45 protein-coding genes (2 of these 45 only partly in view) are annotated in these 57,671 nt (G+C 72.5%); 32 read left to right on the plus strand and 13 right to left on the minus strand.

Translation table 11 applies throughout. The annotated features are described in order from the left end of the window. Positions 1-841, plus strand: the 3' portion of a protein-coding gene (locus KF840_20655) for a cytochrome P450 (protein ID MBX3027316.1). It extends 494 nt beyond the left edge of the window; 841 of the gene's 1,335 nt are visible here — the last part of the coding sequence; its start codon lies off the left edge, out of view; the stop codon is at positions 839-841. A 36-nt stretch (positions 842-877) separates the two neighbouring features. Here KF840_20655 and KF840_20660 read toward each other — a convergent pair whose 3' ends face one another. Beyond that, positions 878-1,615 (minus strand): TerC family protein, encoded by a 738-nt coding sequence (locus KF840_20660; GenBank protein MBX3027317.1) that lies wholly within the window; start codon positions 1,613-1,615, stop codon positions 878-880. Positions 1,616-1,718: 103 nt separating this feature from the next. On the opposite strand from KF840_20660, the gene KF840_20665 reads away from it, so the two are divergent. Beyond that, positions 1,719-2,210 (plus strand): GNAT family N-acetyltransferase, encoded by a 492-nt coding sequence (locus tag KF840_20665; GenBank protein ID MBX3027318.1) that lies wholly within the window; start codon positions 1,719-1,721, stop codon positions 2,208-2,210. Between the two features lie 51 nt (positions 2,211-2,261). On the opposite strand, the gene KF840_20670 is transcribed toward KF840_20665, so the two are convergent. Genes KF840_20670 through KF840_20685 form a run of 4 tightly spaced genes read right to left on the minus strand, consistent with a single transcriptional unit; the run spans position 2,262 to position 6,742 of the window. Further along, a complete protein-coding gene (locus KF840_20670; protein ID MBX3027319.1) occupies positions 2,262-3,467 on the minus strand; it encodes a DUF924 family protein in 1,206 nt (401 codons plus the stop codon). A 10-nt stretch (positions 3,468-3,477) separates the two neighbouring features. Next, positions 3,478-5,376 carry a hypothetical protein gene (locus KF840_20675; GenBank protein MBX3027320.1) on the minus strand — a complete coding sequence of 633 codons (1,899 nt, stop codon included), beginning with the start codon at positions 5,374-5,376 and terminating at the stop codon, positions 3,478-3,480. Positions 5,377-5,423: 47 nt separating this feature from the next. After that, complete coding sequence (locus tag KF840_20680) at positions 5,424-5,864, minus strand: PaaI family thioesterase (GenBank protein ID MBX3027321.1); 441 nt, start codon at positions 5,862-5,864, stop codon at positions 5,424-5,426. Positions 5,865-5,905: 41 nt separating this feature from the next. Beyond that, positions 5,906-6,742: a PrsW family intramembrane metalloprotease gene (locus KF840_20685; protein MBX3027322.1), complete on the minus strand. Its 837-nt coding sequence runs from the start codon at positions 6,740-6,742 to the stop codon at positions 5,906-5,908. A gap of 159 nt (positions 6,743-6,901) precedes the next feature. Between KF840_20685 and KF840_20690 the strand changes: the two genes are divergently transcribed. The 6 genes from KF840_20690 to KF840_20715 all read left to right on the plus strand — a co-directional run bounded on the left by KF840_20690 (position 6,902) and on the right by KF840_20715 (position 12,964). Continuing rightward, the gene (locus KF840_20690) at positions 6,902-7,807 is read left to right on the plus strand and encodes a hypothetical protein (GenBank protein MBX3027323.1); all 906 of its coding nucleotides are present in this window, start codon (positions 6,902-6,904) and stop codon (positions 7,805-7,807) included. Then, positions 7,804-8,505: a TetR/AcrR family transcriptional regulator gene (locus KF840_20695; GenBank protein ID MBX3027324.1), complete on the plus strand. Its 702-nt coding sequence runs from the start codon at positions 7,804-7,806 to the stop codon at positions 8,503-8,505. The genes KF840_20690 and KF840_20695 overlap by 4 nt, the downstream gene beginning before the upstream one ends. Positions 8,506-8,586: 81 nt before the next feature. Further along, positions 8,587-9,699: an amidohydrolase gene (locus KF840_20700; protein ID MBX3027325.1), complete on the plus strand. Its 1,113-nt coding sequence runs from the start codon at positions 8,587-8,589 to the stop codon at positions 9,697-9,699. 32 nt (positions 9,700-9,731) lie between these two features. Next, a complete protein-coding gene (locus KF840_20705; GenBank protein ID MBX3027326.1) occupies positions 9,732-10,196 on the plus strand; it encodes a VOC family protein in 465 nt (154 codons plus the stop codon). Position 10,197: 1 nt separating this feature from the next. Then, positions 10,198-10,950, plus strand: coding sequence for a glucose 1-dehydrogenase (locus KF840_20710; protein ID MBX3027327.1), 753 nt, complete (start codon positions 10,198-10,200; stop codon positions 10,948-10,950). A gap of 175 nt (positions 10,951-11,125) precedes the next feature. Then, positions 11,126-12,964: a response regulator gene (locus KF840_20715; GenBank protein MBX3027328.1), complete on the plus strand. Its 1,839-nt coding sequence runs from the start codon at positions 11,126-11,128 to the stop codon at positions 12,962-12,964. Positions 12,965-13,330: 366 nt separating this feature from the next. Here KF840_20715 and KF840_20720 read toward each other — a convergent pair whose 3' ends face one another. Beyond that, on the minus strand, positions 13,331-14,140 hold the full coding sequence (locus KF840_20720) for an enoyl-CoA hydratase/isomerase family protein (protein ID MBX3027329.1): 810 nt from the start codon (positions 14,138-14,140) through the stop codon (positions 13,331-13,333). Positions 14,141-14,370: 230 nt separating this feature from the next. Between KF840_20720 and KF840_20725 the strand changes: the two genes are divergently transcribed. The 3 genes from KF840_20725 to KF840_20735 all read left to right on the plus strand — a co-directional run bounded on the left by KF840_20725 (position 14,371) and on the right by KF840_20735 (position 17,366). Then, the gene (locus tag KF840_20725) at positions 14,371-15,525 is read left to right on the plus strand and encodes an LLM class flavin-dependent oxidoreductase (protein ID MBX3027330.1); all 1,155 of its coding nucleotides are present in this window, start codon (positions 14,371-14,373) and stop codon (positions 15,523-15,525) included. Positions 15,526-15,580: 55 nt separating this feature from the next. Then, positions 15,581-16,489: a TIGR03619 family F420-dependent LLM class oxidoreductase gene (locus KF840_20730; GenBank protein ID MBX3027331.1), complete on the plus strand. Its 909-nt coding sequence runs from the start codon at positions 15,581-15,583 to the stop codon at positions 16,487-16,489. A gap of 94 nt (positions 16,490-16,583) precedes the next feature. Then, complete coding sequence (locus KF840_20735; protein MBX3027332.1) at positions 16,584-17,366, plus strand: SDR family oxidoreductase; 783 nt, start codon at positions 16,584-16,586, stop codon at positions 17,364-17,366. A gap of 48 nt (positions 17,367-17,414) precedes the next feature. Here KF840_20735 and KF840_20740 read toward each other — a convergent pair whose 3' ends face one another. Beyond that, entirely contained in the window at positions 17,415-17,639 is a 225-nt protein-coding gene (locus KF840_20740) for a hypothetical protein (protein ID MBX3027333.1), read from the minus strand. A 127-nt stretch (positions 17,640-17,766) separates the two neighbouring features. Here KF840_20740 and KF840_20745 point away from each other — a divergent pair, with 127 nt between their 5' ends. Together KF840_20745 and KF840_20750 are read left to right on the plus strand one after the other, a co-directional pair. Next, entirely contained in the window at positions 17,767-18,675 is a 909-nt protein-coding gene (locus tag KF840_20745; protein ID MBX3027334.1) for a hypothetical protein, read from the plus strand. A gap of 386 nt (positions 18,676-19,061) precedes the next feature. Next, positions 19,062-19,583, plus strand: a complete 522-nt coding sequence (locus KF840_20750) for a hypothetical protein (GenBank protein MBX3027335.1) — start codon at positions 19,062-19,064, stop codon at positions 19,581-19,583. A 97-nt stretch (positions 19,584-19,680) separates the two neighbouring features. Here the strand turns inward: KF840_20750 and KF840_20755 are convergent, their stop codons facing one another. Then, complete coding sequence (locus tag KF840_20755) at positions 19,681-20,865, minus strand: FIST C-terminal domain-containing protein (protein ID MBX3027336.1); 1,185 nt, start codon at positions 20,863-20,865, stop codon at positions 19,681-19,683. Between the two features lie 174 nt (positions 20,866-21,039). Between KF840_20755 and ettA the strand changes: the two genes are divergently transcribed. From ettA to KF840_20805, 10 genes are all read left to right on the plus strand, one after another. Next, positions 21,040-22,689 carry an energy-dependent translational throttle protein EttA gene (gene ettA / locus KF840_20760; protein MBX3027337.1) on the plus strand — a complete coding sequence of 550 codons (1,650 nt, stop codon included), beginning with the start codon at positions 21,040-21,042 and terminating at the stop codon, positions 22,687-22,689. A 79-nt stretch (positions 22,690-22,768) separates the two neighbouring features. Further along, positions 22,769-23,485 (plus strand): ribonuclease HI, encoded by a 717-nt coding sequence (gene rnhA, locus KF840_20765; GenBank protein ID MBX3027338.1) that lies wholly within the window; start codon positions 22,769-22,771, stop codon positions 23,483-23,485. Positions 23,486-23,667: 182 nt separating this feature from the next. Continuing rightward, positions 23,668-24,957: a nitrate/sulfonate/bicarbonate ABC transporter ATP-binding protein gene (locus tag KF840_20770; GenBank protein MBX3027339.1), complete on the plus strand. Its 1,290-nt coding sequence runs from the start codon at positions 23,668-23,670 to the stop codon at positions 24,955-24,957. A gap of 26 nt (positions 24,958-24,983) precedes the next feature. Then, positions 24,984-26,714 (plus strand): ABC transporter permease subunit, encoded by a 1,731-nt coding sequence (locus KF840_20775; protein MBX3027340.1) that lies wholly within the window; start codon positions 24,984-24,986, stop codon positions 26,712-26,714. Positions 26,715-26,833: 119 nt separating this feature from the next. Further along, complete coding sequence (locus KF840_20780) at positions 26,834-28,183, plus strand: PD40 domain-containing protein (protein ID MBX3027341.1); 1,350 nt, start codon at positions 26,834-26,836, stop codon at positions 28,181-28,183. Positions 28,184-28,312: 129 nt separating this feature from the next. Then, on the plus strand, positions 28,313-32,236 hold the full coding sequence (locus KF840_20785; GenBank protein MBX3027342.1) for a hypothetical protein: 3,924 nt from the start codon (positions 28,313-28,315) through the stop codon (positions 32,234-32,236). A gap of 178 nt (positions 32,237-32,414) precedes the next feature. Continuing rightward, positions 32,415-32,612: a type II toxin-antitoxin system HicA family toxin gene (locus KF840_20790; protein ID MBX3027343.1), complete on the plus strand. Its 198-nt coding sequence runs from the start codon at positions 32,415-32,417 to the stop codon at positions 32,610-32,612. Further along, on the plus strand, positions 32,609-32,848 hold the full coding sequence (locus KF840_20795) for a hypothetical protein (GenBank protein ID MBX3027344.1): 240 nt from the start codon (positions 32,609-32,611) through the stop codon (positions 32,846-32,848). The genes KF840_20790 and KF840_20795 overlap by 4 nt, the downstream gene beginning before the upstream one ends. A gap of 492 nt (positions 32,849-33,340) precedes the next feature. Next, a complete protein-coding gene (locus KF840_20800; protein ID MBX3027345.1) occupies positions 33,341-33,901 on the plus strand; it encodes a dihydrofolate reductase family protein in 561 nt (186 codons plus the stop codon). A gap of 532 nt (positions 33,902-34,433) precedes the next feature. Then, positions 34,434-35,957, plus strand: a complete 1,524-nt coding sequence (locus KF840_20805; GenBank protein ID MBX3027346.1) for an aldehyde dehydrogenase family protein — start codon at positions 34,434-34,436, stop codon at positions 35,955-35,957. Positions 35,958-35,976: 19 nt separating this feature from the next. On the opposite strand, the gene KF840_20810 is transcribed toward KF840_20805, so the two are convergent. The 4 genes from KF840_20810 to KF840_20825 form a co-directional block, all read right to left on the minus strand. Further along, on the minus strand, positions 35,977-37,671 hold the full coding sequence (locus KF840_20810; GenBank protein MBX3027347.1) for a DUF692 family protein: 1,695 nt from the start codon (positions 37,669-37,671) through the stop codon (positions 35,977-35,979). Between the two features lie 49 nt (positions 37,672-37,720). After that, on the minus strand, positions 37,721-37,963 hold the full coding sequence (locus tag KF840_20815; protein ID MBX3027348.1) for a hypothetical protein: 243 nt from the start codon (positions 37,961-37,963) through the stop codon (positions 37,721-37,723). 82 nt (positions 37,964-38,045) lie between these two features. After that, positions 38,046-39,473: an HAD-IB family hydrolase gene (locus KF840_20820; protein ID MBX3027349.1), complete on the minus strand. Its 1,428-nt coding sequence runs from the start codon at positions 39,471-39,473 to the stop codon at positions 38,046-38,048. A 92-nt stretch (positions 39,474-39,565) separates the two neighbouring features. Then, positions 39,566-40,606, minus strand: coding sequence for an alcohol dehydrogenase catalytic domain-containing protein (locus KF840_20825; protein MBX3027350.1), 1,041 nt, complete (start codon positions 40,604-40,606; stop codon positions 39,566-39,568). 209 nt (positions 40,607-40,815) lie between these two features. Here KF840_20825 and KF840_20830 point away from each other — a divergent pair, with 209 nt between their 5' ends. From KF840_20830 to KF840_20870, 9 genes are all read left to right on the plus strand, one after another. Beyond that, entirely contained in the window at positions 40,816-41,430 is a 615-nt protein-coding gene (locus tag KF840_20830; protein ID MBX3027351.1) for a hypothetical protein, read from the plus strand. 242 nt (positions 41,431-41,672) lie between these two features. Beyond that, positions 41,673-42,746 carry a hypothetical protein gene (locus KF840_20835; protein MBX3027352.1) on the plus strand — a complete coding sequence of 358 codons (1,074 nt, stop codon included), beginning with the start codon at positions 41,673-41,675 and terminating at the stop codon, positions 42,744-42,746. Positions 42,747-42,752: 6 nt separating this feature from the next. Continuing rightward, positions 42,753-43,394 carry a response regulator transcription factor gene (locus KF840_20840; GenBank protein ID MBX3027353.1) on the plus strand — a complete coding sequence of 214 codons (642 nt, stop codon included), beginning with the start codon at positions 42,753-42,755 and terminating at the stop codon, positions 43,392-43,394. A 410-nt stretch (positions 43,395-43,804) separates the two neighbouring features. Further along, complete coding sequence (locus KF840_20845; GenBank protein ID MBX3027354.1) at positions 43,805-45,553, plus strand: DUF4215 domain-containing protein; 1,749 nt, start codon at positions 43,805-43,807, stop codon at positions 45,551-45,553. A 117-nt stretch (positions 45,554-45,670) separates the two neighbouring features. Next, on the plus strand, positions 45,671-49,426 hold the full coding sequence (locus KF840_20850; protein MBX3027355.1) for a hypothetical protein: 3,756 nt from the start codon (positions 45,671-45,673) through the stop codon (positions 49,424-49,426). A gap of 177 nt (positions 49,427-49,603) precedes the next feature. After that, positions 49,604-51,745: a hypothetical protein gene (locus KF840_20855; protein MBX3027356.1), complete on the plus strand. Its 2,142-nt coding sequence runs from the start codon at positions 49,604-49,606 to the stop codon at positions 51,743-51,745. A 72-nt stretch (positions 51,746-51,817) separates the two neighbouring features. After that, positions 51,818-52,711, plus strand: a complete 894-nt coding sequence (locus KF840_20860) for a DUF1566 domain-containing protein (GenBank protein ID MBX3027357.1) — start codon at positions 51,818-51,820, stop codon at positions 52,709-52,711. After that, positions 52,708-54,825, plus strand: a complete 2,118-nt coding sequence (locus tag KF840_20865) for a tetratricopeptide repeat protein (protein ID MBX3027358.1) — start codon at positions 52,708-52,710, stop codon at positions 54,823-54,825. The genes KF840_20860 and KF840_20865 overlap by 4 nt, the downstream gene beginning before the upstream one ends. Before the next feature lie 50 nt (positions 54,826-54,875). After that, complete coding sequence (locus KF840_20870) at positions 54,876-55,796, plus strand: hypothetical protein (GenBank protein ID MBX3027359.1); 921 nt, start codon at positions 54,876-54,878, stop codon at positions 55,794-55,796. A 4-nt stretch (positions 55,797-55,800) separates the two neighbouring features. Here the strand turns inward: KF840_20870 and KF840_20875 are convergent, their stop codons facing one another. Further along, a protein-coding gene (locus KF840_20875; protein ID MBX3027360.1) for a hypothetical protein crosses the window boundary here: on the minus strand, positions 55,801-57,671 show its 3' portion. 526 nt of this gene lie beyond the right edge of the window; 1,871 of the gene's 2,397 nt are visible here — the last part of the coding sequence; its start codon lies beyond the right edge, outside the window; the stop codon is at positions 55,801-55,803.

Genomic DNA, 57,671 nt, shown 5'->3' on the forward strand with positions numbered 1-57,671 from the left:
GGGCGATCTGCGCCTCGCCGAGCTCGGGGCGCTCAACGACCGGCTCGCCAAGGGCTCGGCCGCTTTCCTGCGCGTCGGCTGGCGCTGGACCACCTACGGCCGCGGCCTGCGCGCCCGCGACGCGCTGCGCGCCTATCTCCGCGAGGTCATCGCCGCCCGCCGCGTCGCCCCGGGCAGCGACGCGCTCGGCCTGCTCATGGCGGCGCGCGACGACGCCGGGGCGGCGCTCGGCGACGAGGAGCTCCTCGACCAGGCGGTCATCCTGATGTTCGCCGGCCACGAGACCACCACCTCGCTGCTGACCTCGTTCCTGATGAGCCTGCGCGACCACCCGCACGTCGCCGCCGGGCTGATCGAGGAACAACGCCGCGTCGTCGGCGACGGCCCCTTGCGGGTCGACCACCTGCGCGACCTGACGCGCCTCGATGCGGTCTTCAAGGAGGTCGAACGCCTGCGGCCGCCGATCAGCCTCGGCCAGCGCGGCGTCGTGCGCGACGTCGAGGTCGCCGGCTATCGCCTGCCGCCGGGCACGATGGTCATCTACTCGTCGTACGTGACCCACCGCCTGCCGCAGGTGTACCGCGATCCGGAGCGCTTCGATCCCGACCGCTTCCTGCCGCCGCGCGAGGAGCACAAGGCGACGCCCTACGCGCTGATCGGCTTCGGCGGCGGCCCGCGCCTGTGCATCGGCCTCGCCTTCGCGCAACTGGAGGCGAAGATCGTCGCCTCGCTGCTGCTCCGCCGCTGCCGCTGGCAGCTCGCCCCCGGCCCGACGCCGCTGCGCTGGGTGCCCACCCTGCACCCGCTCGACGGCCTGCCGGGCGCCGTCGCCGCCGCGTGACCCGATCGACCGCCCGGAGCGCGCCCGCGGAGCGGATCAGTAGCGCGAGCGCAGCCGCAACGGCGGCGCGCTCACCCGGCGCAGGCGCAGGTTGAGCATCTCCACCATCACCGAGAAGCCCATGGCGAAGTAGACGTAGCCGCGCGGGATGTGGAAGTGCAGGCCGTCGGCGACCAGCGCCACCCCGATCAGCAGCAGGAAGCTCAGGGCCAGCATCTTCACCGTCGGGTGGCGCTCGACGAAGACGCTGAGCGGCCCCGAGAACGCCATCATCAGGAACACCGCCAGGATCACCGCCGTGACCATGACGGGAATCGCATCCACCATGCCGACGGCGGTGATCACCGAGTCGATCGAGAAGACGACGTCGAGGGCGACGATCTGCGCGATGACGGCCGCGAACGTCGGTCCCGCCGCGCCCGCCGTCGCCCCCTCGCCGTGCCCCTCCAGCTTGTCGTGGATCTCGTGGGTGCTCTTGGCGAGCAGGAACAGGCCGCCGAGGAGCAGGATGAGATCGCGCCCGGAGACGGCGCGCTCCCACACCGTGAACAGCGGCGCGCCGAGGCGCGCCAGCCAGGCGAGCGACAGCAGCAGCAGGATGCGGGTGACCATCGCCAGGGCGAGGCCGACCAGGCGAGCCCGCCCCTGCTGCGCCGGCGGCAGCTTGCCGGCCAGGATCGAGATGAACACGATGTTGTCGATGCCGAGCACCAGCTCGAGCGCGGTCAGCGTCAGGAGCGCGATCCAGAGCTCCGGATTGCCCACCCAGTCCATCCCGGCCTTCTGGCGACTCGGTTCCGCGAGCGCAAGCGAGCGTCCGTTTCGACGAACGGACGATGGCATTGCGCGTCGGACGGCCCGTCGGCATGGCCGACTCATGACCGCGCCCCCACCCGTGTACCGGCTGCGCGAGGCGACCGTGGCCGACGCCGCGGTCGTCGCCCATCACCGCGTGGCGATGTTCCGCGACATGAACGCGCTCGGCGCCGCCGACGGCGCGATGCTCGAAACCGCGAGCCGCCGGCACCTCGCCGCCGCGCTCGCCGACGGCAGCTACCGCGGCTGGGTGCTCGAGGACGCCGACGGCGTCGTCGCCGGCGGCGGCCTCATGCTGCGATCGCTGCTGCCCCGCCCGGGCTATCTCGAAGGCGGGATGGAGGGGTACGTGCTCAACGTGTACACCGAGCCGACGCACCGCCGCCGCGGGCTGGCACGGCGGCTCATGGCGGCGATCCTCGCCTGGTGCGACGCGGCGCGGGTGTCGCGCGTCAGCCTGCACGCCTCCGACGACGGCCGGGCTCTCTACGCCGCGCTCGGCTTCGCCCCGACCAACGAGATGCGGCGCGACACGGCGCCCGACGCGGCATAGACGACCGGCGCGCCGCGGATCGCCTGGCGACGGCGGCGCGCGGCCCTGCCGTCACTGCCCATAGCGAGGGGCGGCGTCGAGGTAGGCGCGTTCCTCGGACGTCGAGTGGCGGCCCAACGCCGCGTTGCGGTGCGGGAAGCGGCCGAAACGGGCGATGACCGCGCGGTGCTCGCGCGCGTACCTGAGAAACTCGGCGGCATGGCCCCGCCAGTCGGGATGGCAGCGCTCGGCGAGCGCCGTGAAGGCGGCGACGGCGCGGTCCTGCACCGCGAGGTCCTCGGCATGGTGCAGCGGCATGTAGAAGAAGGCGCGTTCGGCATCGCCGAGCTCGGCGTCAATCCCCGCGTCGAGGCCGGCGAGCGCCAGTGCCAGCGCGTGCCGGTCGGAGGCGAACGCCTCGCCGCGGCCGCGGTGCAGGTGGCGCGAGAACTGGTCCAGGAGCAGGATCAGGGCCAGGCGACCGCGCGCCGTCGCCGCCCAGCCGTCGCGCTGCCGGCGCACCGCCGCGGCGTGGTCGGCGGCGAAGCCCGCCGCGACCTCGGCGTCGAACCCGGGGTCGGCGGCGAACCAGCGCGCCGCCCGGGCGAGACGGGTCGCCGGATCGGCGTCCGGCGCGCCGAACCAGAACGCCAGCACGGCCTCGGCGCGCTGCGGATCGGCGGCATCGCCGGCGGCATGGGCGATCGCCTGCTCGAGGCGATCGTTGCCCCAGAACACCTCCTCGCCGACCGTCAGCGTCGGGGCGCCGAAGATGCCGCGCGCCCGCGCCTCGTCGGTCTGCAGGCGCAGCCGCTGCTTGGCGTCATCGGCCGCGCCGCGCGCCAGCCAGACGTCGGCGTCGACGCCGACCTCGCGCAGCACCGCCGCCACCACCGCCGCCTCGCCGATGGCGCGATCGAACGCGAAGTTCGCGCGGTAGATGCCGCGCACGAAGGCGCCGATCCACGGCAGATCGGCCGCGGCGCAGGCGATGCGGGCGGCGAGCAGGCTGCCGCGCGGAAAGGCGCTCGGCTGGCGCAGCGGCAGCCCCTCGGCGGCGCAGAGGCGCGCCAGGTCGCGCCACATGTATCGGCCTTTGACCGGGTAGATGTTGAAGGGCGAATCGTTCCATCCCTGGGCGGCGAAGATCGGCCCGAGCAGGAAGGCGCGCCAGCGCAGCGGCACGCCAGCGGCGCGGGCCAGCGCCTCGACCCGCATTGCCGCCGGGTAGGAATAGGTGCTGGCGAATTCGAACCAGAAGTCGACCGGCGCCGCCATGAGGCCTCCGTCAGCCCCCGCGCGGGGCGGACGCGCCGATGTCGCGCCGCGCCGGCGCGGCCGCGACGCCATCGGAAATGGCGCGCGCCGCCGTCTCGCCCGCCGCCGGCAGGGCGAAGCGGAAGGTCATGCCGCCCTCGGCGTTGGCGGACGCCCACAGCCGCCCGTGGTGCGATTCGATGATGGTGCGGCTGATCGACAGTCCCACGCCGATGCCGTTGGGCTTGGTGGAGACGAAGGGCTCGAACATCGCCTCGGCCACGCCGGCGGCGACGCCGGGGCCGGTGTCGCGCACCGCGACCTCCGCCATGCCGCTTCCCGTCGGCCGCGTGGTGAGCTGCAGGATCCGCCGCGGCGGGCCGCCGCTCATCGCCTCGACCGCGTTGCGCAGCAGGTTGAGCACCACCTGTTCCACCTGGATCGGATCCCCGACCACCGCCGGCAGCGCCACGGCGAAGAGCTCCTCGATCTCGACGCCGGCCTGCCGCGCCTCCGGCTCGATGATCCGCGCCGCCTCCTCGACCAGCGCGTTGAGATCGATCGTCTCCTGGCGCGGCGCCTCCTTGCGCACCAGTTGGCGCAGCCGGCGGATGACCTCGCCGGCCCGCAGCGCCTCGGTGGCGATGCTGTCGAGCGCCGGCATCACCTCGGGCACGCTGCCCGGATCGCCGCGCAGCCGGCGGGCGCAGCCGCGGGCGTAGTTGACGATCGCCGCCAGCGGCTGGTTGATCTCGTGCGCCAGGCCGGCGGCCATCTCGCCCAGCGTCGACAGCCGCTGCACGTGCGTCAGCTCCGCCTGCCGCTGCCGCGCCGCCTCTTCCGAACGCCGCTGCTCGGTCACCTCGCTGCTGAACACCGCGAGGCCGGCGACCTCGCCGTCGATGACGATCGGGTTGAAGGCGTTGACGAAGATGCGCCGGCCGTGCGGCCCATCGATGACCTGCTCGTCGGTGAAGCGCTCGCCCACCAGGCCGCGGGCGTAGAGCGGCGCCCAGTAGGCGGCGAGATGCTGGCGCACCGCCGCCGGGTAGTCGTCCGGGTTCGTCAGCTCGCTGCCGGTCGCGACGGCGTAGCGGTGCCGCACCGCCGCATTGCGGATCAGCAGCCGGCCGGCGCGGTCGATCGCCCAGATCGCGTCCTCGGCGTTCTCGATCAGCGCCGACGCGGCGGCCTGCGACTGCCGCAGCTCGGCGGCATAGCGGCCGCGCTCCTCGATCTCGGCCTGCAGCTCGCCGTTCAGCCGTTCGAGTTGCGCCGTGCGCTCGCGCACCCGCGCTTCGAGCCGCTCGTTGAGCTGGCGCACCTCGGCAGCGGCGCGGCGCTGCGCGTCCCGCCGTTGGGCGAGCGCGGTGCGGCTGCGCTCGAGCTCGGCGGCGACGTGGACCGACAGGCCCATGCCGATCAACAGGCCGACGGTCGGGTAGCCCAGCAGGCCGTGCAGCCCGCCGGCGCCGAAATGGTGCGCCAGCGCGGTGGAGAGGATGCCGAGGCCGACGACGAGGCGCTGCGGCCACGCCCCCCACGGCAGCAGGGTCGCCGTCGCCAGGCTGACCGCCATCGACATGATGCCCGTGGTCTCCGCGTCGCGGGCCAGGATCGCCGAGGTCGTGCTCAGCAGGTACATGGCGGTGACGCAACCCAGCCCGACGGCGACCAGGCGCCGCCGGCTCGAGGGCCGGCGCTGGCGCAGCAGCGCGACCGAGAGGCCGAGCACCGCCAGCGCCGCCAGCTTGATCCCCCAGTAGACGGGCAGCTCGGCGGCGGGCAGGAGCAGCAGGTCGAAGAGCGCGAAGAGCAGGATCGGCAGGACGCACAACGCGATGCCGATGCGCACCCGGCGCTCCAGGTCGCCATCGGCGTCGGCGGCGTCGGCGCGATCCAGCGGCGGCGGACGGTCGACCGGGGCCATGCGACGACGACCCTAGCGCACCGCCGCGGAGCTTGGCGATGCTCGTCTCACGTGGCCGCGCCGGCGGCGGGATCCGGGTAGAGGATCATCTGGGTGCAGCGGAAGAGCGCCAGCGGTCGCTCCCGCCCGTCGGCGCGGACGACCGCGTCCCACACCTGGGTCGTCCGCCCGCGGTGAACCGGCGTCGCCTCGCCGAGGATGGTCGCGCCGACGCCGACGGTGCCGAGGAAGTTGGTCTTCAGCTCGACGGTGGTGAAGCTGCGCGCGCCGGCCGGCATGTTCTCCCCCGTGCCGTAGGCGCACAGCGTGTCGGCGAGCGCGATCACCACCGGCGCCCAGAGGAAGCCGGTGCCGGCGATCAGCGGCGGGGTGATCGGAATGCGGCCGGTGACGCGCTCCGCCGTGCAGGTGAGGATCTCCAGGCCGAGCAACCCCGGCAGGCGATCACGCCCGAAGTCGTTCAGCCGCCGCGCCCGTTCGTCCGTCATCGCCGCGCTCCTTCCGCCGTCGCCAGGCCCGCCGCCGCATCTCACACCCGCCGGCGCGCGGCCAGCGCCAGGCCGATCAGGCCCGGGGCGAGGAACAGCGCCACGATCGCCGGCGCGGCCACGAGCCAGTACCACAACCGGCCGTCGAGCCCGCAGGCCGCGGCGGCGGGGCCGCACGGGGCCGCGTTCAGCCATGGCGCGCCAACGGCGTTCCACAGCAGGTGCTGGCCGATCGCCAGCAGGAGTCCGAGCAGCGGCGCGACGATCGCCGGCGCGTCCGGCCCGCGCGGCGCCCACCCGAAGCCGGCGCCGGCGGTGGCGGTGAACGTCGGATGCAGCAGGCCGCCGAGCGCGGCGCGCAGGTAGACGCTCTCGGCGAGGCCGCCGGCGCCGCCGGCGAGCGCGGCGAGCGCGAAGTAGTAGAGGTTCTCGGCCATGGTGAAGCCGATGCCGATCAGGGCGCCGACGACGATGCCGTCGCGCACGTCGCGCAGCGCGCCGCGCCACCCCAGCGCCAGCGCCGCCAGCGCCGCCGCCTTGGCGATCTCCTCGATGGCCGGCGCGGCCAGCGCGCCGGCGAGCCAGGTCGCCGTCGCCGCGCCGGCCAGTTCGCCGAGCCCGGCGCGCGCCGCCCGGTTGAGCAGCAGCGCCACCGCCGGCGCCGCGACCGCGCCCCACAGGAAGGCGCCGAGCAGCAGGCGCCGCCGGCGCTGCCACCGGCGGTCGAGGCGCAGCACGACGGCCGCCGCGATCGCCGCCGGCGCCAGGGAGAGCGCCAGCAGCGGCCAGGGCACGTCGCGCATCAGCCGGGCGAACCCGAGCAGGAGCAGCGCGGCGATCAGCGCGCTGGCGATCGAGCGGAGACGCGCGGCGGACACGCCGGGTGTCTGCCCGGGCGACGGCGCCGGTTCAAGACGCGCGGCCGGCGCGACGCCGACGGACGCGGACACGGCACCAGCCCCCGCGCAGCCGTCGATCGCGGCGGCGGGGCGGATTCCGCGTTGACCAATCGACTGGGCGGTTGATATCCCTCGGCCGTGCTCGACCCTCGCCTGTTCGCGCCGCTGCCGGCGGATCAGCGGCGGCGCATCGCCGACGAGTTCGTCGCCTTCGCCCTGCGGCGCGACGGCGCGCCGGACCTGCGGACGCGCACGCTGGCGGAGCGCGAGGCGTTCTTCGCCCGCCTGCGCGCGACGCCGGCGCCGCGCTGGGACGGACCGCCGATCGATCCGACCGAATTCGCCCGCTGGCATCGCACGCGCGAGCCGCTGGGCGGCGCCCCGCCGCTGATCGCCTGGCTGGTGAAGGTGGCGCGCGCCAACGAAGGCGAGGGCTGGGGCGTCGACTACCTGCTCGATCGCGGCGGGTTCGACGGGCTCGGCGCCGGCGGCGCGTTGCAGCCGCGCGATTTCGCCGACCTCGAGGAGACCTACCACACGCGCATCATGCGCGAGGTGGTGGCGCTCTTCGGCATCGACTACCAGTTGCGCACGCCGCCGTGGCCGATCCAGCAGTCGGTGAAGCTGATGGCGCGCCTGCCGCGGCAGGCGTCGTACATGCTGCTGCTCGCCGGCGAGCTCATGGGGACCGTCGCCTTCGCGCTGCTCGCGCGCCAGGGCGAGGAGCTGCTGGCCGCCCACCCGGCGGTCGCCGCCCGGGTGCGCCTGCTGCTCGACGAGATCCTGATCGACGAGGTCGGGCACGTCACCTTCCTCCTCGGTTCGATGCGCGGCTGGCAACTGGCGCTGATCCGCCGCCTGGCGCTCCTCTTTGCCGCCAGCGCGCGCCGTGGCTACGCCAACGACGCGCGCGAGGCGGCGCTGATGGCCGCCGGCATCCGCGACTATTCGCTCGCCATCATGCCCGAGCGCGTCCTGCGCCGCGCCTTCGTGCCGGCGCCGTACTGGCCGCCCGCCTACGGCGCGCCGCCGGTGGCGGCATGACGGCGCGCCGCGCCGGTCGCGCCGCGCCGCGCCGTCGCCCCGGGCGGCCGCCCGGCCCGAGCCAGGCGCCGCTGCTGCGCGCCCGTCTGATCGCGGAAGCGAGCCGCCTCTACGCCGACGGCGGCTCGAGCGGCCTCAGCTTCGCCACCGTCGCCGCCCGCACCGGCCTCACCAAGCCGACGGTGTTCCACTACTTCGCCAACAAGGGCGTCCTGCTGCACGCCGTCTTCGAGGCCCTGGGCGAGCGCCTGCAGCGGGCGGCGGAGGGCTGGTTCGACGCGCCGCCGGCGTCCTACGCGGCGCGCCTCGAGCAGCTCGTCGCGGCGCTGGTCGACTTCTATGGTCGCGATCCGCTGAACGCCCGCATCCTCTGCCACGGCCTGCTCGAAGCCGACCGCCTGGCGCCCTGGCGCACCGCCGGGACGGCGCCGCCGCCGGTGTTCGACCACTTCATCCGCCGCTTCATGCAGTTCATCGCCGACGGCGCCGCCGCCGGCGAGTTCCACGCCGACCGGCCGATGGCGATCATCATGGCGATCGGCGGCATCGTGCTGTTCGAGCTCATGCTGCCCGACCGCGGCCGGCCGTTTCGCAGCGGCCCCTTCGGCGCCGCGTCGCTGGAGGAGCGCGCGGCCGAGATGGCGACGCTGATCCGCCGCGCCGTGGTGCGGCCGTCGGCGCGGCTGCGGAAGACGTAGACGCCCACGGACACGCGGAGCCCCGGAGCCACCCCCGGCGTCCGCCGTTCTCCGCTCCACCGGGCGCGATCAGGAGGCGCAATGAAAACCATCGATGCGGACGGACACGTCATCGAGCCGCCGGATCTCTGGCAGCGGGAGCTGCCAGCGGCGCTGCGCGATCGCGGCTTCCAGGTGATCTGGAACCCCGACACGCGGCAGGAGGAGGTCCACCTCGAAGGGGCGCCGCTGCTGCCCTTCGGCATCGTCGGCGTCGGCATGGCCGGGCGGCCGTTCGACGACATCGGCAAGGGCGTCCGCTACCGCGACCTGATGCCGGGCGGCAGCGATCCGCGGCGGCGGCTGGTCGACATGGACGACGAGGGCATCGACGTCGCCGTGCTCTATCCGTCGATCGGTCTCTTTCTCGAGGCGATCCGCGATCCGGCGCTCGCCGAGGCGAGCTGCCGCGTCTACAACGACTGGCTCGCCGACTACTGCCGCGCCGCGCCCGGGCGGCTGACCGGCGTCGCCGCGATCCCATTGCAGGACGTCGACGCGGCGGTGCGCGAGCTGCGCCGCGCCTGCGGCGGGCTCGCCATGCGCGGCGCCTTCATCCGGCCCAATCCCTGCGGCAGCCGCGCCCTGCACGACCCCTACTTCGACCCCTTCTGGGCGGCGGCGGCCGAGATGGGCGTGCCGATCGGGCTGCACCCGTCGGGCGCCGGCGACCTGCCCGGCGCCTTCCAGGGCCTGCGCCTCGACGCCCCGATCATGGGCCACCCCTCGATCTTCTTCATCGACAACTACATCGGCTTCTCCCACCTGGTGTGCGGCGGCGTGCTCGAACGCCACCCGACGCTCACCGTCGTCGTCCTCGAGGCCGGCGGCGGCTGGCTGGCGCACTGGTTCGATCGCTTCGACCACTTCGCCAAGGTCTACGCCTGGATGGCGCCGGAGCTGCGCGCCACGCCGAGCGAGTACTTCCGCCGCCAGTGCTACATCTCCTTCGATCCCGACGAGACGACGCTGCCGCTGCTGGCGCCGGTGATCGGCGAGGACCGCATCGTCTGGGCGTCGGACTACCCGCACCTCGACGCCACCTTCCCCGGCGTCGTGCGCGAGCTGGAGGAGCATCTCCTGGCGCTGCCGCCCAGCGCCCAGGACAAGGTGCGCGGCGGCAACGCGGCGCGGCTGTACGGGCTCGACGCCTGACCGCGGGCGGGCGCGCAGGGAGGCCACGGGAGATGAAGAACGCGCGTTTGTTGCACTACTCGCATTGCGTGTCGGACCTCGGCCGCTCGAAGCGGTTCTACACCGAGGTGCTGGGCTTCGCGGTGGTCGCCGAATTCGACTTCGACGACGCCGCCACGGCGCGGGTGATGGGCGTGCCGGGGGCGAAGTTCACCGGCGTGTTCATGCAGCGGGACGGCTTCCGCATGGAGATCATCGCCTTCACCAACCCGCCGCCGGAGCGCGCGGCGCGGCGGCGGGCGTCGAACGAGATCGGACATTCGCACCTCAGCTTCTACGTCACCGACCTCGACGCCACCCTCGCCGAGCTGCGGGCCCAGGGAGTGCCCGTCGACGCCGAGACCCGCGCCACCCTGGTGAACGGCATCGAATGCTGCGTGGTGCGCGACCCCGACGGCTTCCCGATCGAGATCGTGCAGACGCCGACGCTCACCCTGCTGCCCTACGAGAGCGCGTGAGATGGCCGGTCGACTCGCGGGCAAGATCGCGATCATCACCGGCGCCGCCAAGGGCCAGGGCGCGGGCGTGGCGCGGCGCTTCGTCGCCGAGGGCGCCCGCGTGGCGCTGCTCGACGTCCTCGCCGAGCCCGGCCGCGCCCTCGCCGCCGAGCTCGGCGACGCGGCGCGCTTCCACCACTGCGACGTCGCCGACGAGGCGCAGGTCGCGGCCGCCGTCGCGGCGGCGACGCGGCACTTCGGCGGCCTCGACGTGCTCTACAACAATGCCGCCGTCATCGCCTACGGCCGGCGCATCGCCGATCTGCCCAGCGACGAGTGGGACCGCACCCTGGCGATCAACCTGCGCGGCCCGTTCCTCTGCGCCAAATACGCCCTGCCCCACCTCGTCGCGCGCGGCGGCGGCGCCATCATCAACGTCTCCTCGCACGGCGCCTTCCAGGCCTCGCCGACCGGCGTCGCCGACTACGCCGTCGCCAAGGGCGGCCTGGTCACCCTCACCTACTACCTCGCCTCGGAATACGGCCACGAGCAGGTGCGCGCCAACTGCATCGCCCCGGGGCCGGTGCCCACCGACCTCAATGCCCCGTTCCTCGGCAGCGAGGAGGGGCGCGCCCAGACCGCGATGTGGATCCCGCTCGGCCGCGTCGGCGCCATCGACGACGTCGCCCACGCCGCCGTCTTCCTCGCCTCCGACGAATCGCGCTGGATCACCGGCGCGGTGCTGCGCGTCGACGGCGGCATGGTGGTGCAGTGAGGCCGCGGCGACGCGCCGCGCCGCCGCGCGCATCGTCGTCTCTCCCCTCGCGACCGACGATCACCGGCCTCGCGCCGCCACGGCCGGTCGCTGGCCGGACGCGGCCCACGGCCGCGCCCCTGCTTTTTTCGATCTATGCGATGCGCTGAGCAGCGATTATAGTCGTCACCCGGACATGCCCCGTCCCGTCGCGCTCATCGTGAATGACGATCCGTCGCAGCTCCGGCTGAGCGCCGCGGTGCTGGACAAGGGTGGATTCGCGACGCGCACCTGCGCCAGCGCGGAGGAGGCGCTGGCGCTGCTCGCCGAGTCGCCGGCGGTCGATCTGATCGTCACCGACCTGCACATGCCGGGCATCGACGGCTGGCGCTTCTGCCGCTTGCTGCGCTCGCCGGAGCTCCGCGCCTGCAACCACATCCCGATCCTGGTCGTGTCGGCGACGTTCTCCGGCAGCGACGCGGAGCTGCGCAGCCTCGAGCTCGGCGCCAGCGGCTTCCTCGCCGCGCCCTTCGCGCCCTCGGCGCTGCAGGACTATGCGCGGGCGCTGCTCAGCGGCCGCCGCCCCGAGTCGGCGCCGCAGGTGGTGATCGCGCACGCCAGCGCCGCGGAGCGCGAGCGCCTGCGCGCCGCCTTCCAGGGCGCCGGGTACCAGGTCGACTGCGCCGCCGGCGCCACCGAGGCGCTCGCCGCCTGGCGGGCGCTGCAGCCCGAGCTGATCGTCGTCGATCAGCGCCTGCCGGACGGGCCGGCGACCGAGCTGCTGTCCGCCGTCACGGCCGCGGGATCGCCGACCGCCGCCATCGCGCTGGTCGATCCGGCGGCCGGCGGCGACGCGGTGGGGCTGGCGCGCCACGGCGCCGCCGCCAGCGTGCCGTGGCCCGCCGACCCGACGCGCCTGCTCGAGGTCGCCGCCGCGGCGCGCCGCCAGCGGGCGATGATCCGCATCGAGGAGCGGCTCGAGGAACGCAATCGCGCCCTGCGCGATGCCGATGCGCGCTGGCGGGCGCTGGTCGAAGCGATCCCCGAGATCGTCATCCTGCACGACGCCGACGGCACCATCCGCCACGTCAACCGCATCGGCGCCGCCTATCTCGGGTGGCCGGTCGACGAATGCGTCGGCCGCGACCTCGGCGAGGTCGAGCGCGGCGCGCCGGCGCGCGGCGCCGACGCGCCCTTCGAGACGACCTGGGTGGCGCGCAGCGGCCGCGAGATTCCAGTCGAGGTGGTGCGCCGCCCGCTGCGCTTCGACGGCCGCGATGGCTTCCTGAGCATCGCCCGCGACGTCAGCGCCCGCCAGGAGCTGACGCGCCAGCGCCAGCAGTTCCTCGCCATGCTCACCCACGACATCAAGAACCCGCTCGGCATCGTGCTCGGGTTCGCCGAGCTGCTCGGCGAGGTCGGGCCGCTGAACGAGCAGCAGCAGGACCTGCTGGCGCGCATCCAGGCGAACGCCGGCGCCGTGCTGACCCTGGTCGCGAACTACCTCAACCTCGGCCAGATCGAGGCCGGACAGCTCAGCATCACGCGCAAGCCGGTGGACGTCGCGACGCTGATCGACGGCGTCCTCGACCAGTTCCGCGCCGCCGCGGCGCGCGCGCGCATCGCCTGCGAGCGCCGGGTCGACGACGCCCTCGGCGTCATCGCCGCCGACCCGGTGGCGCTCGAACGCGTGCTCACCAACCTGATGCACAACGCGCTCAAGTTCACGCCGCCGGGCGGCCGCATCGGCCTCCGCGCCGGCCGCAGCGCCGAGGCGATCACGCTGCAGGTCAGCGACACCGGCGCCGGCATCGCCCCCGAGGAGCTGGAGAGCGTCTTCCAGCTCTATCGGCGCGGCATGACCCGACAGGCGCGCGAGGGCACCGGCCTCGGCCTGTTCATCGCCCGCGCCCTGGTCGGCGCGCACGGCGGCCACATCGGCATCGAGAGCACGCTCGGCGAGGGCACCACCGTCACCGTGTCGCTGCCCCTGGCGACCGCCGACGAGCCGGAGCCGGCGGCGAGCGGCCGCTGAGCGCGGCCGGCACAGCTAGCCTTGATGCGACAAAAGACCTTCACCACGGAGGCACGGAGAGTACTGATCTCGAAGCCCGCCCAGTGGTCCTCCCAAAGTTCATTGGAAATCGAGTGAAAAGAGGCCCCGCGCCTTCGCTATGGCACCAAGCCCTCCGTGTCTCCGTGCCTCCGTGGTGAGGAGTTTTCTGTCTCATCAAGGCTAGCAGCCCGTCGAACAGCAGGTCGGCTACTCCGGACAGGTCTTGTGCGCCAGCTCTTCGTTGCCGAATCCTCGACACAACCGACCGGTTTGCCTCCGGTTCGGCGCCTCGATCTGGCGCACAATCCCTCGCCCTCGCTACGCCGCCTGTTTCTCAACGGACTGCTAGCGGCCGCGCCAGACCGGGCGGCGCTTCTCGACGAACGCGCGCTGCGCCTCGCGCGCGTCCTCGCTGCGGCGTAGCGGCCGCCCGAGCTCCTCCTGGCGGCGATAGGCCTCGGCGAGCGGCAGCGACAGCAGCTCGCGCACCCCGGCGCGGGTCGCGCGCACCGCCAGCGGCGCGTTGGCGGCGATCGCGTCGGCGATCGCCAGCGCGGTCGGCATGAGCTCCGCCGGCGGCACGAGGCGGTTGAGCAGCCCGATCGCCAGCGCCCGCTCGGCGTCGATCGGCCGCGCCGTGAGCAGCAGCTCGTGCGCGTGCGCCCAGGGGATCTGCCGCGCCAGCAGGACGCTGGCGTGACCGGTGGGATAGAGCCCGAGCGCCACCTCCTCGAGGGCGAAGGTCGCCGCCGGCACCGCGACCCGGATCTCCGAGGCCAGCATGAGGTCGAAGCCGCCGGCGCGGGCGTGGCCGTTGATCGCGCACACCAACGGCGTGTCGAGATCGAAGCCGGCCAGGGTCGCGGTGGCGACGCTGCGCAGGCCCTCGAAGTCGACCGCCGCGAGGCGCTCGCCGCGCGCCAGGGCCTGCGCCGCCGGGATGGTGGCGCGCAGGTCCATGCCGGCGCAGAAGACGCGCTCGCCCGCGCCGGTGAGGACGGCGCAGCGGATCTCGGGATCGCCGGCGATGCGCCGCCAGGCCGCCGCCAGCTCGACCAGCATCGCCGGATCGAGCGCGTTGGCGCGTTCCGGCCGATCGAGGGTGACGACGGCGACGTGCGGATGATCGGACGGCAGATCGAAGCGCACCGGCATGCGGCCATCCGCTATCACATGGGACCGGCGATTGGAGGGCCGCGCTCCCGCGCGGCCGTGCCCTGGTGCCGCATCGCCGGCAGCGCCTCGGCGTGGCCGCGGCGCCGGGATGCGGTCGTTGCCACGCCGTCCGCGTCGCCCGGCCGCGCGGAAGCGCGGCCCTCCAGGCGTGCGCATCGCCATGGCGCAGCCCGACCCCCTATAGTATGCACGGCGCTTCAGGAGGACTGATGGAGTTCGGACTGTTCGTTCAGGCGCACGTGCCGCGCCACGAAATGGAAGCCGATCCGGTCAACGCGGAGCACGACCGGTTGATGCGCGAGCTCGAGGTGGCGATCGCCTGCGACCGCGCCGGCTGGAAGTACGTCTGGTCGGTCGAGCATCACTTCCTCGAGGAGTACTCGCACATCTCGGCGTCGGAGATCTTCCTGCCCTACGTCGCCGCCAAGACCGAGCGCATCCACGTCGGCTCGGCGATCTACAACATCACGCCGCCGGTGAATCACCCGGCGCGCATGGCCGAGCGGGTGGCGATGCTCGACCACCTGAGCGAGGGCCGCTTCGAGTTCGGCACCGGCCGCGGCTCGTCGAGCACCGAATTCAAGGGCTTCAGCATTCCCGACGGCGAGACGACGCGCAACATGTTCGACGAATCGCTGCGCGAGATCCTGCGCATGTGGCGCGAGACCCGCTACAGCTTCCAGGGCACGTACTTCTCGATGCCCGAGCGCAACGTGCTGCCCAAGCCGTACAGCAAGCCGCATCCGCCGCTGTGGGTGGCGTGCGGCAGCCCGTCGACCTTCGAGAAGGCGGGCCGACTCGGCCTCGGCGCGCTGTGTTTCAGCCTGGGCTCGCCGAAGGACTTCGAGCCGCTGATCCGCATCTACAAGGACAACATCCGGCACGCCGAGCCGGTGGGCGAGTACGTGAACGACAACGTCGCCTGCGTCACCCAGATGGTCTGCCTGGAGGACCGCAAGCGGGCCCGCGAGGTCGCGCTGACGATGGGCAGCGGCTACCACACCAGCCTCGTCTTCCGGTACCTCGACACCTTCCCGCGCCCCGCCGGCGTCCCCGAGTGGCCGAAGCTGATCCCCGATCCGACCCCGGCACAGCTCGAGGAGCGCATCGCCAGCGGCCAGCGCATCGTCGGCGACCCCGACGAGTGCGCCAGGGCGGTGCAGCAGTACGTCGACATCGGCTGCGACCAGATCATCTTCGGCATCCTCGCCTCCACCATGGCGCAGGAGACCGCGCTCGAAACCGTCCGCCTGTTCGGCGCCGAGGTGCAGCCGCGTTTCGACAAGGACCCGGTGCACAGCACGACCCGCTATCGCGAAGCCGCGCTGCGCACGAGCGGCGGCCCGCGGGCGGCGGTGTCGTGAGCGCGTGACCTTCCCCGCCGTCTCCATCTGCCCCGCCGGCACGCTCGTCTGCGGCATGCAACTGCCGGTGGCCGCGCAGAGCGCCACCTTCGCGCAGCCGTGGGAGGCCACCGCCGGCCAGGCCGAGATGCGGCGCGTCGCCCACGCGGCCGACGCGGCGGGGCTCTTCTATCTCGCGGTGTCGGATCACGTGGCGGTGCCGCGCTCGCACGCGGCGGCGATGTCGACGACGTGGTACGACGCCGTCGCCACGCTCGGCTTCCTCGCCGCGGCGACGACGCGCGTCCGCCTGCTGTCGTACGTGTGGGTGGCGCCCTACCGGCATCCGCTGATCACCGCCAAGGCGTTCGCGACCCTCGATGCGCTGTCGGGCGGGCGGATCATCCTCGGTGTCGGCGCCGGGCACGTCGAAGCGGAGTTCGCGGCGCTGGGCGTCGACTTCACGCGCCGCGGCGCCCTGCTCGACGAGGCCATCGATCTCATCGTCGCCGCCTGGAGCGACGAGTACCCGACCTTCGCCGGCACGACGTGGCGCGTGCGCGACCTCGGCCAGCGCCCGCGCCCGCTGCAGCGGCCGCGACCGCCGATCTGGGTCGGCGGCTCGACGCCGCCGGCGCTGCGCCGCGTCGCCGAGCGGGGCGACGGCTGGCTGCCGCAGGGCGTGCCGGAGATGGGCATGCCGGCGGCGATCGAGCTCATCCGGAACCACCGCCGGGCGCGCCGCGGCGAGGCGCCGCTCGACCTCGGGATGAACGCGCCCTGGCTCTACATCGGCCGCGCGCCGTTCGCCCTCGGTCCCAACGACCGCACCGGCTCGCCCGCCGAGCTGGCCGAGATCTTCCGCGGCATCAAGGCGCTCGGGGTCCAGCACTGCGGCATCCGATTCCGCAGCCGGAGCTGCGACGAGCTGTGCGACCAGATCGCGGCTTTCGGCGCCGACATCCTGCCACTGATCAACCAATGACCAATTTCACCGCGGAGACGCGGAGGCACGGAGGCCTCGGACTGGCGGGCGATCGCCGCCCCTCCGCGTCCCTGCGGTGACAGAAGGAAAGCACATGCTCTTGGAGAATCGCGTCGCCATCGTCTCCGGCATCGGCCCCGGCATGGGGCGCGACATCTCGCTGGCGTTGGCCCGGGAGGGAGCCGACGTCGTGCTGGCGGCGCGCGGCGTCGACAAGCTGGCGGCGGTGGGCGCCGAGGTGCGCGCCCTCGGTCGGCGGGCGGTCGAGGTGCCGACCGACATCGCCAGGGCGGAGGACAGCCGGCGGCTGGTGGACACGGCGCTGAGGGAGCTCGGGCGCATCGACATTCTCGTCAACAACGCCTTCAGGGGCGGGGTCGAGCCGCTGTTCGCCGACATCGACCTCGCCGAGTGGCGCAAGGTGTTCGACGTCAACGTCTTCGGCGCCCTGCAGCTCACCCAGGCGGTCGTCACCCACATGCGCCAACGCGGCGGCGGCGGGTCGATCATCTTCATCAACTCGATGTCGATGCGGATCATCGAGCCGCGCTTCGCCAGCTACGCGTCGTCGAAGGGCGCGCTGATGGTCGCCGCCCAGTCGCTCGCCCGCGAGCTCGGGCCGGAGAAGATCCGCGTCAACAGCGTCGTCCCCGGCTACATCTGGGGCGCGGCGCTCGAGGGCTACTTCAACTCGCTCGCCAGGCAGCAGGGCGTCACGCCGGACGACATCTACCGGCAGATCGCCGCGCGCACCGCGCTCAACCACATTCCGACATCGGAGGAGATCGCCGATGCGGTGCTCTTCTTCGCCTCCGACCTGTCGCGCGTCGTCACCGGCCAGGCGCTCGACGTGAACGGCGGCCACTTCTTCCACTGAACGCGGCGGCGCGACGCGCGCGGCGCGCCGCGGCCGCGCCGGCGGCGGCTATTCGGCGCACAGGGCTTTGTTGGGCACCTCCTTGCCGCCGGCGGCCGCGCACGCCTTCGCGTCCATGCAGTCGAGCGCGGTGGCGCCGTCCTGCAGATAGCGGCAACAGACCTGGGCGTCGGTGCAGCCGCCCTTGGTCTTGGCGTCGGAGTGCGTCGCCCAGAGTGCGCCGGCGAGCGCCAGCGCCAACGCCGCGGTGGTCAGGATCGTGGATCGCGTCATGGGGTCCTCCTCCTGGGTTCGCCGTGCATGTAGCGGAGCGCCGACGAAGCGCCAGCCGTCTCCGCCTCTGTGGCCTCCGTGGACGATCCGTAGTACAGCGCGCCGCGTGATGATGGGGCGTTGGAGGATGCTGGTCGCGCTGGCGGCGCTGTGCGGCGTCCAGGCGCTCGCCCAGGACGCGGGCACGCTCACCGCCGAGCCGTTGCCCGACGGCGCGCCGGCGCAGACGGCGACGAGCGTTGCCGATACGCCGACGCGTCGACCGACGCGCCGCGCCACCGCCACCGCCACCGATACCGCGGTCGCGACCGCGCCGCCGACCGACACCCCGGCCGACACGCCGACCGCGGCGCCACCCAGCGCGACGCCCACCGCCGAGCCGACGCTCACCCCCACCCGCATCGCCGCGCTCCCGCCGACCATGCCGCCGGCCCCGCCGGTCGCCGCGCTGCCGGCAGGCGCGGCGCTCGGCGCGCTCGACCCCGGCCTGCTGCACGTCGTGCTCGGCGTGCTCCTCGCCCTGCTCTCCGCCTGGCTCGGCGCCCGCCTCGCTCGCGCCGGCGAACGCCGCGAACGCCAGCGCGCCCGCCGCGCACTCGCCAGCGCCATGCTCCTCGAGCTGCGGCGCATCGACGCCGTCCTGCGCCGGGTCGTGGCGCTCGACACGCCGACCTCGTTCCCCTCCCTCGACCATCCCATCATCGAGGGCGCGCTGCGCGACCTGACCCTCTTCAACGCCGAGACGGCGGCGCGCATCGCCCAGTTCCACGGCGCCCTGCGCGGCATCCAGCACGAGGTCGCCGACTATCGCGACAATCCGCTGCGCTGGGCGGGTCGCCTCGGCGAGCTCAACCAGATCATCAGAAGCCGGGCCGCCGCGGCGTGCCGCGCCGTCCCGGAGCTGCTGAAGTCACTCGAGCGCTCCGGCGGCGCGCGACCGCCACACCTCGGCGAGCCGGCGCCCGCCGGCGGGCAGCGCGCCGAGCTGCCACCACCACCTTTCGGCGCCACCGACGGCGACGACTGGACCCTCTGAACGGCGCCCCGTTGTCAGGATGGCGCGCCCAGTTAGGGTTAACCCGAATACTTATCCACTGACCGGTAGCCGTTCTTCCAATCGCGACCGAGTTGGCCACACCTTTCTGTGGATAACCTGTTGACTACGATTGCCGGAGCCTTTCCAGCGTAGGCCCAGAGTTGAATTGCCCACACAATGGGCATCGACGGACCAAGGATAAATCGCGAATAATCAGCAACTTGCCGCTATCACCTCAGAAAGAATCGGCAACCCATCATCGAACCGCCAAAATCCTTAATCGTGCCGCAACAGAGTGGAGAAAGTCCGTGCAGCGGATCGGATCTGGCCGCGATTTTGCCAGCTTCAATAAGGAGCCATGAATGACTGTTCGGTCGCGATTAATCGTGGCGGTAGCCGTCATGAGCTGCTTCCTCGGCTGCATTCGTGGCGGGGAGTCGGCTGGAACGCCGCTCGACGTCAAAGGCCTGCGAATCGAGTTGCCGGCCGGATGGATGTCGGTGCCGCCGGCCTCGTCGATGCGCGCCGCGCAGGCGATCATCGCTGGGCCGGGAGGGCCCGCCGAGTTGGCGGTGTTCCACTTCGGCGCCGGCCAGGGCGGAGACATCGATGCCAACATCCAGCGCTGGATCTCCCAGATCACGCCGGATCCTGGGACCGGCCCGCAGCGCGAGACCTTCGAGACCACCGGCGGCCTGCGGGTCACCTGGGTCGACGCCGAGGGCACGCTGCAGCCGGGTCAGATGGGGATGGGGCCGGCGACGGCGCAGCCGCACTCGCGGCTGCTCGGCGCGGTCATCGAGGGCGAGGGCGGGCCCTGGTTCTTCAAGGCTACCGGTCCCGACCTGACGCTCGCCGGCCAGCGCCTCGCCTTCCGCGGCATGTTGCAGCGGGCGCGCCTCGAGTAGCGGTCGGCGGGCAGGCCGACGCGTCCCTGCGACGCCCTTCGTTCCGACCGTCGACGACCGGAGCTGGCCTGCCGTTCGTGGCGCCCCCCAACGGGCGTCACACTTCGCGGCCGCGGAAGAGCGCGAAGGCGCTGGTGTAGCCGTGCAGGAAGGTGCCGCCGTGCACCGGTCCGATCTCGCCGTTGCAGAAGAAGCCGCCGAGCGGGACGTCGCCGAGGTAGCGGCGGAAGAGCTCGCTGTCGTGATCGGGGCGGCCGTACAGGAACTGACCGCGACCGAGGCAGGAGAACAGCAGGGAGCCCGGGGTCGGTGGCGGATCCGCCCGGCAGTATCGCTGTAGCAGGGCTTCGAGATCGTGCGCCGAGGTCTCGGCGTCACGCAGGTGGAACTGCACGACCGCGTTGGGGTCGACGAGGGCGCCGATCGCCAGCGCCCCCGACGCCTGATCGATGCCGATCAGGTTGCGGATGAGGAAGTCGCCCTGCCCGTACTGCTGGCGATCCTCCCGCATGACGATGCCGACGAACAGCGAGTGGCGGGCGAGCTGGCGGTCGCGCGGATCGAGTCGGTCGTGCAGCTCCTGCAGGACGGCGAGCGGCGAGCGGCCGTCGAGGGCGCGGATGACGTTGCGCTCGCCGGCGGTGACGAACATCGGCTCGCCCACCGGCCGGCAGCCCTGGGCGACGATGGTGTCGACGGCCACGTTGCCGCTCAGGGCGACGCCGACGGCGCCGCTGCGGTGCACGCGCTCGCCGAGAAACAGCGCGTTGCTGCCGGCGTCGCGGCCGCCGCTGGCGATGCCGCCGACGGTCGTGCTGCCGGGATAGGCGCGGTCGAGGCCGCGGATCAGGCTCTCGGTGTCGAAGGTGAAGGGATCGGAGAGCACCACGAACTGCGGCGCGGAGGCGGAATCGACCGCGACCAGGCGCGCCAGCGCCTCCGGCTCGCTCTCCGGCGCCGGCACCGCGTCGTTGGTGAGGTGGAACGGCGCCATCGCCACCCCGGGAAGATACGCCGCGGTCAGCGACACGCCGGGGCGCCGCTCGATCTCGCGCCCGCCGCCGATCACGCCGCCGCCCGAGCAGCCGAGCAGCAGCGCCCCCGGCAGGGCCTCGGCGATGCGCGCCGGGATGCGGTCGTGTTCCGCCGCGTGGTGCGGCGAAATGAACGCGAGCACCAGCGTCGGCCGGCAACCGCCGAGCGCATCGCGGAGCACGCCGGCGGCCCGCTCGATCGCTCGCTCGAGCCGCGCTTCCTCGCTCGCTGCCGATGCCCACTTCATGCCGTGCTGCGCGCTCCAGCCGCGAGTGTAGCGCAATCGCGCCGCCTCGCAGCCCCCGCCGCCCTCTCATCTGCGATCGCCCCCGGCGCCGGGAGGGCCGCTGGCTACCGCGTCACGCATGCGCTACGTGTCTCCGCTTCCACAGGAGACGCCGTGCCCGAATTCGTCTACACCATGCACAAGCTGCGGAAGGCGGTGGCCGACCGCGTCCTGCTCGACGACATCACCCTCGCCTTCCTCCCCGGGGCCAAGATCGGCGTTCTCGGCCCCAACGGCGCCGGCAAGAGCACCCTGCTGCGCATCATGGCCGGCGTCGACGGCGAGTTCACCGGCGACGCCAAGCCGACCGCCGGGGTGCGGGTCGGCTTCCTGCCGCAGGAGCCGCAGCTCGACGCCGCCAAGACCGTGCTCGGCAACGTCGAGGAGGGGGTGGCCGACACGCGCGCCCTGCTCACCGACTTCGAGGCGGTCTCGGCGCAGCTCGCCGAGCCGATGGACGACGCGCAGATGACCAAGCTGCTCGACCGCCAGGCGGCGCTGCAGGACCGGATCGACGCCGCCAACGCCTGGGAGCTCGACCGCCAGCTCGACATCGCCATGGACGCGCTGCGCCTGCCGCCGCCCGACGCCGACGTCTCCACCCTCTCCGGCGGCGAGCGCCGCCGCGTCGCCCTCTGCCGCCTGCTGCTGCAGAAGCCCGACCTGCTGCTGCTCGACGAGCCCACCAACCACCTCGACGCCGAGTCGGTGGCCTGGCTCGAGCGCCATCTCCAGGAGTATCCGGGCACCGTCGTCGCCGTCACCCACGACCGCTACTTCCTCGACAACATCGCCGGCTGGATCCTCGAGCTCGACCGCGGACGCGGCATTCCCTTCGAGGGCAACTACTCCGCCTGGCTCGGCAAGAAGCGCGAGCGCCTGGAGCACGAGGAGAAACAGGCCTCGGCCCGCCAGCGCACCCTGTCGCGCGAGCTGGAGTGGATCAAGATGTCGCCGCGCGCCCGCCAGGCGAAGAGCAAGGCGCGCATCAGCGCCTACGAGGCGCTGCGCGGCGAAGAGGAGAACCGCGCCCCGGAGACGGTCGAGATCGCCATCCCGCCGCCGCCACGTCTCGGCGACCTGGTGGTCGAGGCCACGGGCCTGCGCAAGGGCTACGGCGACCGGCTGCTGATCGACGACCTCTCCTTCTCGCTGCCGCCGGGCGGCATCGTCGGCGTCATCGGCGCCAACGGCGCCGGCAAGACGACGCTGTTCCGCATGATCATCGGCCAGGAGCAGCCCGACGCCGGCGCCCTGCGGATCGGCGAGACGGTGCAACTCGCCTACGTCGACCAGTCGCGCGACACCCTCGATCCCGACAAGACGGTGTTCGAGGAGATCAGCCAGGGCGACGACCGCATCAAGGTCGGCAAGCGCGAGATCCCGGCCCGCGCCTACGTCGCCTCGTTCGCCTTCAAGGGCTCCGATCAGCAGAAGAAGGTCGGCCTGCTCTCCGGCGGCGAGCGCAATCGCGTCCAACTGGCGAAGATGATCCGCCGCGGTGGCAACGTCCTGCTGCTCGACGAGCCGACCAACGACCTCGACGTCGACACCCTGCGCGCCCTCGAGGACGCCCTGCTCGGCTTCTCCGGCTGCGTCGTCGTCATCTCCCACGATCGCTGGTTCCTCGACCGCATCGCCACCCACATCCTCGCCTTCGAGGGCGACAGCCACATCGAGTGGTTCGAGGGCAACTTCCAGGACTACGACGCCGATCTGCACCGGCGGCTGGGCACCGATGCGGATCAGCCGCACCGGATCAAGTTCAGGCCGCTGCAGCGGTGAGGAAGAAAGGGTTGGCGGCCATGGAGATCGGGCGCTCTTCTCCCCAGCCCGCAACCCCGACCTCCCAATCCCTGCAGCAATGATCACCATCTTCACCGACGGCGCCGCCAAGGGAAATCCCGGCCCCGGCGGTTGGGGGGCGATCGTCGCCACCGAGGAGCGGGTGCGCGAGCTCGGCGACGGGGCGCCGCACACCACCAACAACAAGATGGAGCTCACCGGGGTGATCGAGGCGCTGCGCGCGGCGCGCGGGGTGGAGGGAAAGATCGAGCTGCACACCGACTCGACCTACGTCATCCGCGGCATCACCGAGTGGATCCATGGCTGGCGGCGCCGCGGCTGGCGGACCGCCGAGGGACAGCCGGTGCTCAACCGCGAGCTCTGGGAGGCGCTGGCCCTCGAGGTCGCCGGGCGCGGGCGGGGCGGCATCCACTGGCACTACGTGCGCGGCCACTCCGCCATCCCCGGCAACGAGCGCTGCGACGAGATCGCCACCGGATTCGCCGCCGGCGAGCGCCCGGACCTCTACGACGGACCGCGCGCCGGCTACCCCGTCGCCATCCACGAGCGCCCCGCGGACACCTCGGTGCCGAAGCGGAGCAGCGGCAGCGGCAACAGCAAGTCCGCTCCCGCCTACGCCTACCTCAGCCTGGTCGGCGGCGTCGCCATGCGCCATCCGACCTGGGCCGAGTGCGAGCGCCGGGTGCGCGGCGTCTCCGGCGCCCGCTTCAAGAAGGCCACCAGCGCCGACGACGAGGCCGCCATCCTGCGCGCCTGGGGCGCGTCGCTGAAATAGGTTGCCGCTGCCGTGGCGCTGCTGGGGTGAACAGTCGCGATCCCCAACCGCGCACCGGCCCTTCCTCGGCCACCCGACGCCGCATCCCATTCCGGCGCGACGCCGGCGCTGTGGCGTCGCCCGCCGATCGGCACTAGAACACCCCCGTGAGCGGCGCGCCGGCGGCACCCACCCCTCCCGAGATGCTCGCCGAGCTGCGCGGGGTGGGCAAGTCGTACGCCAGCGACGGCCGCGCCCTGCCGGTGCTGCGCGACGTCAGCCTGGCGATCCCCGCCGGCGAGGTGGTCGCCGTCCTCGGGCCGTCGGGCTGCGGCAAGTCGACGCTGCTGCGCATCCTCACCGGGCTGATTCCGCCGACCACAGGCGAGGTGCTCTGCCACGGCCAACCGCTGCGCGGGTTCCACCCCGGCGCCGCGATCGTCTTCCAGAGCTTCGCGCTCTACCCGTGGCTCACCGTCGCCGACAACGTCGGCGTCGGCCTCTATCGCCGCGGCCTCGCCGCCGCCGAGGCGCGGCAGCGCGTCGGCCACGCCATCGACCTCGTCGGCCTCGAGGGCTTCGAGGAGGCGTATCCGAAGGAGCTGTCGGGCGGCATGAAGCAGCGCGTCGGCATCGCCAGGGCGCTGGTCGGCGGGCCGGAGCTGCTGTGCATGGACGAGCCCTTCTCGGCGCTCGACGTGCTGACCGCGGAGGCGCTGCGCTCCGAGGTCTACGGCCTGTGGTCGCGCGGCAGCATGGGCCTGAAGAGCCTGTTGCTGATCACCCACCTGATCGAGGAGGCGGTGTTCCTCGCCGATCGCATCCTCATCATGGCCGCCAACCCGGGGAGCGTGAAGCAGGTGCTGGTGAACGAGCTGCCGCACCCGCGCGAGTACCGCGATCCGGCATTCCTCGAGCTGGTCGACGAGATCCACGCCGCGATCACCGCGATCCACCTGCCCGACGAGCGCCGCGCCGCCGGCCGGCCACGCCTCGAGCCGGTGCCCAACGTCTCGGTCAACGAGGTCATCGGCCTGCTCGAGGTGGTGCACGACCACGGCGACCGCATCGACCTCTTCGAGCTGGCGAACCGCCTGCGGCTCGACCTCGGACGCAGCATCCTCGTGGTCAAGGCGGCCGAGCTGCTCGAGCTGGTGGCGACCCCGAAGCAGGACGTCCTGGTGACGCCGGTCGGCCGCGAGCTCGTCGCCAGCGACGAGAACGGCCGCAAGCGCCTCTTCCAGCGCCAACTGCTGCGCACCCCGACCTTCGCCTTCCTGTTCGATCGCCTGCGCCAGGCCCCCGGCGCGCGCCTGCCGGCCGACGTGGTGCGCGAGGAGCTCGCCTGCTTCGTGCCCAACGAATCGACGCCGGAGCTGTTCGACGCCATCGTCACCTGGAGCCGTTACGGCGAGCTGCTGCGCTACGACGCCAGCGACGACGCGCTGTTCCTCGACCCGGAATCGGCGGCGCCACCCGACGCGCCGCGCTGACGCCGCGCCCCACCCGAGGCTGGCCGATGCCGCTCGCCCGCCGTCCCGGCCCGCAGCGCCGCGAGTTGCCCATCGCGGGCGCGTGGTGGATCGACCTGCTGATCGTCGTCGCGCTGGCGGCGCTGGTGGCCGGCGTCGTCGCCCTCGCCCGCCGCTGGACGGCGCCGCTGCGCCCGACCGTCGACATCGACCTCTCGCTGTGCGCGCTCCCCGGCTACACCCTGCTGTCGCTGGCGCGCGGCGTCGCCGCCTACCTGCTGTCGCTCGCCTTCACGCTCGTCTACGGCAGCATCGCCGCCCACCGGCGCGTGGCCGAGCGGGTGATGATCCCGGTGCTCGACATCCTCCAGGGCATCCCCGTGCTCGGCTTCCTCCCCGGTCTGGTGCTCGGCATGGTGGCGCTGTTCCCCGGCTCGAACATCGGCCTCGAGCTCGCCTGCGTGGTGATGATCTTCACCGGCCAGGTGTGGAACATGACCTTCTCGTCCTACGGCTCGCTGCGCGCCGTCCCGCTCGAGCTGCGCGAGGCGGCGCGCGTCTACCGCTTCGGCTGGTGGAAGACCTTCAGCGTCGTCGAAGTGCCGGCGGCGATGATCGGCCTGGTGTGGAACTCGATGATGTCGATGGCCGGGGGCTGGTTCTTCCTCACCGTCAACGAGGCGTTCACCCTCGGCGACCACGACTTCCGCCTGCCCGGCATCGGGTCGTACATGAGCGTCGCCATCGACCGCGGCGACGTCCGCGCCATGGCCGCCGCCACCGTGGCGATGATCGTCATGATCGTCGTCGTCGACCAGCTCGTCTGGCGCCCGGCGCTCGCCTGGGCGCAGAAGTTCAAGCTCGAGGAGACCGAGGCCGACGTCGGCGCCACCTCCTGGGTGCTCGCCCTGCTGCGGCGGTCGCGCGCCATCGCCTGGGCGGAGCAGCGGGCGGCGCGGGTGCTGGCCCTGTTCGAGAGTCGGGCCGCCGCCGCGCCCTCCGCTGCCGCCGGCGAGAGCGGTCGCGCCGCGTCCCGCCTGCTCGGCGCGGGGGTCGGGCTCGGCTTCGCCGCGCTGGCGCTGCTCGGCGCCGCCCATCTGGTGACGATGCTGCACGCGCTCACCGCCGCCGAGTGGCGCCAGCTCGCCGCCGCGCTCGGCCTCACCTTCCTCCGCACCTACGCGGCGCTCGCCATCGGCGCCCTGTGGACGGTGCCGGTCGGCATCTGGATCGGCCTCTCCCCCGCCCGCACCCGCATCCTGCAGCCGATCATCCAGGTCGCCGCCGCCTTCCCGGCGCCGATGATCTTCCCCCTCGTCACCCTCGCCATCCTCGCCGCCGGCGTGCCGTTCGCCTGGGGCTGCGTGGCGCTGATGCTGCTCGGCTCGCAGTGGTACATCCTCTTCAACGTCCTCGCCGGCGCCGGCGCCATGCCGCACGATCTGCGCGAGGTCGCCGCGGTCTGCGGCCTCGGCCGCTGGGCGCGCTGGCGCACCCTCTACCTGCCGGCGATCGTCCCCTACCTGATCACCGGTCTGATCACCGCCGCCGGCGGCGCCTGGAACGCCAGCATCGTCGCCGAGTACGTGCGCTACCGCGGCGACACGCTGATCGCGCCCGGCCTCGGCTCGCTGATCACCACCGCCACCGCCGCCGGCAACTTCCCCCTCCTCGCGGCCGGCGTGCTGACCATGTCGCTCGGCATCGTCGCCATCAACCGGACGGTGTGGCGCCGCCTCGGGCGGTACGCGGACGCGCGCTTCAGCCTGAACCGCTGACCGTCAGCCGACGGGGAATCCCCCGCGCTGGCGGAGCCCGGTCGTCGCTGCCGGGTGGCGCTCCGGCGCTTGAGCAACGCGCCCCGGCCGGAGCATGGTGGGCGCCGGGGGGAAGCAGAATGGTGGTCGCTCTTGCGTTCGCGCTGCTGATCGCCGCCGCGCCCGCGGTCGCCGACAGCTTCGTGGTCGAGACCAATTCCTATCTCATCGGCCAGGCGCCGGACTGGCTCGACGACGCCACCGTCGTCTGGCACGACCCGCTGCCGCGCGACGAGGACAACGACGGCACGCGCCAGATCTACCGCTCGCGGCTCGACGGCCGCGACACGGTCTGCCTCACCTGCGGCCTCGAGGGACCGAACCAGGTGCCGGTGGTGCGCCCGGGCGGCGACTGGATCCTCTTCCACTCCTGGGCCGGTCACCAGGTGAAGATCGGCGGCCCCGGCTTCGGCGGCATCGGCTCCGAGGTGTGGGTGATGCGGCCCGACGGCAGCCAGCGCACCAACCTCACCAACGACGGCGAATTCCACGACAACTTCCACGCCTACTGGTCGCCCGACGGCACCCACATCGCCTGGACCTCGCTCAACTGGAACCCCGCCGACGGCGGCAACGGCCGCTCCGACGTTCGCGTCGCCCGCTTCGACCCCGACGGCCCCGACGGCCCGCGCCTGGTCGGCGCGCACGTCGTCCGCCCCGGCAACGGCCACTGGTACGAGACCCAGTGGTGGGCGCCCGACGGCTCGGGATTCCTCTACACCGAGACCGTCGACACGGCGATCAACCCGGAGCTCTTCTTCTGCCGTCTGCCCGATCGCGACCGCGGCACGTGCCGCCGCACCCGTCTCACCTTCGACCCGGCCTGGGACGAGCAGGCGATCTTCACCCCGGACATGCGGCGCATCCTCTTCATGTCGTCGCGCAACCTTCCCGGCGCCCACAACGACTGGGCCCACACCGCCCAGCTCCTCGACCTGCCGGCGAGCTACGACTACCAACTCATCCTGTTCGTGTTCAGCGACAGCTTCCTGCAGCCGATCCTCGAGCAGGCCACCGACCTCTACGAGATGGAGCTCGAGTGGAACGCCGCCCGCACCCGCTTCCAGCCCGGCCGCCTGCGCCGCCTCACCCGCTCCGGCAGCGACGGCTGGGTGATCCCCGAATTCGCCTGGGATCCCAGGGGCGAACGCCTGCTCTGGTCCGAGGCCAGGTTCACCGACGGCCGCCGCGTCGACCAGGGCTGCGTCGTCCGCAGGCTGCGTCGCGACTTCATCGCCCGCCTGCGCGGCGTCGACCGGGTCGAGAAGATCCCCTTCGGCATCGCCAGCGAGATGCGCGACGCCGCCGCGGCGCTGCTCGGCGACCCGCCGTCCTTTGCCCACCAGGGCCTCGGCTGCGGCGGCGCCGACCCGACACGGGAGCCGTCCTTCGTCCAGGAAACCCGCATCGGCCGCTACGTCCGGCGCTGACCCGCCGCCGCGCGCCACCGGGGCGCCAACCGGATATCTCGGCCGCCCCCGCCGGTCGCGCCGTCGCTCGCCACCCCGCGGCCCTCTGCCCGTGGCACCGGCGTTGCTCGGCTTGAAGGTGCGAACTTCATGCGTTGGTGGCGTGACATATCGAGTGCGCTGCTGGCCGCCGTGCTGCTGGCGCCGCCGGCGGCGCGGGCGGTGTCGTACGACATCGTCTACGTGCGCCAGCCGCGCTTCGGCGACGCCACCAACACCACCTGGCCGGAGGTGGCGCACCCGGCGAGGATCGATCCCGGCGCCGACCTGATGTTGCTGCACCCGGACGGTCGCGAGGAGGTGCTGGTCGCCGGCGGCGTCGGCGCGGTCACCGATCCGTTCGTCTCGTTCGACGCGCGGTGGGTCTACTACAGCTACTTCTACGATGCCCGGCCGCAGGGCTACAACGCGCAGCGCGATCTGCCCTGGAACGGCGCCGACATCTTCCGCATCAACCTGCAGACGCGCGCCATCGAGCAGCTCACCTTCCAGGAGGTCACCCCCAACACCGGGGCCGGGCGGTTCGACGAATCGAACCCCGTCAACCCGCCGAGCCAGTACGATCGCCTCGGGTACGGCATCCTCAACCTCGGCCCGGCGCCGGTCGCCGGCGGCCGCGTCGCCTTCACCAGCAACCGCAACGGCTTCGTGCCGCCGCGCGGCCTCACCACGCCGACCATGCAGCTCTTCGTCATGGACGCCGACGGCGGCAACGTCACCCAGATCGCGCCGATGAACATCGGCAGCGCGCTGCACCCGACGCCGCTGGTCGACGGCCGCCTGCTCTTCAGCTCGCTCGAATCGCAGGGCCTGCGCGACGAACGCATGTGGGGGATCTGGTCGATCTGGCCCGACGGCCGGCACTGGGATCCGGTGGTCAGCGCCTTCCTCAGCGGCCAGGCCTTCCACTTCATGACCCAGCTCTCCAACACCGATCTGGTGGTGGTCGACTACTACAATCTCAACAACAACGGCTTCGGCACCCTGCTCCGCCTGCCGGTGCAGCCGCCCCCCGGCACGCCGCGCTTCCATTCCGCCTTCCCGGCGCAGAACCCGGCGATCGCGCAGACCGTCGGCGGCGGCTTCCCGTACCCGTTCCGCATGGCCTTCACGCCGCGCGGCCTGTTCAACATGACGCCGTTCACGCACGGCGAGGACGAGGCGGCGCCGATCGGCGGCAACGGCAAGCGGGTCGGCAAATTCACCCAGCCGAGCGGCGCGCCCGACAACGACCTGCTGGTGGTCTGGTCGCCGGGCCCGTGCAACGACCTCAACCGGCCGACCGCCCTCCCCTACTACGATGCCGGCCTCTACCTGATCCCGAACGCCGCCACGGTCACCAACCCGAGCCAGTTGGTGCCGATCAAGAACGATCCCAACTACAACGAAGCCTGGCCGCGCGCGGTGGTGCCGTACTCCGCGGTGCACGGCGTCGCCGAGCCGGCCGCCATCCCGTGGCTGCCCAACGACGGCGCCCTGCGCCCCGAGCTGCCGGCCGGCACGCCGTACGGGCTGGTCGGCAGCAGCAGCGTCTACAAGCGCGAGAGCTTCCCCGGCTTCGTGCCCTCGTGGTCCGACACCTTCGATGGCCTCGACGCCTTCAACACCGCCGAGAACGGCCAGAGCAGCAACTGGGAGTGGCAGGGGGCCGACGCCGGCAGATACGACAACGGCGACATCTGGGCGATCCGCATCGTCGGCATGGAGCCGAACACGCACCGCAGCTACGGCCCCAACGGCGGCCCCAGCGGCGGCTCGCGCTTCTCCTCGCACGCCGGCGAGAAGCTGCGCATCCTGGGCGAGATCCCGCTGCGCAAGCTCGCCGCCGGCGGCGCGCCGCTGCTCGACGGCGAGGGCAACCCCGACACCAGCTTTCTCGTCAAGGTGCCGGCCGATTCGCCGTTCACCTTCCAGACCCTCGACCGCAACGGCATGGTGCTCAACGCCGCCCAGACCTGGCACCAGGTGCGGCCGGGCGAGGTGCGGACCGACTGCGGCGGCTGCCACGCCCACAGCCAGTTGCCGCTCGACTTCGCCACCACGGCGGCGGCGCAGCCCGGGTATCCGGTCGCCGACCTGGGCGCGACGACGCCGCTGCTGAGCAAGGATGCGCAGGGCAACCCCAGCCTGCGCACGGTGAACGCGCCGCTGATCACGGTCGAGTTCCTGCGCGACATCCGCCCGCTGCTGCAGCGCAGTTGCGTGCCCTGCCACACGCGCAGCGCGACGAGCCCGCCGGGCGCCTTGGTGCTCGACGACTACGCCAGCGTCGGCGGTCTGCCCGGCGATTACGTCCGCCTCGCCGACGACCGGCGGGCGCGCTGGGGCTATCCGCCGCTGGTCGACGTCGGCGGGCCGGCCTGGCGGCAGAGCAACGCCAGCCGCTACGTGCGCATGTTCCAGAGCCGGCGCAGCCTGCTGATGTGGAAGCTGTACGGCCAGCGCCTCGACGGCTGGCGCAACGCCGACCACCCGACCGAAGCGGTGCCCGGCAACCGGGCGACCCTGCCCGCCGGCGCCGACGTCAACGCCGCCGACCTCGATTTCACCGGCCTGATGATGCCGCCGCCGGGCAGCGGCGCGGCGCCGTTGAGCGAGGACGAGAAGATGCTGTTCGCGCGCTGGATCGACCTCGGCTGCCCGATCGACTGGGACCAGAGCGCCTACGGCTGGTTCCTCGACGACCTGCGCCCGAGCCTGGACGTCAGCCTGCCGCGGCCCGGCGCCAACCCCGCCCCACTGACGCTGCTGCGCCTCGGCGCCGCCGACGCCCACACCGGCGTCGACTGGTCGACCCTGTCGGTGCGGGCGACCTTCCCCGTGAACGGCCGCGCCGCCGGCGCCCAGCTCGCCGATCTCGCGACGAGCGCCGGCCAGGGCATCCGCGCCATCGCGTTGAGCCCATCGATCAGTTCCCTCGCCGACGGCACGCTGACCGTCAGCGTCGCCGACGTGCAGGGCAACGTCAGCCGCGTCGCCCGCCACTTCTCGGTGCCGGGCGCCGCCGGCACGCCGACCGCGACGCCCACCGCGACCGCGCTGCCGCCGACGCCGACCGTCACCCGCACCCGCACCGTCACCGCCACGCGCACGATCACGCCCACCGCGACCATCACGCCGACGCCGGCGCCGACGGTCGCGGTCGGCGGCGACGTGCGCTACTACCGCGGCGATCGCCCGGTGGACGCCGTCATCATCGCCGGCGCCAGCAGCGGCGCCGACGGCGCGTACTCGCTCACCGCCCCGCTCGGCGCGCCGCTGACCCTCTCGCCCCGCCGCGGCGGCGGCCTGAGCGGCGCCGTCACCGCTCTCGACGCCGCCTGGATCCTGCAGTACCTCGCCGGCCAGCGCAGCATGGACGCCGAACAGCGCCTGGCCTGCGACGTCACCGGCAACGGCAGCCTCAGCACCCTCGACGCGACGCGCATCCTGCAATGGGCCGTCGGCGGCTCCGACCCCTTCCCCGCCGCCACCCTCTGCGGCTCGGACTGGCTCTTCTTCCCCGACGTCGCCGGCGGGCCGCCGCCCACCCTCGTCGCACCGTCCTTCGCCGGCGGCCAGTGCCAGCGCGGCGCCATCGTCCATCAGCCGCTGGCCGGCGCCGCCGCCGCGCAGCGCTTCCGCGCCGCCGCCCTCGGCGACTGCACCGGCAACTGGCTCGCGGGCGCGGCGCTGCGGGCGCGCGCCGCCGCTCCGTTCACCGTCACCGCCTCCCGCCCACGCCGCGCCCGCGGCCAGCTCCGCCTCCCCATCCAGGTCGCCGGCGGCGGCTTCTCCGCCGTCGAGCTCTCCCTGCGCGCCGACCCGTCGCTGCGGTTGCGCGCCGTGCGGCTCTCGCCCCCCGTCGGCGCCGCCGTCCGCCATCGCGTCAGCGGCGGCGACACCATCCGCATCGCCGTCGCCAGCCCCCGCCCCCTCGAGCGCCTGCATCTCGTCCCCGTCTTCGACGGCCCCGGCCGCGCCGCCCTCACCGCCAGCCGCGTCGACGACCTCCCCCAGCAACGCCTGGACTAGACCGGCGGCATGGCGACCCGCGGTACCGCCTGACCTCGACCGGCGAGCCCCTTGAAGACCGGTCGGATCCCATCTACCACCGCCCCACGAGCCCTCGCGCGATGACCCGCGAGCCCACAGCGTCCGCCGGACTGAACCGGCGGCTCACTCCGCGTTGGGCTGAGGAGAGGCCGAATCGGTGCCGCCGAAGATTCGAGAGCTCATCGCCAACCTCGAGCATGCAGGCTTCAGCAACCGCGGCGGCAAAGGCAGCCATCGGAACTTCGTCCATCCGAGGGTGAGCAAGCCAGTGGTTCTTTCGGGCAACCTGGGCGATGATGCCAAGCAGTATCAGGTCCGGGCTGTGAAGCTCGCGATCGAGGAGTCGAGCAGATGAAGGAGAGCGCGCGCTACGTGAAGATCGTGGAATGGTCAGAAGAGGACCAGTGCTACGTGGGGAGCTCGCCAGGCCTGATCCTCGGAGGGTGCCACGGCGCCGACGAACGACAGGTGTTCGACCAGCTCTGCGAGATCGTGGACGACGCCATTGCCCTCTATAAGAGCGAAGGAAAGCCTCTCCCGGCACCGACCTCTGGACGTGACTTCGCGAACAAGATGCAGCACGTCGCCTGACAGCAGCGCTCGACCGCGCGGCTCCGCGGTCCGCGTCGGCTGCCGCGCCGTGTCATTCGGGCGGCTGCGCCTGCGAGTCGGCCGCCGCCCCACTACAGTGAAAGGACCTATTCCCGTCGACCCCCGTGGCGATGATGCTCTCTGCGGGCGTGATTCCCGCTGTGGATTGCCGCCATGATCTCGCGTTTGATGTCCATCCTGGCGGGTCGGTGCATCCGTCACGATCGACCCCAAGCGAACTACGTGCGTGATGTACGGGTGGTTGCCCACTCTCTTGATCCCGACGGGTGCGTTCCATGCGGGACGCACCCGAAACGTCAACCTGGCTGCCGACGCCTTGCGTGCCGCAGTGCTCAGCCAGTGGCCGCCCAGCCCGCCGGCTTCAGCGCGCGGCTACCGCGAATGATACGGACAAACCTAACTGCAGCCGACGCGGGCCCGCGTCCCGCGGCCCGCGGCTCATCGCCCAGGCGTTAGCCGGAGACTTGCCGCATGGGACTCTTGACCTTCAGCATCAACGTCACCTTGGACGGCTGTGTCGACCATGAGGAGGGGATCGCCGACGAAGAGACCCACGCCTTCTTTACCGGCCTGATGGACGAGGGCGGGGCGATGCTGTGGGGCCGCGTCACCTACGAGATGATGGAAAGCTTCTGGCCGGCGGTCGCCGGTGGCGACGTGGAGGCGCCGCCAGCGATCCGCGAGTGGGCGGTCAAGCTTGAGGCCAAGCCGAAGTACGTGGTGTCGTCGACGCGAAAGAACTTCCCGTGGACCAATAGCCACCACGTCGCCGGCGACCTTCGCACGGGCGTGCAGAAACTGAAGGACGCGACCCCGGCCGGCGTGCTCCTCGGTAGCGGCCAGCTCGCGACCGCGCTCGACCGGCTGGATCTGATCGATGAGTACAGGTTCCTCGTCCACCCCAGAATCTCCGGCCACGGCCCGACCCTGTACCAGAGCGGGCTGCCCAGGACGCGACGGCTCGAGCTGGTCTCGGCGAAGCCGCTCCGTAGCGGTGCGGTGGCGATGCACTACCGGCGCGCGAGCGGCTAACCTCGATACGACAAGACACCTTCACCACGGAGGCACGGAGCCACGGAGGGTGCAGCGTGGGAATGGCGGGTGGGCGCGATCCCTATGGCCATTGCTGATGGCGTTGGGGATCTCGCCCCCGAACCCTCTCTTGTCCAGGTGACTCCGTGTCTCCGTGCCTCCGTGGTGAAATGGTTTCGTCACATCCAGCGGACGGTCCGCTCCAGCGGGCGGAACGAAGGCGGCCGGAGCGCGCGGCTGGCGGCGCGCCATCGCTGAGGCGGGCGATCGGTCGCGGTCTCGTCCTGACGCCCCGGGCCCGACGCCGGGCGCTTGGCACCTTGCCGCGCGGTCGTCGCCCGCCGTCGTCGAGGCTCGCCTGATGCATCCCGCACGCCCGCTCCGCGTCCCGCCCGGCGCGCACTGACACCGCGGCGAGGGTGGCGTGACCGCGCGCGTCATCCGCCGTCCGCCGCCTCATCCCACCTCGGCGTTGACTCGGCGAAATCGGCGGCACTACAAGCCGACGCATCCACAAGGGGAGGTTCGTTCCATGGCGCAGGCAGCAGCACAGTCGGCCATTCCGCTCCATCGCGACGTCGCGGCGTTCATCGGCGGCCGGACGCGCAAGATGCTGATCGACGGCGCGTGGGTGGAGGCGGCGTCGGGCCGGACCTTCACCACCGTCGACCCCGCGACCGAGGAGCCGCTCGCCGAGGTCCCGGCGGGCGACAGAGAGGACATCGACCGCGCGGTGCGCGCGGCGCGCCGGGCGTTCGAGAGCGGCCCGTGGCGGCGCATGACGGCGTCGGAACGCGGCCGCGCCCTGTGGAAGCTCGCCGACCTCATCGAAGCGCGCGGCGAGGAGTTCGCGCAGCTCGAGACGCTCGACAACGGCAAGCCGATCAGCGTCGCCCGCGTCGCCGACGTCCCGCTGGTCGTCGACCACTTCCGCTACTTCGCCGGCTGGGCCACCAAGGTCGAGGGCGAGACGATCCCGGTGTCGACGCCCGGCCTGCACGTGCTCAACTACACGCTGCGCGAGCCGGTGGGCGTCGTCGGCCAGATCATCCCCTGGAACTTCCCGCTGCTCATGGCGGCGTGGAAGCTGGGCGTCGCGCTGGCCTGCGGCAACACGGTGGTGCTGAAGCCCGCCGAGCAGACGCCGCTGTCGGCCCTGCGCCTCGGCGAGCTGCTCGACGAGGCGGGCTTCCCGCCCGGCGTGGTGAACATCGTCACCGGCTACGGCGAGACGGCCGGCGCGGCGCTGGCCGAGCACCCGGACGTCGACAAGGTCGCCTTCACCGGCTCCACCGAGGTCGGCCGCATCGTCATGCGCGCCGCCACCGGCAATCTGAAGCGCGTCTCGCTCGAGCTCGGCGGCAAGTCGCCGAACATCATCTTCGCCGACGCCGACCTCGATGCCGCCGCGGTCGGCGCCGCCAACGCGATCTATTTCAACCACGGCCAGTGTTGCTGCGCCGGGTCGCGCCTGTTCATCGAACAGAAGGCCTACGACACGGTCATGCCGAAGCTGATCGAGTATTCCGAGAAGGTGAAGCTCGGCCCCGGCATGGACCCGGCGACGGAGATGGGGCCGCTGGTCTCGAGCGAGCAGTTCGAGCGCGTCACCGGCTACCTCGAGCACGGCAGGCAGGAGGGCGCCACGGTGCGCGCCGGCGGCGGCCGCCCGGCGCGCTTCGACAAGGGCTACTTCGTCGCCCCGACGGTGTTCAGCGACGTCCGCCCCGACATGAAGGTGGTGCGCGAGGAGATCTTCGGCCCGGTGGTCTGCGCCGTGCCCTTCAAGGATCCCGAGGAGGTGCGCGCCGCCGGCAACGACACCGCCTACGGCCTCGCCGCCGCGGTGTGGACGAAGGACGTGCAGAAGGCGCACCGCATGGCGGCGGCGCTGAAGGCCGGCACGGTGTGGATCAATTGCTACAACATGTTCGACGCCGCCTCGCCCTTTGGCGGCTACAAGCAGAGCGGCTTCGGCCGCGAGATGGGCAAGGCCGCGCTCGAGCTGTACACGCAGATCAAGAGCGTCTGGGTGAACCTCGGCGAACACGCGTGAGGAGGACGGCAGGCGTCGCTCACTCCAGCGCGCGCACCATCCCCAGCGCCGTCAGACGCGCCACCGCGCTGGCGCCGGCGCCGAGGTCGCCGTCGCAGGCGCCCTCGATCGCCGCGCCGTCGAGCAGACGGCGCATGACGGCGGCCTCGGCGGCGGGCAGGCGCAGGCGCTGCACGTCCAAAGCCGGGCGGCAGATCAGATAGTCGACGGCGCCCATCTCGGGGGGCGCCGGCGAGCGGCCAGCGGCAACGGCTTCGATGGCCGGTAGCACGTCCGCGGCGCAGTGGACGATGCGCAGCGCGGCCAGGGTGCGGACGCGCAGCCTCGGCCATGCGTCCGGCGGAATCTCCGCCAGCGCCGCGGCGGCGAGGGGCGGGCCGTCGTCGGGCGCGTCGGCGACCTCGAGGTCGGCCTGCTCGACGGCGGCGATGTCGGCGAGCACCGACGGCGCGACCGCCAGCGCGCTGCCGAAGCGGTGCGTCGGAATGAATGCCGCGAGCCGCGCGCCGACGCGCGCGAACTCGTAGCCGCGCGGCGGATGGGCGGCGACGTAGGCGGCGATCAGCGCCGCCAGCTCGGCCTCGCCGAGGACGTGGCGCAGGGTGGGAAAGTTCTGCCGCAGGCCGCGGCAGAGGCGAACCGCGTAGGCGTCGCGGTAGACGGCGAGGCCGCGGGCGGCGGCAACCGGCGCGGTCGGCGCCAGCAGCGCGGCGGCGCGCGCGGCGGCGCCGTGATCGACGATCTCGGCGAAGAGCTGGCGCTGCGCCTCCGCCCAGCGCGGCGATTCCGCCGCGTCGCCCCTGGCCGACTCGACGAGGCGCCGCGTCGGCGGACGCCGCTCCGGCGGCGTCCGCTCGAGGAACGGTCCGCGCCGAGAGGCGACAGGCGCCGCCGGAAGCGCGCCCGCCGCAGGGATGACCGCCGCGCGCAGCGCCCGCGCACGCTCCAGCTCGCGCAGCAGGTCGGCGAAATCGGGCAGCGCGTCGTCGCGCTCGAGGATCGTGCCGGCGCCCGGGAAGCGGGCGACGGCGCGTTGGTACAGCGCCCACACCGGGTCCGACACCGGCGCGTCGTGGGTGTCGATGCGCACGTCCGGCAGCACCGCGTGCCCGGCGACGTGAACGTAGGCGACGTCGTCCGGCGCCAGCAGGGAGAGGTACGGCTCGGGATCCCAGCCGAGATTGGCGGCGTTCACCACCAGGTTGTTGACGTCGAGCAGGACGCCGCAGCCGCTCTGCCGGCAGAGCGCGGCGAGGAGCTCGGCTTCGCTCATCTCGTTGCCGGCGAAGGCGACGTAGACGGTCGGGTTCTCGAGATACAGGCGCCGGCCGAGCGCCTCCTGCGCCTGATCGACGCGGCGGGCGACGTGGCCGAGGACCGCGGAGGTGTAGGCGACCGGCAGCAGGTCGTGCGACTCGCGCCCGCGCCACGAGGTCCAGCTCAGGTGGTCGCTGACGAAGCGCGGCTCGATCTCGTCGGCGAGGGCGCGCAGGCGCGCCAGGTGGTCCGCATCGAGCGGCTCCTGGCCGGCGATCGACAGGCTGACGCCGTGCAGGACCAGCGGATAGTCGGCGCGCAGCCGGCGCAGCATCTGCCGGGTGCGGCCGCCGATGCCCATGAAGTTCTCGGAGACCAGCTCCAGCCAGTCGACCGGCGGGCGCTGGTCGACGAGATCGCCGAAGTAGCGCGGCCGGAAACCGAGTCCGAAGGACATGGCGAACGCCGGGCCGCCGCCGGGGCTGCCCCCGGCGGCGGCGCAGCGATCAGTGCTTCAGCTTCGCGGCCTCGTCGGCGGTGACCCAGGCGCCGCCGGCGTCGGTGCAGTCCTTCTCGCTCTTGAGCTCCGGCACCTTGCTGCCGGCGCACATGCCGGCGTGCCCCTTGATGCTCTCGCCGCAGGACTTGCGATAGCACGCCTTGGCATCGCCCTCGTCGGCGGCGCGCGCGGCGCCGCCCAGCGCCAGGATCGCGCCCGCCACCAATGCTCCGAACACCTTGCCGTTCATGCTCCCTCCTCGATGTGCGCGGCCCGATGCCGCGTCCCGCGGAGTATGCGACGCGGGCGCCGAGGCCACAAGGCAGCGGCGGTCAGCCGCGCGCCGCCAGCGTCTGCTCGAACAGGGCCCGCACCTCGGCGATGTGCCGATCGAGGCTGCGGCGGCGCCAGTGCGTGGTGGGGATCGGCTTGTGCACCACCACCTCGACCGTCGCCGGGCGCAGGATGGCGCCGTGCTTGGGCAGCACGTCGAGGCTGTTCCGGAAGACGATCGGCACCAGCGGCCGGCGGGCGGCCATGGCGAGGTGGAAGGCGCCCTTCTTGAACGGACCGAGGCGCGGCGTCGGGCTGCGCGTCCCCTCCGGGGCGATGACGATCGAGACGCCGCGGCGCAGGGCGTCGATCGCCGGCTCGAGCGCGTGCACGGCCTCGGCGTGGTGGAAGCGGTCGACGAAGATGGTGCCGCCGGCGGCGAAGAGCGGCCCGAGCAGCGAGCGCCGGATCTCCTGCTTGGCGATGCCGACGAAATCGCGGCGCAGCAGCTTGCAGAGCAGCAGGGTCTCGACCGCGCTCTGGTGGTTGAAGATGAAGACCGCCGGGCGGTCCGACCACAGGTACTGCTCGCCGCGCACCTGCAGGTCGACGCCGGCGATCGCGGTGCCGAGCTCGCCCCAGGTGCTGAGCGCCAGGTTGAGGCCCTGCTGCCAGTCGCCGGTGAGCAGCGCCGCCGGCAGGCTGAGCAGGAACGACGGCAGCGCGCTCGCCGCCGCCAGCGCCGTGCGCACCACCTCCTGCGGCGGCGGCGTGCCGCGACTGGTGAAACGGCGCACCGGCCAGCCGCGCTTGGCGGCGATGGCGGCGAGCCCGCGGTTGGGGTTGATCGGCCGCGGCCGGCCGACGATGTCGAGCAGCGGCAGGTCCTCGTCGCTGTCGGTGTAGAAGAAGCTGCGCGACAGCTCGATGCCGTGCGCGGCGGCGAAGGCGCGCGCCGCGCTCGCCTTGCCGACCCCGTAGCAGGACGGGTGCACCACCTCGCCGGTGATGGCGCCGGCGGCGTCGAGCGCCAGGCGGGTGCACATCACGTGCGCGATGCCGAGCTCGCGGGCGATCGGATTCACCTGATAGGGCAGCGCCGACGACACCACCGCGACCCGGTGTCCCTTGCGCTGGTGCGCCTGCACCAGGGCGCGCGATTCGGGGTAGATCGCGGTCGCCAGCCCCTCGGCGAACAGGCGCTCGCCCATCTCCACCAGCTCCTGCTCCGGCATGCCCGCGAGCAGACCGACGGTGTCGGCGACGAATCCCGAGAAGCCGATGCCGCCGAGTTGGAAGCGGGCCGCCGCGGCGATGCCCTGCGCCATCGCCGCCGCATCGATCTTGCCGAGCCGCACCAGCTCGCGGACGAACGCGCCGGCCGAGAAGCCGGCGATGAGGGTCCGGTCGAGGTCGAAGAAGGCGCCGATGCGCGGTCCCGACGGCCCCTTGTCGATGGCGCCGGTGAGCGAGGCGTAGAGGGTCATGTCGGCGAGCCCAAAACCACAGATGGACGCGGATGGCCACCGAGGCCCGCCCCGGGGCGGCGGGCGAGGCCGCGCCGCGGCGACGACGATCGCTACGGCGTCAGCGCCACCTTGAGACAGCCGTCGCGGCGCTGGTCGAACAGCTCGTAGGCGTGCCGCCCCTCGGCGAGCGGCAGGTGGTGGCTGATCAGGCTGGTCGGATCGAGGCGGCCGCTCTCGATCAGCGGCAGCAGCATCGGCACGAAGCGCGGCACGTCGACGAGGCCGATGCGGAAGGTGAGATCCTTGATGAACGCCGTCCCCATCGGGAACGGGAACTCGGCGTCGAGCAGCACGCCGACGACCGAGAGCACGCCGCCGATGCGCACCAGGTCGAAGGCGAGGCGGACGGTCTCGGCGGCGCCGACGGCTTCGATGACCGCATCGGCGCCCACCCCGTTGGTCGCCTGCAGCAGCGCATCGCGCGGGTCCTCCCGCGACGCGTCGACCGGCACGGCGCCGAGCAGGCGCGCCTGTTCCAGGCGGTAGCCGACGCGATCGATGGCGACGATGCGCGCCGGCCCGAAGAGCTGGGCGCTCATGATGGCGAAGAGCCCGACCGGACCGCAGCCGACCACCGCCACCGTCTGTCCGGCCCGGATGTTGGCGTTCTCGGCCGCGTAGTAGCCGGTCGGCAGGATGTCGGTGAGGAACAGCACCTGCTCGTCCGCGAGCTGCGGCGGGCTGGGGAAGAGGTTGGCGTCGGCGTGCGGCACGCGGATCGCCTCCGCCTGCCCGCCCGGCAGATCGGGGGAGAAGCCGTACACCTTGTTCACCGTCCGCAGGCAGCCGACGACGTAGCCGCGGCGGCAGCAGTCGCAGTCGCCGCAGCCGATCACCCCGGGCACGATGACGCGATCGCCGCGGGCGAAGCGGCGCACGCCGCGGCCGACGTCCTCGACGACGCCGACGCATTCGTGGCCGACGACCACGCCCGGCAGCATCGGCATGACGCCGTGGTACGGGTGCAGATCGGAGCCGCAGATCGAGGCCCGCGTCACCCGGACGATGGCGCTCCGCTCGTCGTCGAGCGAGGGGTCGGGGACGCTGTCGACGCGGACGTCGTGGGGGCCGTGGAAGACGATGGCGCGCATGCAGGCCTGGTATCAGGACGGGCGCCGATTGGGCAGCGCGTCCGCCGGCTCGCGCGACGCCCGGACGCGAATGAGGAAAGTTGCGCTGGCAATGCGGCGGCGGGCTGTAGTCTAATGCGCCCAATCCCAGACGAGTTGCCGGCCGCAGCGGGCGGCCGGTCGGACGATCGAGGCCGCTCATGCTGTCAGGCGCGTGCGTGGAAGCGACGGTGCGACGAGGTGTCCTCGCCGCGCTGCTCCTCTGCGCGCCGGCGGCGCGCGGCGCCGACCCCGTCACCGCCGGCCCCGAGGCGCGCGAAGCCCTCGCCATCTGTCAGCGCGCCGACGCGGTGCCGTCCGACCAGCAGGCGGCCCTGCTGGCCTTCGGCCTCGAACGCGCCGAGGCGGCCGTCCACGCCGACCCGCGCGACGCCGCCGCCCACCTGGCGATCTTCTGCAACCTCGGCAAGCGCCTGCGCCACCGCGGCGGCTGGGGCCTGCTCACCGCCTTCGGCGATTTCAGCCGGGCGCGCGGCGAGCTCGACACCGCGCTCTCCCTCGCCCCCGACTACCCCGGCGCGCTGGCGGCCAAGGGGCAGATGCTCGCCGAGCTGCCGCGCTGGCTGGGCGGCGACCGCCAGGAAGCAGAGCGCCTGCTGCGACGGGCCGTGGCCCTCGATCCGCTCGACGGGCGGGTGCGCCTGATCCTCGCCAACGTCCTGCAGGAGAACGGGCAGCGCGAGGAGGCGCGGACGCACGCGCTGGCCGCCCTCGGCGTGCTCGAGCGCGACGGACCGCAGGACGACCTGGCCAGCGCGCGCACCTTCCTCGCCAGCCTGCAGTAGCGCCGCCGCGCCCCCGCTCGCCCCCCCGGGGGAGCGATCCCACGACCGCCCCGCCCGGGCTGGCTCGCCCACGCCAGATGCGTTGTGCTTCGCCATGTTAGGCGAGTTCGGCGCCAACAATCCGAGATCGAACAACTGCTTGAATCAGCTCTGCCCCGTTGCCAGAAATGAGAGCGATGCGGTCGCCGCATGGCAGATCGGCTGCCGGCGACGGGGGGCCTGCTGGAATGAGCGCTACGGTATTGAATGAGAAAATCGCCCGCTGCCGCCTGATCGGTTCACTGTGCGTGCTGGTGGCGGTGCTCATCGACCCGCTGCAGCCGGTGCTGAACTTCTGGGGATACGTGCCATCGCCGATGGACCCGGACCTCTTCGCCCCCGCGGTCGCGCACTGCGTGTACAGCAGCGTCGTGTACCTGCTGTCGCGCGGCTCGTCGCGGCGGGCGCAGGTGAGCGCGGTCGCGACCTGGATCGACGTGCTGTTCGCCGGCGTGTTCGCCTTCGCCACCGAGGGCAAGATCGTCGTCTTCGGCCCGTTCTTCACCTTCGCGATCGTGGAAGCCGGCCTGCTCGCCGGATTGCGGCGCGCGATGGCGGTCGCCGGCGCCAGCATTCTGGTGTGGCTGGTGCTGGTCGCCGCCCTCGCGCCGGACAATCTTCCGATCTCCGTCGGCCGGGCGCTGTATCTGCTGATCGTCGCGTATCTGGTCGGCTATCTCGGCCAGCAGCGAGCTCGGCTCGAGTCGGAGATGCGGCTGCGCGACGGCGCCGAACAGCGGGCGCGCATCGCCCGCGACCTGCACGACGGCTATCTCCAGGTGCTCGGCGCCGCGAACCTGCAGCTCGAAGGGTGCCGGGCGCTGCTGCGCGCCGGGGAGCATCGCGCCGTCGAGAGCGAGCTCGCGGAGTTGCAGCGTGGCATCAACCGCGAACACGACGACGTGCGGACCTACCTCCGCTCCCTGGCGGCGGAGGACGCGCCGGCGCACTGCGACGATGCCGCGCCGGACACCCGCTTCTCGCTGCGCCTGACCGTCGACGGCTCGGCGGCGCTGATCGAGCACGTGCTGCACATCGTGCGCGAGGGGCTGACCAACATCCGGCGGCACTCGGCGGCCGACTCCGCCCGCATCGTCGTCGCCGGCGCCGACGACGGGCTGCGGATCACCATCGACGACGACGGCCGCGGCTTCGCGGACACCGCCCAGCTCCCCTGGTCGATTGCCTCGCGGGTGCGCGAGCTCGGCGGCGCGCTGCGCATCCAAAGCGAGGGCGGCCCCGGCGCCCACCTCCACATCTCGTTGCCGCGCACCTAGATCCCCATGCCGCAGCAGACAATTCGCGTCGTCATCGCCGACGACCACGCCCTCTTCCGGCAGGGATTGCGTTCGCTCCTGCGCACCCAGCCGAACATCGCCATCGTCGGCGAGGCGGACGGGCTCGACGCGCTCGACGCGCTGCTCGCCGAGACGCGGTGCGACGTCATCCTGCTCGATCTGAAAATGGATCGCATCGCGATCGACCGCATCCCGGCGTTCGCCAGGCAGGCGAAGGTCGTCGTCGTCACCGCCAGCGAGAGCGTCGACGAGTCCGTGGCCGCTGTCTCCGCCGGCGCGGCGGCGATCGTCCTCAAGCGGTTCGCGGTGGAACACCTGATCCAGGCGATCGCAGCGGCGACCACCGGCGGCGTGTGGATGCCCCCGCACGTGCAGGCGGCGATGGCGACCACCCTGCGCAGTGGCCCCCGCTCCGTCCTCACGTCGCGCGAGCACGAGATCGTCCGTCAGGTGGGCCTCGGCCTGCGCAACGCGGAGATCGCGCAGCGGCTGTTCATCAGCGAGCGCACCGTGAAGACCCATCTTCACAACATCTTCTCGAAGCTCGACCTGCACGACCGCGTCGAGCTGGCGCTCTACGCGGTCAAGACCGGCATCGTCGGCACGCACGAGAGCAGGCTCGCGTAGCACCCCACCCCGGGCGCGCCCGTATCGCGCCCGATGCCCTTCCGCGGCGCGGCGTTCCCGGCCAGCCGATCGCCGCCATGCGCCGGCGACGACACGACCGCTCCCGTCCGCGAAACAGTGATCCAGGCCTGCCGGCGTAGGCCGACCTACACCCCTGGACGTAGATAGAATCAACCCACCGGCGGATTCACTGAGTCCAAGCCGCCACGGTACACAGATCCTCGATTCGATGTCGTACGTGGGGGATTTCAGATCGTCGCAGACGGGCGTCCGTGCTGCGGCTGGATGGGCCGGCTCACGGCTCCGCAGTTGATGGGCGTGGGACAGCCGCCGAAGAGCGGTTGTCACGCCGAAGGGGGGATACCGGGATGAGCAACGCGATCACACGTGCGGTGGTGCACGCGTGTGCGATGACAGTCTTCGCACTCGCTGCCGTGCTGCCAGCGGGCGCGCAGGCGAGCTGCACGACCGCTGCCTGGGAGAATCCGTGCGCCCCGGGCGCCGGGTCACCGTCCACCGATTGCCATCTCGAGTGGATCTTCACGCCGCCGACGGCGCCGATCAATCCGAAGGGCAAGGACGGCGTGCCGAAGAATCGCGTCTCCTGCTACGAGGGTGATCGCCGTTGCGACAGCGATCCGGATCTCGGCAACCATAGCTGCACGCTGCCGGTCGTCCCGTGCATCAACAACGCCGACCCGCGGTTCGGGTCGTGCACGCCGTCGGCGATCGCCTCGTTCTCCTTCCTCAAGACGCCGCACGACGCCGCCGACGAGTCCAATCGCGCGGCGCTCGAAGCGCGCTTCGGCGCGGACGGCTTCGGGGTCAGCGTCACCCGGCGCAAGGACGCGGTGTTCGCCGGCTCGGCCAACGCCACCGTGAGCGCCTGTGGCGCCCCGGTCGAGGTGCAGGTGCCGCTCGCTCAGAGCGGCTCGGGGTACCGCAAGAAGGCCAAGCGCATCATCTCGAAGGTGACGACCGCGAGCGGCGCCACCGACAAGGACTCGCTCCTCTTCGTCTGCCTGCCGAGCACCTGTGGCGACGGCGTCGTCCAGGCCGACCACGAGCAGTGCGACGACGGCAACCGCGTCAACGGCGACGGCTGCGACCAGGGCTGCCAGTTGGAAGGGCTCGAGAACGAGTCGCCGACGCCGACCAGCACCCGGACCGACACGCCGACCCGCACGGTGACCTCCACGGCGACGCCGACCATCACGCCCACGGAAACACTGGCGCCGGGCGTGCCGACGTTCACCCGCACGCCGACCTTCACGCCGACCGCCACCGCGATTCCCACCGAGACGCCGGCGCCGATCACCCGCCGCTGTAACTTCCGCACCGGCACCAACAACACCGGCCTCACCGTGGCCGGCAACGTGACCGCGAACGCCAGCATCAGCGGCTACCAGGACTGGGAATTCTTCCCGCCCGACGACAACGGGGTCAGCCAGATCCGCATTCCCAAGGACCAGATGCAGTTCAGTTGCGCCCTGGTGCAGGCGACGGTGCTCATCACCATCACCGCCGGCACGGTCTGTCTCCGTCCGGACATCGACGCCGGCGACGGCTTCGGCGCCATCGACTGCAACGGCGGCAACCAGGCCGGGTACAACTCGGCGACGCAGATGGACCACAACACCAACCAGAACGCGCTCGGGTTCCCACAGGACCCCGATTGCGAGGAGACGTACCTCTCGCCCGACGGCCTCATCAGCCGCGCCTCGATCGAGGATCCGAGTCAGTCCATCTATCACGCCGGCGTCTGCAACAGCGCCGTCCACCTCTCGTACAACGGCACGTCGCCGGCCAACGGCATGACCCTGACGCAGAACCTGATCGCCCGCATCAGCACCGCGCAGACGTCGTGCTCGCCGAACCCCTGCCCGCCGAACGATACGCCGTACGATTCGGGCGCCGGCGACCTGTCGGTGACCGGACGCATGACCACCGGTCAGTCGGTGGGCACGCTCTTCGATCGCAACAACTCGGCCGGCAGCAACTTCAGCCGCACCTTCACCGGCGCGACGGTGCCGTGTTCCACCATCTTCGCGCCCGGCGGCAACGTCTCGAACATGAAGGTGGGGGTCGTCATCCCCTTCCCGGACACCGCCGCGACCATCAACGACGCCAACGTCGAAGTCCGTCTCGTCTGCCAATAGGACGTGCGCAGGACCGCTTTAGGGGGGATTCGGAGCATGCACATCTCGACCTCACAGAGAAGGGAGCTCGCAGGGCTCTCCACCGCGCACCGCCTGCTGGGCCGTGACGCAGCACCCGTGGGCCGCGGCGCTGGATTCACCCAGCGCCTGCGGCTGCTGGCGGCGGCGCTGATCCTGGTTCCGCTCACCGCCTCCGCCGCCGCGGCGGACATCACCTTCATCAAGTCGATCGGCACGGCGACGTCGACCACCGCGGCGACCACGCAGTCGATCACGGTGCCGGCGGCCGGCGTCGACGCCGGCGCGGCGATCATCGTCTCGGCCACCTTCACCAACTCCACGGCGGTGTCTCTGGCCGGGACGGTGAGCGCGGCGGACACCGCCCTCAACAGCTACACGGTCATCTCGGACGCGACCAACGGCACCAACGTGCGCACCGTCGTCCTGGCGGCGCTCAACGTCAACCGGCTGGTGAGCGGCAACACCATCACGGTGACCACGCCGTCGGTCAACCGGCGGACGATCGCCGCCGCCGAGTTCTGGGGCGTCGACGCCACCGACCAGTCGGCCAGCGCCATCGGCAACGACACCGCGCCCGCATCGGGTCCGGCGACCACGTCGACCGCCAACGAGCTGCTGATCGCCGCCATCGGCATCAACGGCATCGCCGGCGACAACCTCGCGCCCGGCGCCGGGTTCACGCAGATCACGCGCGTGAGCGCCGGCACCGCCGTCCCGGCGGCGACCAACCTGCTCGCCTACGAGCTCGTCGCCGACGCCGACGCATACGAGGCCACCGCGACCACCACCACGACCCGCCAGTGGGCCGCCAATCTGGCGACCCTCGCGCCCGACGCGACCTGCGGCGACGGCAACGTCGATCCCGGCGAGGACTGCGACGACGGTCCGGACAACGGCAGCGGCACGAGCTGCTGCAATGCCAACTGCCGCTTCCGCGCCAGCGGCCAGACCTGTCGGGCATCGACCGGCGGCTGCGATCCGGCCGAGGTCTGCACCGGCTCGAGCGGCGCCTGCCCGGCCGACGCGCTGCGCCCGAACGGCTTCGTCTGCCGCGCCGCCGCCGGCGAGTGCGACATCGCCGAAACCTGCGACGGCCTGAGCAACACCTGCCCCACCGACGTCCTGGTCGCGGCCGATACGCCCTGCACCGACGACGGCACGTCCTGCACGATCGACATCTGCAACGGCTCGAGCCCGGCCTGTCAGCACCCCGCCGACACCGGCAGCCCGTGCATCAAGTTCATCCAGACCATCGGCACCTCCACCAGCACGACGGCCGCGACCACCACGGCGGTCACGGTTCCGGCGGCCGGCGTCTCCAGCGGCGGCAGCGTCATCATCACGATGGGTCTGCCGTCGAACGCCCTGGGAGCCCCGGGCGACGTCAGCGCCACGGACTCGGCCGGCAACGTCTATGCGGTCGATTCGGACGTCACCAATCCCGCCAACGCCCGCATCGTCGTGCTGTCCTCGCACAAGGTGCTGCCCCTGGTCAGCGGCAACACCATCACCGTCACCCACCCGTCGACCAACCGCCGCAACATGGTGGCGGCGGAGTACTCCGGTCTGGCCGCCAGCCCGACGGTCGACCAGACCGCGACCAACATCGGCAGCGAGAACAACGCGACGCCGGCCACCACCGGAACCGCGCCGACGACCACCCAGGCCGACCAGCTCCTGATCGGCGCCTTCGGCGTCTCGGGTCCGACGAGCGACAACTTCACCCCCGGCGCCGGCTACGCGTCGGCCGGGCGGGTCAGCGCCAGCACCACCGCCCCGACGGTGACCAACATCCAGGAATACCGGGTGGTCAACACCATCGGCGACTACAGCGCCGGCTTCACCACCACGACCACGACCGTCCGCCCATACGCGGCCGGGCTCGTGACCTACAAGGCCGATCTCGACTGCGGCAACGGCGTCATCGATCCCGGCGAGGAGTGCGATCTCGGCCTCAGCGGCAACGGCTCGACGACCTCCTGCTGCACGCGCAACTGCAAGTTCCGCAGCTCGGCGGGCGTCTGCCGGCCGCAGAACGGCGTCTGCGACGTCGCCGAGACCTGCACCGGCTCGTCGGACACCTGTCCGGCGGATGCGCTGCGCCCCGACGGCTTCGTCTGCCGCGCCATCCCGGCCGGCGAGGCGGGCGCCTGCGACCCCGTCGCCGAGACCTGCGACGGCGTCAGCAACCTCTGCCCGCCCGACACCTTCCTGCCGGCGGGCAGTGAGTGCGCGGTGAACAACGACACCAACCCGTGCACCGCCGATCAGTGCAACGGCACCCAGGCGGCCTGCACCCACCCCGCCGGCAACGCCGGCGCGGTCTGCCGCGCCGCCGCCGCGAGCTGCGACGCGGTGGAGGTCTGCACCGGGGCGTCGACCACGTGTCCGGCGAACGCCTTCCTGCCCGCCGGCACGGTGTGCCGTCAGGCCACCGACCTGTGCGACGTCGACGACGTGTGCTCGGGCCTCAGCCAGAGCTGCGGTCAGGACAACGTGCGGCCGAACGGATTCCTCTGTCGCGCCGCCACCGATCTCTGCGACGCCGACGACACCTGCGACGGCACGGGCAAGGCCTGCGTCGATCACGTCCGGCCCGCCGGCGCCGAGTGTCGGCAGAGCACCGACGAATGCGACGTGACCGACGTCTGCGACGGCAACAGCAAGGTGTGCAACGACGAAGTCGCGGAGGCGGGCACCTCGTGCGGCTCGCCGGCGGCCGATGCCTGCGACGCCGACGATGCGTGCGATGGCACGGGCAAGGCCTGCCAGGCGCTGGTCAAAGCCAGCGGTGAGCTCTGCCGCGACGCCGCCGACGTCTGCGACGTGGCCGAATTCTGCGACGGCAGCAACACCGCCTGCCCCGCCGATGCCCTGCAGAATGCCGGCGTCACCTGCCGCGAGGCGGCCGGCCCCTGCGACGTCGCCGAGACCTGCACCGGCAGCAGCACCGCGTGTCCGGCGGACGCCGTGCAGCCGGCGTCGTTCCTCTGCCGGCCGCAGAGCGGCGACTGCGACGTCGCCGACTACTGCGACGGCACGGAGGTCGCCTGCTCGGACGACGTGCACGTCCCCGACGGCACCCTCTGCGTCGGCACCAACCCGAACGCCTGCCTGAACGCCTGCAGCGCCGGCGTCTGCGCCGACGGCGCGCCGGTCACCGAGCAGGCCTGCTGCGGCAACGGCATTCTCGATGCCGGGGAGACCTGCGACGACGGCAACCAGATCTCCGGCGACACCTGCCCGTCGCGGCCCGGCGACGATTGCCAGTTCGCCGCCAGCGGCAGCCTGGTCCGCGCCGCCCGCAAGAACCCGGCCCACGATTCGCGGGCCTGCCAGCTCGAGTTCGCGGTGGCCAACGCCACCGGCTCCAGCGATCGCTTCGGCCTGCCGAGCTGGATCCAGACCTGCACCGATCAGGATCCCGCCTGCGATCTCGATCCGACGCCCGGCCGCTGCCGCATCGCGGTGGCCGCCTGCCTGAACAACCAGGACGCCAACGTCCCGGCCTGCGTGCTCAACGGCGTCGGCTCCGTCGCCTTCGATGCGCCGAAGCGCACCCTGCCGGCCGAGCAGCTCGCGCTCGCCGCCGCCGGGGTGGCGAAGCTGACCGCCGGGATCCAGCAGCTCCTCGATCCCGCCAATCCGGCCGCGTGGTACACCAACACCCTTCCGGTGTTGGCGAGCCAGCGCAACCTGTGCAGCGGCACGGTGCTGATCGACGTGCTGGCCGGCACGGACACCAAGACCACCAAGAAGAAGGCGTTCTCGCTCAAGGTCCGCTCGCTCGATCTCAACGGGCAGAAGAAGATCTCGACGCTGCGCCTGATGTGCCAGTCTCCGACGCCCTGAGGCGAATTGCGCCGAGAGCCGAGGACCGTTCCACCCGCCGCGGCCAGTGAACCCGCCCTGGCCGCGGCGGCGCCTTTCCCGCCACACTCTTCTCCGCGCGTGTTCCCACCGGCGACCCGAGCCTCCCGCGATCCGCGAACGCCCCCGCCGCGCCGCCGCCGGACAGTCGCCCTCCTGATGTGCGTGATCGCCGCCGCCACCGCACTCGCCACCAGTCCAGCCGGCGCGACGGATCTCACCCTGGACGTGACCGCGCCGGTCGGCGCCGGCCGGCAGACCTGGCCGCTGACGACCGGCATCCCCTTCCCGCGCGGCGCCCGGTCGGCGGTCGACGACCTGCGCCTCGAGGCCGCGGCCGGACGCCGCGCCGCGCCGCCCGTGCAGGCGCGCGTCCTCAGCCGCTGGCCGGACGGCAGCATCCGCTGGGCGCTGCTCGATTCGCAGATCGAGCTCGCCGGCGGCGAGCAGCGACGGTATCGCATCACCCGCGGCGCGCCGGTCGCCGCGCCGCGCCCGCTGCGGGTCGAGGAAACGCCCGACGCGGTCGTCGTCGACTCCGGACCGCTGCAGTTCGCGATCCCCACCACGCGCCCGGCGGCGCTCGACGCCGTCCGCCTGGGCGGTCGCGACGCGCTCGCCGGCCCGATCACCATGGCGATGGAGATCGAGGGAACGCGCCACGACGCCGGCGTGCCGACCCAGGTGCGCGTGCTCGAACGCGGCCCGCTGCGGGCCCGGGTCGAGATGCGCGGCACCTATGGCGCGGATGTCGGGTACGTGATCCGCGTCGATGCCTTCGCCGGCCAGCCGTTCGTTCGCGTCCTCCACACCTTCGAGCACCGCGGCGCGGCGCCGCTGACGCGCGTCGGACAGATCGCGATGGAGGTGCCGCTGCGCGCCGCCGCGCCGGCCGGCTACCGCGCCGGACGCGAGCGGGACGCGCCGCTGTCCGGCGCCCTCGCCGACGCGCCGGTCAGCATCTACCAGGAGGACAACCTGACTCTGCGCCGCGACGGCACGGTCGAGCCGGGACGCTCCGCCGGCTGGATCGATGTGGGCGACGGCACCCACGGCGTCGCCATCGCGGCGCGCTTTCTCTGGCAGCAGTATCCGCAGAGCTTCCACCTGAGTCGCGCCCAGCTCCGCTACAATCTGTGGGCGCCGGAAGCCGATCCCGCCGCGGTCGGGATGGGCGCCGCCAAGACGCACGAGTGGGTCGTGTACTTCCACGGCGCCGCGGCGCCGGCCGCCGAGCAGCTCGCGGCGCTGGCCGAGCCGCTGGTTCCCGTCCTCGGCCCGGATGCGGTCGCGTCGACGGCGGCGTTGCCCAACAGCCTGGCGCCGGCGCCGGCGACGGCGGGCTTCCTCGACGAGGTGCGCGCCGGGTTCGAGCGCTATCGGCTGCACGCCGACCGCGAGCCGTGGGACGACAGCGGCAATCCGCGCTGTACCGGGGCGGATCCCGAACGGCGGCGCCAGGGCTTCTACGGCATGTTCAACTGGGGCGATTGGAACTTCCCCGGCTACCACGACGTGGTCAACGGCTGCGACACCTGGGGCAATCTCGAGTACGACCTGACGCAGGTCCTGGCGCTGGCCTACGCGGCCACCGGCGACGCCGCCTTTCACACCGCGATGACCGCCGCCGCCCGTCACTTCATGGACGTCGACATCGTCCATTCCGCCGCCCCGCCCTGCCGTTGCGCCGGCATGAACCACCCGCGGGCGAGCCGCCATTTCACCTTCGCGCCCGGCGTTCCCGATCCCGGCTACACCTGGACCGAAGGGCTGCTCTCGTACTTCTATCTCACCGGCGACGACCGCGCCCTCGAGGCGGCGAACGGGATCGCCGACTACCTGGCGCGCAACGTTCCCGACAACGGCGCGGCGACGACGCCGCGCCAGTGGGGCTGGCCGCCGATCGCCCTGCTGGCCGCCGCCGACGCGACCGGTCAGGCGGCGTACCGCGATGCGGCGCTGGAGTACGCCCGTCGCGCCATGGCGGCCTATCCGCCCACCAGCGGCGGCGACTTCGGCGTCGGCACCCTGGCCGACGCCCTCGCGTACGTGCACGCGCACACGGGAGACGCGGCCGTCCGCGAGTGGCTGGTCGGCCACGCCGCGGCGGTGATGTCCAGCCCGCCCGGCGCCGACGCGCGCTATTTCCCGGCCGTGGCGTACGTCGGCCGCATCAGCAGCGATCCACGCTATCAGCAGGCCGCCGCCGCCGCCGCGGCGCGCCAGATCTTCGGTGAGTGGGGGAAGCCGTTCACGCTCGCGGGGCGAACGGGATTCCGGATTCTCTCTTTGACGCAGTAGCTCCGCGACACACGACGCTCGAGAATGGAGGACAGAACGATGACGGCGCAACGCGCGAGGGCAATTGGCACGATGACGATCCTGCTGCTGTGGGGCGGCGCTGCGGCAGCCGCCTCGCCGCAGGACAAGTGCGAGGCCGCCAAGGTGGCGACCGCCGGCAAGTACGGCTTCTGCCGCCTCAAGGCGGAGGCGAAGGCCATCAAGACCGGTTCCGCGCTCGACGTCAGCAAGTGCGACGACGGGTATGCCGCCAAGTGGAACCAGACCGAGGCGAAATCCGGCGGCGCCTGCCCGACATCCGGCGACCTGTCGCAGATCCAGTCGCTGATCGCGCAGCACACCGGCGACGTGGCCACCGCGTTGGCCGGCGGCGGCCTGCCGCAATGCCCCGCCGACCTCGCCGCCTGCCTGGCGCAGCCCACCGGGCGCCGCCTGCAGACCGGCCAGACCATCTGCTACGACAACTTCCTCGGCAACCCGATCGCGTGCTCGGGCACCGCCCAGGACGGCGAGTTGAAGAAGGGCCTGACGCGGGTGTACGTGGACAACGGCGATGGCACGATCACCGATACGCGGACCGGCCTGATGTGGGAGAAGCTGAGCGACGACGGCTCGATCCACGACCGCGACAACGTCTACACGTGGGGCACCGCCAAGACGGCGGCGCTGAACACGGCGAGCTTCGCCGGGCACAATGACTGGCGGCTGCCGAACGTCAACGAGCTGCAGAGCCTGGTCCAGTACGGCACCGTGCTGCCGGCGGTGGATGCGCCGTTCAACACCGGCTGCAACCCGGCCTGCACCGTCACCACGTGCAGTTGCACGAGCGCGACCTATTACTGGTCCTCGACCACCTCGACCAACAACCCGTCCGATGCCTGGACCGTCGACTTCAACGTCGGCGGCGTCTCGCCGGAGTTCAAGGTGACGAACTACTCCGTGCGCGCCGTTCGCGACGGGTTGTGATCGAAGGGGCGCCAACGGAACCACGCCGCGCCGCCCTCGCCACGGGCGGCGCGGCGGCGGCGCCCGTCGAGCCGGGCCGGACGGCTCACGAACGAAGCGGCGACGCGGCCGCCGCGACGGCGGCGCGCGCCCGCGCCGCCCTGCTGGCGGCGGCGCTCGTCGCGATGACCGTGCTCGCCTACCTGCCGGCGCTGCAGGGCGGCTTCGTGTGGGACGACGACAATTACGTCACCGCCAACCCGACCCTGCTGAACCTCGACGGTCTGCGCCGCATCTGGGTCGAGCCCGACGCCGTCCCGCAGTACTACCCACTCACGTTCACGACGTTCTGGGTCGAGTATCACCTGTGGGAGCTGGCGCCCTTCGGGTATCACCTGGTCAACGTCCTGTTGCACGCGTTGAGCGCGGTGCTGTTCTGGCAGCTTCTGCGCCGGCTCGGCGTCCCCGGGGCCTGGTTCGCCGGCGCGATCTTCGCGCTGCATCCCATGCACGTCGAATCGGTGGCGTGGATCACCGAGCGCAAGAACGTGCTGTCCGGCGCCTGCTACCTGGGCGCGGCGCTGGCGTACCTGCGCTTCGCCACCGGGCCGCAGCGCGCACGGTGGCCGTGGTACGCGCTGGCGCTGCTGCTCTTCGTCGGCGCGCTGTTGAGCAAGACGGTCACCTGTTCGCTCCCCGCCGCGCTCCTGCTGGTCCTCTGGTGGAAGCGGGGACGGCTCGACTGGCGCGACGTCGCCGGGGTGGCGCCGTTCGTCGCCGTCGGCCTGGCGGCGGCCGCGATGACCGTGTGGATGGAGCGCCACCACGTCGGCGCCCAGGGCGCGGAGTGGACCTTCTCCCTCGTCGAGCACGTCCTCATCGCCGGACGCATCCTCTGGTTCTACCTGTGGACGCTGCTCTGGCCCGCCAATCTCATGTTCTTCTACCCGCGCTGGCAGATCGATGCGGCGGCGTGGTGGCAGTATCTGTTTCCGCTCGCCGCCCTCGCGACCGCGGGGGCCTTGTGGCTGGGGCGCCGCCGCATCGGGCTGGCGGCGCTGGTGGTGGCACTCTTCTACGCCGGCACGCTGCTTCCCGCGCTCGGCTTCTTCAACGTCTACCCGATGCGCTACTCCTTCGTCGCCGATCATTTCGCCTACCTGGCGACGCTCGGCCCGATCGCCCTGATCGCGGCGCTGGCCGCGCGCGCGGCCGACCGGCTGCGCGCCACCCGCGTCAGCCGTTCGGCGCTCGCCGCCGCGCTGCTGATCGTCCTCGGCGTCCTGAGCTGGCAGCGGGCCACCGCGTACGAGGACGTCGAGACCCTGTGGACGGACACCGTCGAGAAGAACCCCGACAGTTGGGCCGGCCGGCTGAATCTCGGCGGCGTCCTGGCGGATCAGGGACGGATCGACGAGGCACTGGCGCAGTTCCAGGTGGCGCTCCGCCTCTGGCCGGCGTCGCCCGAGGCGCACAACGCGCTCGGCGCGATGCTCGATCAGCAGGGCGAGTGGGAGGCGGCCGCCGCCGAGTTCCGTGAGGCGCTGCGCCTGGAGCCGCGCTACTACGAGGCGCACACCAACCTCGGCATCGTGCTCGCCTCGAGCGGCAAGCCGATCGAGGCGCTCGATCACCTGACCATCGCGGTGCGCTTGAAGCCGCGCTACGTCGAGGCCTACTACCACGTCGCCACCACGCTGGTGCAGTTGAACCGCCCGACCGACGCCGCCAAGTACTTCGCCACCACGCTGCTGCTCGCCCCGGAGCACGCCGGCGCGCACAGCGGCCTCTGCGCGCTGCAGGTCGATCAGGGCCGCTTCGCGGACGCCGCCGCCCACTGCCAGCAGGCCATCCGACTGAACGCCAGCGATCCCGAGCCCTACGAGCATCTCGCCGCCGCCCTGCGCGGCCTGGATCAGGGCGCCGAGGCGCAGGCCGCCGCCGAGCAGGCGCGGCGCCTGCGCCACGACGGCGCCGCCATGCACCGCAGGTCCGCCGCCTCCCTGGCGCAGCAGGGGCGGCCGCAGGCGGCCATCGCGCAGTTGCAGGAGGCGCTGCGGCTGCTGCCCGGCGATGCCGCGGCGCAGGCCCAGCTCGCCGAGCTGCTCGCCGCGCGCCCGCGACCGACCCCGTGACGGACCGGGAGTTGACCACGTCGACCGGCGCTGGTAGCGCGGCCGCTCCGGTGCGCTTCCGTCCTCGAAACTGGATCGTCCTCGCCGGCGCCATCGGGCTCGCGCTCGCGGCGCTGGCGTATTGGACGCTGGCGCGGCCCGCGAGCGGCGCGGCGCCGCGGCTGCGCGCCGCGCTCGAGCAGGCGGCCACCTATCTCGGCCGCACCGAGCTGCGCGGTGACGACACCTGGATCGCGACCCAGGGCGCGATGCGGCTCGGTCCCGACTTCCGCACCTGGGCGGAGACCCTGAACGTCAATCCGATCGTCGAGACGGACGTCCAGCGCGACCCGCTCGCCAGCCGTACCGGGTCGGGCACCGAGGGCCACCTGTGGAAGCTGCGTTGGCTGCCCGATACCGCGCTCCCTGCCCTGCCGCGCCCCGACGACACGCTCGCACCGCCGCTGCCGGTGGCGCTCACCGACGAGGACCTCTTCGCGATCCTGCGCGACATGGCGTACGCGGTGGTGTGTCCGCGCCTCAGCCCCAGCGATCGCCAGGCCTGGCTCGATGGCCTGCACGTCCCGGCGCAGAGCTATCGTCTCACCCATCAGCTCCTGTCGCTCATCATCGGCCACAACCAGGGCTGCCTCGACGCCGCCACCGTCGAACCGCTGCGGCGCGAGCTCGCCACCCGGCTGTGGCTCGAACAGGCGGCCGACCGCAGCGGGATCCACGACCTGTCGATCGAGCGCATGGCCATCCTCTGCTACGCGCAGGTCTGCGACTGGATTCCCACCGCCTGGGTGGACGAGGTGATCGCGACCCAGGAACCCTCCGGCTCGTGGGGCGAACGCAATCCCGGGGTGCACGAGCGAGTGGTCGCCCGGCCGGAGCACACGGCGGCGCTCGCCTTCTACGTGCTCGCCGCCACCTGGCACGAGCGGTTCGCCGACATCTCGCCGCGCCCGGTACCGCCGCAGGGTCGCTGACGGATCACGAATGCGCCGCGTCCGGCGGCTCGCCGCCCCATCGGCCGAAGGCGACCAGCGCCAGTCCGTAGCCGAGCGCGGCGATCCACGCGACCGCCGCGAAGCCGACCTCCATCGCGATCAGCACCGCCAGCAGCGGCCCGAGGACCGAGGCGCAGCCGTTGGCGGCCCATGCCCAGCCGATCAGCGGCGCCGCCCGCTGCGCCGTCAGCGATGCCACCGCCGCCGGGAAGGGAATCCCGAGCAGGAAACCGAGCGGCAGCAACAGGCCGGCGGCGACGGCGAGACGCGCCGGCAGGGTGTACGGCAGTGCCGCCGCGAGCACCATCGGCAGCAGCGCGCCGTAGGCGATCGCCAGCGCCGCGATCGCGGCGCAGATCAGCCGCAGACGGGCTCCGCCGCGGGTCAGCGGCCCCGCGCAGGCGCTGCCCAGGCCGCCGGCGACCAGGAGCGCCGCCAGCACGCAGGCGGTGGCGTAGACGGGATGCCCGAGGAACAGCGTCAGGCGCTGCATGAGGCTGACCTCGAGCAGCATGAACGACACCCCGATGGCGGCGAAGTACACGATCACCCCGCCGAGACGATGACGCGGGCCGCGTCGGCGCTGCAACGCGAGCGGCGCGATCAACAGCAGCGCCGACAGGACGACCGCCTGCCCCAGGGTCGCCAGCAGCACCAGACGTCCCGACAGCGCCAGCATGCTGTCGCCCCATCCGGCTCCGAACGGATTGGCATCGCGCCAGCGCCCGAACTGGAAGAAGAAGGGCCGATCGTCCACCGCCGGGGTCACGTCGTAGGGGTAGCGCGCGATCCAGGCGTCCGGGTCCGCCGCCCCCAGGAACGACGTGAACTCGTTCTCGCCCGCCGCGCCGGGGGCGTAGAGAAACCCGAACTGCCGCGCCGCGGCGACCTGCTGCAACGCCGCGAGATCGGCGGCGGTGAAGGGGGTGCGTTTGACCAGCACGTTGCCGAGCCGTCCCAGCGACAGGACGACGATGTGCCGCGCCGGGTCGGCCACGCCCAGGCGGCGCAGTGCCGCGGCGGCGACCGTGCAGAGCTTCAACGTCTCGCGTGGCGGGCTCCACAACCAGCGGGTCAGCGTCAGCACCCCGTCGTCGGTGAGATGCGCCAGGTAGTCCGTGAACGCCTCGACCGTGTAGAGGTAGGCCTCGGCCAGGCTGTACGCGCCCGAGGCCGAGGCGGCCCAGGTATCCACGAACGAGAGCTGGATGACGTCGAAGCGATCCGACGTCCGGCGCACGAACGCCCGCCCCTCGGCGACGTGCAGGCGCACCGCCGGACGCGCGAACAGCTCGCCCGTCCGCGCCGCGTAGGGCCCGGTCATCAGTGCCGCGATCGCCGGGTTGACCTCCACCGCCGTCACCTGCTCGGCGCCGTTGCGCAGCGCGACCAGGACGTCCACGCCGCCGCCGGCGCCGATGATCAGGGCGCGGCGGGGGCGAAAGACCTGGGCGGCCGCCGACGGCAGCATGTAGTCGAGGAAGCTCTGCCCCGCCGTCTCGCTGTCCGGCGACACGATCGGCGTCGCCGCGTCGCCGTCGATCACGATCTGCACCTGCGGCGGCAGCGGCACGCCCGCCTGCGGGTTCGCCGTCCAGCGCACGGTGCCGCTGTTCTCGACCACGTCGACGCGCGCGATCGCGTTCCATTCCGTATGGACGACCCGGGCGTCCGGAAAGCGCTCCCGATCCAGGAACTGGCTCAGGCCCTTGCCCGGTCCGGGTCGAATGGCGAGCACCTGCGGCGCGAGCGGCAGCGAGACCACCGCCAGCAGGGGCAGCACCAGGCAGCGCGCCGCCCCGCGCCGCTCGACCTCGGCACGCAGCAGCGCCGCCGCCAGCGCCGCGGCGGCGG

This window comes from bacterium, assembly GCA_019637795.1.
In the GTDB taxonomy this organism is placed as follows: domain Bacteria; phylum Desulfobacterota; class Binatia; order HRBIN30; family CADEER01; genus JAHBUY01.

Bases quoted from the DNA above. Each gene is read 5' to 3' on its own strand.
- KF840_20660 (MBX3027317.1), bottom strand. From the start codon at position 1,615: ATGGACTGGGTGGGCAATCCGGAGCTCTGGATCGCGCTCCTGACGCTG.
- KF840_20665 (MBX3027318.1), top strand. From the start codon at position 1,719: ATGACCGCGCCCCCACCCGTGTACCGGCTGCGCGAGGCGACCGTGGCC.
- KF840_20670 (MBX3027319.1), bottom strand. From the start codon at position 3,467: ATGGCGGCGCCGGTCGACTTCTGGTTCGAATTCGCCAGCACCTATTCC.
- KF840_20675 (MBX3027320.1), bottom strand. From the start codon at position 5,376: ATGGCCCCGGTCGACCGTCCGCCGCCGCTGGATCGCGCCGACGCCGCC.
- KF840_20680 (MBX3027321.1), bottom strand. From the start codon at position 5,864: ATGACGGACGAACGGGCGCGGCGGCTGAACGACTTCGGGCGTGATCGC.
- KF840_20695 (MBX3027324.1), top strand. From the start codon at position 7,804: ATGACGGCGCGCCGCGCCGGTCGCGCCGCGCCGCGCCGTCGCCCCGGG.
- KF840_20700 (MBX3027325.1), top strand. From the start codon at position 8,587: ATGAAAACCATCGATGCGGACGGACACGTCATCGAGCCGCCGGATCTC.
- KF840_20705 (MBX3027326.1), top strand. From the start codon at position 9,732: ATGAAGAACGCGCGTTTGTTGCACTACTCGCATTGCGTGTCGGACCTC.
- KF840_20710 (MBX3027327.1), top strand. From the start codon at position 10,198: ATGGCCGGTCGACTCGCGGGCAAGATCGCGATCATCACCGGCGCCGCC.
- KF840_20715 (MBX3027328.1), top strand. From the start codon at position 11,126: ATGCCCCGTCCCGTCGCGCTCATCGTGAATGACGATCCGTCGCAGCTC.
- KF840_20720 (MBX3027329.1), bottom strand. From the start codon at position 14,140: ATGCCGGTGCGCTTCGATCTGCCGTCCGATCATCCGCACGTCGCCGTC.
- KF840_20725 (MBX3027330.1), top strand. From the start codon at position 14,371: ATGGAGTTCGGACTGTTCGTTCAGGCGCACGTGCCGCGCCACGAAATG.
- KF840_20730 (MBX3027331.1), top strand. From the start codon at position 15,581: ATGCAACTGCCGGTGGCCGCGCAGAGCGCCACCTTCGCGCAGCCGTGG.
- KF840_20735 (MBX3027332.1), top strand. From the start codon at position 16,584: ATGCTCTTGGAGAATCGCGTCGCCATCGTCTCCGGCATCGGCCCCGGC.
- KF840_20740 (MBX3027333.1), bottom strand. From the start codon at position 17,639: ATGACGCGATCCACGATCCTGACCACCGCGGCGTTGGCGCTGGCGCTC.
- KF840_20745 (MBX3027334.1), top strand. From the start codon at position 17,767: ATGCTGGTCGCGCTGGCGGCGCTGTGCGGCGTCCAGGCGCTCGCCCAG.
- KF840_20755 (MBX3027336.1), bottom strand. From the start codon at position 20,865: ATGAAGTGGGCATCGGCAGCGAGCGAGGAAGCGCGGCTCGAGCGAGCG.
- ettA (MBX3027337.1), top strand. From the start codon at position 21,040: ATGCACAAGCTGCGGAAGGCGGTGGCCGACCGCGTCCTGCTCGACGAC.
- rnhA (MBX3027338.1), top strand. From the start codon at position 22,769: ATGATCACCATCTTCACCGACGGCGCCGCCAAGGGAAATCCCGGCCCC.
- KF840_20770 (MBX3027339.1), top strand. From the start codon at position 23,668: ATGCTCGCCGAGCTGCGCGGGGTGGGCAAGTCGTACGCCAGCGACGGC.
- KF840_20775 (MBX3027340.1), top strand. From the start codon at position 24,984: ATGCCGCTCGCCCGCCGTCCCGGCCCGCAGCGCCGCGAGTTGCCCATC.
- KF840_20780 (MBX3027341.1), top strand. From the start codon at position 26,834: ATGGTGGTCGCTCTTGCGTTCGCGCTGCTGATCGCCGCCGCGCCCGCG.
- KF840_20785 (MBX3027342.1), top strand. From the start codon at position 28,313: ATGCGTTGGTGGCGTGACATATCGAGTGCGCTGCTGGCCGCCGTGCTG.
- KF840_20795 (MBX3027344.1), top strand. From the start codon at position 32,609: ATGAAGGAGAGCGCGCGCTACGTGAAGATCGTGGAATGGTCAGAAGAG.
- KF840_20800 (MBX3027345.1), top strand. From the start codon at position 33,341: ATGGGACTCTTGACCTTCAGCATCAACGTCACCTTGGACGGCTGTGTC.
- KF840_20805 (MBX3027346.1), top strand. From the start codon at position 34,434: ATGGCGCAGGCAGCAGCACAGTCGGCCATTCCGCTCCATCGCGACGTC.
- KF840_20810 (MBX3027347.1), bottom strand. From the start codon at position 37,671: ATGTCCTTCGGACTCGGTTTCCGGCCGCGCTACTTCGGCGATCTCGTC.
- KF840_20815 (MBX3027348.1), bottom strand. From the start codon at position 37,963: ATGAACGGCAAGGTGTTCGGAGCATTGGTGGCGGGCGCGATCCTGGCG.
- KF840_20820 (MBX3027349.1), bottom strand. From the start codon at position 39,473: ATGACCCTCTACGCCTCGCTCACCGGCGCCATCGACAAGGGGCCGTCG.
- KF840_20825 (MBX3027350.1), bottom strand. From the start codon at position 40,606: ATGCGCGCCATCGTCTTCCACGGCCCCCACGACGTCCGCGTCGACAGC.
- KF840_20840 (MBX3027353.1), top strand. From the start codon at position 42,753: ATGCCGCAGCAGACAATTCGCGTCGTCATCGCCGACGACCACGCCCTC.
- KF840_20845 (MBX3027354.1), top strand. From the start codon at position 43,805: ATGACAGTCTTCGCACTCGCTGCCGTGCTGCCAGCGGGCGCGCAGGCG.
- KF840_20855 (MBX3027356.1), top strand. From the start codon at position 49,604: ATGTGCGTGATCGCCGCCGCCACCGCACTCGCCACCAGTCCAGCCGGC.
- KF840_20860 (MBX3027357.1), top strand. From the start codon at position 51,818: ATGACGATCCTGCTGCTGTGGGGCGGCGCTGCGGCAGCCGCCTCGCCG.